Genomic DNA, 57671 nt, shown 5'->3' with positions numbered 1-57671 from the left:
ACGGATGAGCAAACAGAGTCTGAATGCCGCCGTGTGTTACCCATTGGTAGGTGTTCTGAGAGAACAGAGAACCTTGCTGAACAATTGCTGCGAATACTGCCAATAAAGGGATAACAATAATGAAGGTCAGTATGATACAAGACAGCAGAGAGACGATGTTTTCTTTATTCGGGAGCTTTTTTTCAAGCCACTCATGGATTGGGAACATCAATAGTGAAATGATAAAGGCCATCACGATAGAGTTAACGTATGGCTCGATAAGCAAGTAACAAGCATAAGCCGCCGCGAGTAGGGCAATGATGATCACCCAGTGGCTGGAATTGATTTTGAGTTTTTCTGACACGGTAATGGTCTCTATATTTGCGTTCTGAGTTTATAATGGCTGCAAAACAGAGAGTTAGCAATGAGGAGTTTTGATAATGGGATGCTGTAATAAAGATAAGAAATGCCAAGACGAAGAACAGCAAACAAAAAAAGAGATCCCTTGGTTCAGAATGTTCCTCGGTACTTTGATGTTGTTGGTTTTTCTTTTCTGGGAACGTTAATCGCTTTTGGTTCAGCTTTAGCCTTAGTCGACGGCTAAATAAGCTGTCATATTTTTTGGCTGGTGAGCGCGATATATAAAAAGGGCTGCATTTAATGCAGCCCTAAATTCAATCGGTTAGCGACTTATAAAGTGCTTTCGATTATTTGCTTTCAGCAGCAATGATCGCAAGAGAGCGGTCGGCAGCTTCTAGTGTTGCATCAAGTTCTTTTGAACCATGAGCAAGAGAAGTAAAGCTTGCTTCGAATGCTGAAGGTGCAAGGTAAACACCGTGATCTAACATTAGGTGGAAGAAGCGCTTGAAGCGTTCTACATCACACTTAGTTACATCTTCGTAGCACGTCACAGTTTCTTGATCTGTGAAGAAGAAACCAAACATACCGCCAACTTGATGAACTAGCATCGGGATGCCGTGCTTGTCAGCAAGTTGCTTGAAGCCTTTTGCCAACTGCTTAGTTTTTGAAGCTAGACGCTTTTCGTTGCCTTCTTCTCGTAGAAGGTTCAAACATGCGTAGCCAGCAGCCATTGCAACAGGGTTACCTGAAAGCGTACCCGCTTGGTAAACAGGGCCAGTTGGTGCGATGTATTGCATCACGTCTTTACGACCACCGAAAGCACCGACAGGCATGCCGCCGCCAATCACTTTACCAAGACACGTTAGGTCTGGCTTGATGTTGTAGTAAGCCTGAGCACAACCTTCAGCAACGCGGAAACCTGTCATTACTTCATCAAAGATTAGCAATGCACCTTCTTGATCACAGATTTCACGTAGACCTTCGTGGAAGCCTTCTACAGGAGGGATACAGTTCATGTTACCCGCTACTGGCTCAACGATGATACAAGCGATCTCGCCTTTGTTTGCTGCGAAGATTTCACGTACTGAATCTAGATTGTTGAAGGTTGCTGTTAGCGTTAGTTTCGCAAAATCAGCCGGTACGCCTGGAGAGCTTGGTTGACCTAAAGTCAGTGCGCCAGAACCAGCTTTTACAAGTAGGCTGTCTGCGTGGCCGTGGTAGCAGCCTTCAAACTTAAGAATTTTGTCACGACCAGTGAAGCCACGAGCTAGACGAATCGCGCTCATTGTTGCTTCTGTACCTGAGCTCACCATACGTAGCTGTTCCATTGATGGAACCATCTCAGATACCAGTTCAGCCATTTTGATTTCAGTTTCGGTTGGAGCACCGAAGCTAAGGCCGCGTTGAGCTGCTGCAATAACTGCGTCACGAATAACCGCGTGGTTGTGACCAAGGATCATTGGACCCCAAGAGCCAACGTAATCGATATACGCTTTACCATCAGCATCAAAAATAAGTGGGCCATCAGCGCGTTCAACGAAGATTGGAGAACCACCTACGCCATTGAATGCACGAACTGGAGAGTTTACGCCACCAGGAATGGTTTGCTGTGCTTTTTCGTACAGCTCTGCTGATTTGGTCATTGATATATCCTCTTTTGACTGTCGGACCAATTGGCACGCATTGTACCTATCCCTAATCCAACTAGGAATGCTTTCGCCCAGATAATCACCCGAATCTGGTTGTTTTGTGTGGTTACACGTTTTAATTGTTAGATATTGGTGAGTTTACAGCAGTAAAAGGACCGATCCTGTGGTGAATACTTGAACGTTTCAGTCAGGTATTAGATAATCACCGGAATATAAGAAAATACTCAACAACTATGGTCTCGAATTAGATTTGTATCATGTTGTTTTTGACACAGGTAAGAGAGGTTGTCGTGAGCGAAGTAAATATCCCATTGTCTTTTTCTGATGCAGCAGCTACCCGCGTACAAACGCTAATTGCTGAAGAAGAAAACCCAGAACTAAAACTGCGTGTATACATTACAGGTGGTGGTTGTAGCGGTTTCCAATACGGCTTCACATTTGATGAAAAAGTAAATGATGGCGACACTACGATTGTAAACAGCGGTGTAACGCTGGTTGTTGACCCAATGAGCCTACAGTACTTAATGGGCGGCATGGTTGATTACACAGAAGGCCTAGAAGGCGCTCGTTTCTTTGTGAACAACCCGAACGCGACAACAACATGTGGTTGTGGTGCATCATTTAGCGTATAGCATGAGCTCAAAGCTGCATTAGCTGAAAGCCACACCAGAAGGTTGTAAACGCCGAACTTATGTTCGGCGTTTTTGTTTTTATATCCCCAAATTTCTCTTCATAACAAAGCTCCTTTCTTAGCAAGGCTCTTGTTTGTCACGCAGCCTCAAAATTGCTAAGACATATTAAGTTATTGCTTTTAAAATCATTCCAACCTTCTATTTTGTCATTTTTAGTACACGGCATATTTTTTAAACTGTCGATAGCGTCCAACTTCGTTGAGGATTGGTCTGTTAAGGTTACCTTTGTGCATAAGGAAGTTGCACATCACGCTATTAAGCCAACTAGCGCGCCTGAATGACATCGGACAAAAGGATTTGTTATGCCCACTCTATTTTCTAACTCACCACTTTTTCAGAAATTGAAGCAGCCGTGGCTGGTTTCTCTGACTCTAGTCGTGTTGTTGTCGATCTGGCTTGGTTTAGGCGTAGGGCAAGCAGAAGAGTCACCTGAAAAAAAGGCAACAGAAATTCCGCTGGCTAAGGTTTCCTTTCAAACCTTCACCTCATCACCGACCTTTAAAACGATTGATCTCTATGGAAGAACGGCGCCCGATAGGCATGCTCGTCTAGGTGCAGAAGTCGCGGGTAAGATTGTCAGATTGAATGTTGTTAAGGGGGGGATGGTTAAAGCAGGACAAGCCATTGCCCAGATAGATAAGGGTGATTTAGAGATTCAACTAGAGCGAGCATCTGCGTTATATCGCTTGAAGCAGAAAGAGTTCAAAGCGGCGCAGTCACTGAAGAAAAGAGGACTGCAAGGTGAAATCGCCTACACCACAGCTGAGGCTTCATTAACAGAAGCAAAAGCCATGATGCGCAATGCGGAGTTGGCTTTAAAGAATACTGTGATTACTTCGCCTTTTTCGGGTGTGGTTCAAGATTTGATGGTGGAGCTCGGTGATTTCGTTAGTGTTGGCGATCCTGTTGCTGGCGTGATTGACCTCGATCCTTTGGTTATTGAGGCGGATGTCAGTGAGCGTCATATCCAACATTTGCTAGTCAATCAATCTGCTTTGGTTCGTTTGTTAGGGCGAGAAGAAGCGGAAGGCCGTTTACGCTATGTTTCTCGTATCTCTTCTGTTGCTACTAATACCTTCCCAATCGAGATAGAAATCGATAACTCTAAAGGCCTATTACCAGCAGGTGTCAGTGCCGAAGTTAAACTCAACCTAGAAACAAGAGATGCAATAAAGATAACACCGGCGATGCTAGCATTGGATGAGGCGGGTAACCTAGGGGTCAAAACCTTGGTTTCAGTCGATGACTCACCAACGGTGAAGTTTGTAGGCATTCAGCTAGTAAAGGCCGAACAAGATGGAGTGTGGCTCACGGGGCTAGGTCAACGCGTCGATATCATCACAGTAGGCCAAGGGTTTGTGCGTGATGGTGATTCGGTGATTGCTGTTGAGCAAGTCGCTGAACTCTCTAACGTAACCGCAGAGTAGGAGATAACCGATGTATTCAATTATTGATGCAGCCTTGTCTCGTGCTCGAACAATGCTCTCCCTTTTAGCGTTAATCCTTGTAGCCGGTGTCGTCACCTATATCACGATACCTAAGGAATCGAGCCCAGACATTACCATCCCAATTATCTATGTTTCGGTCGGGCACCAAGGGATCTCGCCAACGGATGCAGAACGTTTATTGGTTCGACCTATTGAGCAAGAGCTGAGGTCGATTGAAGGCGTAAAAGAGATGACAGCAACCGCAGCAGAAGGGCATGCCTCTGTTGTGTTGGAGTTTAATGTTGGCGTCGATCTCACCAAAGCAATGGCCGATGTGCGTGACGCGGTTGATCTGGCTAAACCAAAACTACCAGAAGACAGTGACGAACCGACCGTAAATGAGGTGACGCTGGCTTCTGAGCAACCTGTTTTGTCTGTTGTGCTATTCGGTACCGTTCCTGAGCGCACCATAGTGCAAATTGCCCGAGAGCTTGGAGACAAATTAGAAAGCTATCGCCAAATCCTTGAAGTCGATATTGCGGGCGATCGCGCTGACATCGTCGAGATCATTGTCGATCCGTTATTGATGGAGAGCTACAGCTTAGATCAAGCGGATATCTATAATCTGATCGCTCTGAACAATCGAGTGGTGGCCGCAGGTTTTGTTGATACTGGCTACGGACGTTTTTCTGTCAAAGTCCCTTCGGTATTTAACTCCTTAAAAGACGTGCTTGAGTTGCCTATTAAAGTGGATGGCAAGCAGGTGGTCACTTTTGGCGATGTCGCTACGGTTCGTCGAGCGTTTCGAGATCCTGAAAGTTTTGCTCGTTTAGATGGCAAATCTGCGGTGGTGTTGGATATCAAGAAGCGTGCAGGTGAGAACATCATCGAAACCGTTGAGCTAGTCAAAGCGGTAATGGCTGGTGCTCAGCAGCAAGCGGAATGGCCAAATAACCTGTTGGTCAAATACACCTGGGATGAATCTAAAGATGTGAAGATCATGCTTAATGATCTGCAAAACAATATCTTATCCGCCATTATTCTGGTGGTGATCGTTATCATCGCGATTCTTGGTGTGCGTACCGCTTTGTTAGTGGGTATTTCCATTCCAGGCTCATTCCTAACCGGGTTATTGGTTCTTTCGGTGTTTGGCTTAACCGTCAACATCGTAGTGCTGTTCTCTCTGATTATGGCGGTGGGGATGCTAGTAGACGGTGCGATTGTGGTGACCGAATTTGCAGACAGGCGAATGCAAGAGGGTGAAGGGCGCAAAGCCGCTTACCGAGATGCAGCGAAACGGATGGCGTGGCCGATAACCGCATCGACTGCCACAACCTTAGCCGCATTTGCTCCGTTACTGTTTTGGCCTGATGTGACGGGCGAATTTATGAAGTTCTTACCACTAACTCTGATCGCGACTTTAACTGCATCATTGATCATGGCGTTGTTGTTTGTGCCCGTGCTGGGCGGTTTGATTGGCAAACCTCAATACGTATCGTCTAAAAGCCAAGCTCGAATGGTCGCACTGCATAATGGTGACTTTTCACAGGCTACTGGTTTAACCAAGGCTTACTACCACACGCTTTCTTTAGCGATTAAACACCCCTTTAAGATTTTGTTCAGTGCGGCACTGCTCGCGGTTGCAGTTGGTTTTACTTATTCAAAAGCGGGTCTAGGTGCAGAGTTCTTCCCAGAAGTTGATCCGCCATTCTTTAATGTCAAAGTTCGCTCGCATGGGGATCTGTCTATCCAAGAAAAGGATGACATCATGCGTGATATTGAACTGATGATGCTCAATCATGATGAGTTCGATACCGTTTACACGCGTACTGGTGGTGACGACCAGATTGGTTTGATCTCAATTACGCCTGTTGACTGGCAATATCGACGCAGCGTTAAGGCGATTATTGATGAGTTGAAGGTACAAACCGATCAATACGCTGGTGTTGAGATTGAATATAAGTTCCCTGATGCTGGGCCTCCGGTTGAAAATGACTTAGTGATTGAGCTGTCGGCAAGAACTCCAGAGCAGCTCAATCAGGCTGCAAAAATTGTGAGAGGTTGGGCTGATGGAAATAAAGCACTGACCAATATCAGCGATACTGCGAGTAAAGATGGCATCGATTGGAAGGTGGATATTCGCCGCGACGATGCTGCGCGCTTTGCAGCTGATGCGACCTTAGTGGGTAATACCGTTCAATTCGTGACTAATGGTCTCAAGATTGGTGATTATCTGCCCGATGACTCTTCAGAAGAGGTCGATATCTTGGTGCGCTACCCTAATGATAAGCGTGATATCGGGCGCTTCGACCAGCTTAGGGTGAAAACGCCAGCAGGTTTAGTACCTATTACTAATTTCGCTCAGATCGTTCCCGACCATAAGCAAGACACCATTAAACGCCTTGATGGCAAGCGTGTGGTGAACATCATGGCGGATATGGAAGAAGGGTATAACCTTGCTCTCGAACTACCAAAGATCGAACAAGCATTGAGTGAGCTAGGGCTGCCGAGTAGCGTGGAATTTCGCATCCGTGGTCAAAACGAAGAACAAGAAAACTCGTCAGCCTTTTTACAAAGTGCTTTCTTGGTTGCTTTGGCGGTAATGGCTTTGATTCTGATTACTCAGTTCAATAGCTTCTATCAAGCGTTTTTGATTCTGAGTGCTGTATTGTTTTCGACCGTTGGCGTGTTCGTTGGCTTACTGATCTTCCAACGTCCGTTTGGCATTGTGATGTCGGGAATTGGGGTAATAGCGCTCGCCGGCATAGTCGTGAACAACAACATCGTGTTGATTGATACTTATAATCAGCTCATCAAAAGAGGCTTGGACAAGCGAGATGCGATTCTAAGAACCGGTGTTCAGCGTTTAAGGCCAGTAATGCTCACGACGGTTACGACTATCTTAGGTTTAATGCCGATGGTGTTAGAGATGAACATCGACCTGATTAATCAAAAGATAGAGTTTGGCGCGCCAAGTACACAATGGTGGTCACAGCTTGCGACCGCTATTGCTGGTGGTTTGGCGTTTGCCACGGTGCTGACTTTAGTATTAACCCCTTGTTTGTTAATGCTTGGACGGAACAACAAACCTGAAAAACAGTAGCTAGTTGTGGTATGTGAGCATAAAAAAGAGCGCCTTGATGGGCGCTCTTTGCATTTTTCTATTTTGCAGTGAAGCTACAAACGCCTAGTTAGTCGCTAGTAACTGACCGTATCGCTCAAGGTTTCTTAATCGAATCTCTGAGTTGGCAATAAAGGTTGCTTTTGCTTTACCAGTTAACGACTTGGATTGAGGCAATTTCACGGTGCGCGCATTTTTATGTACGCCATTAACCAAGAATTCATAATGTAAGTGCGGGCCAGTCACACGGCCTGTACCGCCCAAAGTACCAATGGTTTGGCCTTGTTTTACGCGCTGACCGGTTTTCACCATACGTCGCTTCATGTGCAGGTACTTGGTGATGTAGGTGTTGCTGTGGCGGATGAACACGTAGTTACCATTGAATTGGTTGTAACCTGACTTCTGAACAATACCGTCACCGGCTGCCCAGATAGGCGTGCCAACAGGGGCTGCGTAGTCAGTACCGCGGTGAGCTCGAATCTTACCGGTTACTGGGTGTCTCCTGGTAGGGTTAAAGTTCGATGTTACGCGACGAAAATCAATTGGTGAGCGCAAGAACGCCTTCTTCATCGCACGACCATTTTCATCGAAGTAGTTGCCGCTTTTATCATCCAATACCGCGGTAAATGAATCGCCTTGGTTTTTGAATACGGCTGCCATGATCTTACCGCGACCAACTACTTCACCTTCAACCACTTTCTCTTGGTATAAGATTTTGAAGCTGTCGTTCTTACGAATATCTAACGCAAAGTCGATATCCCAACCGAAGATGCCGGCCAGTTCCATAATTTGGTTTGCGGTTAAACCTGCGCTGACGCCAGCGTTCCAGAAGTTAGAGGTGATGTTGGCTTCGGCATAATTGTATTGGTATACCACTTCTTTTTTGTCGAAACTTGATGAGAAAGAATCGCCAGATTTAGTGATCTTGAAGCTTTCAAACGCACTAAGTTGTCGTTTTAACTGAATAAGGTCGTTGTTTTCATCAAAGCCGAACTGCAAGACATCACCAGGTCTTAGGTTAGACAGCTGCTTCTTAATATCATTATTGGTATTGAGTAGCGTGATCAGCAGACGGTATGAGAGGCCAATACGTTCAAATAAAACAGAGGTGCTTTCGCCAGAGCGAACGGTGTATTTCTCCCAATTGAGCACTGCCGTCGGTGGAGCGTCACTTGAGCTAATAAGTGCAGAGGCATTGATAGTCAGTGGGTAATGTTTTCCCACAACTAAAGCGCCCGAATCGTCACGCAAACTGTTGACGTCGGGGAGTAAGAAAATCGCGACGAAAATTATGGCACTAAAAAATGCGATAAAAGCCCGGTGCAAAATAGGAAGGCGTGCAAAAATAGACAACATGTTCCGGTTCGTTCTGTAAATATTATGAAAATCGACGACGGAATAGTGTAACTGGTTTCAAAATACATCGCTATTCAAGTAAGATGTCTAATTAATGTATTTTTGCCAAATCTGTGGGAGTGAACAAGAATGGCGAGTATTGAAGCTGCACTAGCCGAGATCAAACGTGGCGTAGAAGAACTGATTCCAGAAGACGAACTGATTGCAAAACTAAAAGAAGGTCGTCCTTTACGCATTAAGCTGGGTGCCGATCCAACAGCTCCAGATATCCACCTAGGCCATACGGTTATCTTTAACAAGCTTCGTGCTTTCCAAGAGCTTGGTCATGAAGTGACATTCCTTATCGGTGATTTCACTGCAATGGTTGGTGACCCATCAGGTAAAAACTCAACACGTCCACCGCTAAGCCGCGAAGACGTATTGAAGAATGCTGAAACTTACAAAGAGCAAGTATTCAAGATTCTAGATCCTGCGAAGACGCAAATTCGTTTCAACTCTGAATGGCTATCTGAGCTTGGCGCTGAAGGCATGATTCGTCTTGCTTCTAACCAAACTGTTGCTCGTATGCTTGAGCGTGATGACTTCAAAAAGCGTTACGCTGGTGGTCAACCGATCGCAATCCACGAATTCATGTACCCACTTCTACAAGGTCACGACTCTGTTGCACTAGAGAGCGACGTTGAGCTTGGCGGTACTGACCAGAAGTTTAACCTTCTAATGGGTCGTGAACTGCAAAAAGCAGCAGGTCAAAAACCACAAGCGGTACTAATGATGCCACTACTTGTTGGTCTAGACGGTGTTAAGAAGATGTCTAAGTCTGCGCATAACTACATCGGTATTAGCGAAGCACCAAGCGAGATGTTTGGTAAGATCATGTCTATCTCTGACGATCTAATGTGGAGCTACTACGAGCTGCTGTCTTTCCGTCCTCTTGAAGAAGTTGCGGAACTGAAAGCTGGCGTTGATGCAGGTAAGAACCCGCGTGACGTTAAAGTGCTTCTTGCTAAAGAGATCATCGCTCGTTTCCACAGTGAAGCAGATGCTGAAGCCGCTGAGCAAGAGTTCGTTAACCGTTTTGCTAAGAACCAAGTTCCTGATGAAATGCCGGAGTTTGAATTCGAAGCAGGCCTGCCAATTGCGAACGTTCTAAAAGAAGCGGGTCTTGTAAACTCGACTTCTGATGCGATGCGTATGATCAAGCAAGGCGCGGCTAAGCTTGAAGGCGAGAAGATTGAAGACAGCAAATTCGTACCTGAAGCAGGTACTGCAGTTTACCAAGTAGGTAAGCGTAAATTTGCTCGTATTACTATCAAGTAATATTAAATCTCAATGATTTAACGAAAAGGCATCTACGGATGCCTTTTTTATTGACCCCTATTTATTGACAGGAATTTGACGAAGTTTTTGAACGGCTATTGCTACACTATGCGCGCTGTCATATTGACAGTAATTCTGGAGATTTTTATGAACAATACCGACCATCCTCCTAGTTTGAATGGAGAAGAATAACCCGTCTCGGTATTGATCTATTGTCCTGCCGTTCGGGTAGGGTATCTTTGTTTTTCCCCCTCATTCTTTTCCACACACTAGATTCTAACAAGTAGACACACCAGTAGCTTTCAGCTCTTGGTGCGCATAAATCCATAAATCCATAAATCTATAAATCTATAAATCTATAAACTTATGCTATTTGTTTTGATGGTCGTTACCTTTGCCAATCGGGAGATTCGCCATGACGGTAATGAACAACACTTTTTTATCTATTGAAGCTCTGTACTCAGAGCAAGACATCCAAGCTGTATCGAATGCATTTCAACAGTACGGACGTGAACAACAAATTAATCTTTTGAACCGAATGCCACTCGAAGATGCGGTGTTAGTGCTGGGACAATGCTCTTTGAGTACGATTCAGACTTTACTTAGTGAGTTAGAAGAGCAGGGCTTTGAGAAGCGCTCTCGACATCTAGCTCACCAACTAGGGCTGATTTACTCAGAGGTGGAGCCTCAACAGGGCTACCTTTCTACTGGCGTCATGAGCCACGTAAGGCAGCGTATCGGTTGGATTATTGCGCTAGCACTATTGGGAATTGTCTCAGGGCTTATAATTGCTCAGTATGAAGACATTCTCAGTCAGTTGGTTCTTTTGGCTATCTACATGCCGGTAATTGCTGCTGCTGGTGGTAATACCGGAACACAAGCCGCGACTTTGGTTATCAGAGCCTTAGCCACAGGTGAGTTAAAAAAACGCCAATGGGCTAATGTTCTGTGGAAAGAGTTTAGAGTTGCTATTTGTCTAGCTCTAGCGATTGCTGTAGTGATGATTGGACGTATTCTGCTATTTAGCGAAAACCAATCGACAGGTGGCTATGACATCAACATGATTGCGTTAGCGATTGCGGTAGCGCTGTTTATTCAGGTGACCATATCAACCGTGCTGGGTGGCGGATTGCCGATAGTTGCTAGGCTATTTAAGCTTGATCCAGCGGTGTTAGTGAGCCCAGTGCTTGCTTCCATAGTTGATATCTCAGGAATGTGGATCTACTTCACTGTGGTTAACTCATTCCTCGGTATCGCTTAGCTCCTATAAAAATAGGCACCTATAAAAATAGCTAAATACATCTGAGAAACAAAAATGGCGCTGAAGATTTAAGGTCTTCAGCGCCATTTTTATTGTTTGAGTAGAAGTTTACACAGAGCTAAGCATTACTTAGATTTGCTTTGTGTTTGACTGAACTCGACCACATCTTTGTAGAAAGCACGCTCAAACTGGGTGATAGGTGCTTCCACTGGTTTGTCTGGATCTTGTTCTTCAGGGAAGTAATCACGGACAAATTGTACAAACAGAGAGTTTGGTTTTCCCGCTTTATCTAATCCGTATCCCGCCATGTTGTAACTGCCGTATAGAGAACCACTCTTGGCGATAATGTTGCCTTGAATCGGTGCTTTTCTCATGCTCTGACGGTATTTGAGCGTTCCATCAGTGCCAGATGTAGGCATAGCCTCAATCAGGCTGAGCTGTTGATCGTTTTCCCAGATATAACGAAGCACTTGAGCCATGGTCTGTGACCTCATTCGGTTATTTCTGGATAGCCCTGAGCCATCGACGAGCTGCGCTTTACTGAGGTCAATATTAGCCTTGGTCAGCAGTATCTGTTTTATTGCTTCAGTGCCGTTATTGAAGCTGCCCGGTTGAACATAAAATGTTGCTCCTAGCGTTTTAGTTAGATTATCTGCGATAAGGTTATCTGACTTCTTGAGCATGATATCGAGCAGTTCAGGAAGCTTTTCTGAGTTGTGACTAGCGACTAACGTGGTTTTGTCTGCTTGCGCTTTTTTACCAATAATCACATCACCTTTTACTTCTATTTTCAGTTCTTTGAGAAGCGATGTAACGACTTGATAGGTGTAAAGTTCTGGATTTTGAATCGCGAACTTGAGTGGCAGTGGCTTCTTACGCTCTACTAAGCAACCAGAGAGCTTGTAAGCGTTGTCTGGAGTGGTAATGAGCTCTAAGTCGCATTGTGTCGCCTTCTGCCCTGATCGAGTTACCGTGGCTGCGGTGGTTGTCACGTCTATCGGATAGTGAGCGGGAATATAGACACGAGTGCTGCCGTTATCTTTTGTATAAATAGAGGCTTGTGCGCAGTTGCTGTCTAAGGTCATCGCACTCGAAGGCGCGCTGTAACAAACCCCTAGAATGTCCCAAGGCCAACCCACCGCTCGCTGATAGCCCGTAAAAGTCGAGTTATCTAGGTATAAGTTGCCCTTGATGGTTCTGGATTGAGATTTTGCGTATTGAGCCAAAAGGCTTTTAAGCTGTTCTCGTTGTAGCGTTGGGTCGCCACTAAATGAAATGATAGAGTCATTACCAGAACGAACAATGCTGGTCGTGTAGTGAAAGTCATCCCCTAACTCCAACTTAGCCGCCAAAGCTGTCACCAGCTTCAAAGTACTGGCGGGTGGATAGAAGCCATCACTATTGGAATTCAGTTTGTTTGAATCGCCTTTCAGGGATTCCAAAATTACACTGGTGCTACTGCCATCAGGCAGTTTATCTAGAGGGGGGTAAGCGAAAGCGTTAACTGAGAAAGCGCTAATGGAAAAACTACATACAAGTAGTGTGGGTAGAAGGCGCATAGAAGATTTCTTGGATGGCTGATGTTTTTAGTATACAGATATAAAAAACGCCCGCTAGATAGCGGGCGTTTTGATTCTCAATTAACTAATTAATCAATTAGATAATCAGAATTAGAAGTCGTAACGTAGACCTAGAGCGATTTCGTCTTCAGCTTGAGCAGAAGTTGCTTTGCCGTTAGAAGCTAGGTTTGTTGTACCGATCGTATCATTTTCAGAGATTAGGTTGAAATTGTACGAGATGTAAGTACGGAAGTTAGGCTTGAAGTAGTAAGTTGCATCGATTGCAACGTTATCTGCAGAAGTTTCACCGTCAGTTTCTGCATTGTTGTACGTTAGCGTGAATGCAGTTTTATCTAGTGTGTACGCAGTTGCGAATTCGTAACCTGTGTAGTCTACAGAATCGTTCTTGATTACACCTGTAGTCTGTTTTTCGCCATCAGTGAATACACCAGCGAAGTAGAAATCGCTCATGCGGTAAGATGCAGAAAGCATGTATTCGTTAGATTGATCTTGGTCTGCGTAACCAGCACCTAGCTTAACGCCAGAATCGCCGATTGCGTAGATAGCAGATAGAGAGTAGCCATCTTTACCGTTGTCGCTGAACTCATCGTTAGCGTCAACATCACGGTCAGCGAAGCGGTAGCTTGCTTTTAAGCCTAGGTCTTGGAATTGACCTTTGTAAGAAAGCATGTTGTCTGAACGGTCAGCTACTGCGATTTTGTCTGCCGCTGAGTTACCGTGGTAAGACATGATATCGGTAAAGTCAGTGATAACGCCTAGCGCACCGTCGTTTTTACCGTATGTAACTTCACCGAATGTACCGCCAATACCAGCGTATGTGTAACGGTTTGTGATGCTGTCGCTGTTGCTGTCTGTAGCACCACCGTTTTCAGCAGTTGTGAATTCGCCTTCGTAGAAACCAACGCCGTATAGGCCGTCTTGGATTTCAACTTTACCTAGGAAGTTAAGACGTACACGTGTTTTGTCTTCAGCTTTGCCATCTTTTAGAGATAGACGAGCTTCAGCACGACCACCGATTTCTAGAGAAGTGCCGTTTGAGCTGTATACAGAAGTACCGGCAATATCACCAGCTTGTTTACCGTCGGCTGCCACTGCGTTAGTAGCAAGAGCTGCAGCAGATACAGCAAGCGCGATCATAGTCTTGTTCATGTTATTATTTCCTAATTACTGTCCATAGAAGTTTTATTAAGGATTTGAACCCTTTTGTGTATTGCCTGTATTAATCAGGCTTCATAATCATGATTAGAACAGAAGTCTGAAAATGCCAGTGCAATCCATGGGTTACTTTTTACCTCTAAAGTTCCATGGTCAGTTAGTAAAATGATATAAAACTAAAAAATGAACACTGTTTTATTGTATCTTTTTTGTTTAAGTGGTTGTTTTTGAGTGTATTTTATAAAAGTGTGATCTGTGTTTATTTTGTTTGTTTTTTGTTTTTTTAGGTATTTAGCTCTCCACTTATTGATGGGGAGGTTATTATTCATTTTTGTGATGTCTGTAATTTAGACCTAGATAAAGCTTTTATAACGCAAAGTGGAATAAAGGTGATTTAGCCATAAAGTTTGTTTACACTAAGCCAAATCGTTTTGTTTCTATCACCCAATAAATACGTTGGGTGTATTTATGTTGGCCAAAGAAAGCTTTGGCATAGAGGTAAAAAATGGAAAAGGTTCCAATGACAGTACGTGGCGCTCAGCAGCTACGTGACGAATTAGATCGCCTACTTAAGCTACGCCCTGTTATCTCAGCAGCTATTGGTGAAGCACGTGAACTAGGTGACCTGAAAGAGAATGCTGAATACCACGCCGCTCGTGAAGAGCAGGGTATTTGTGAAGCTCAGATCCGTGATATTGAATATAAGCTATCACTGGCTCAGATCATCGATGTAACGCAAATGGATAATACGGGCAAGATTATCTTTGGTACGACAGTGACACTGATTGATGTGGATACCGATGATGAGTTCCGCTACCAAATCGTTTCAGAAGACGAAGCAGACATCAAAACGGGTCGCATTTCTGTGAAATCGCCAATTGCTCGCGGTCTTATCGGTAAAATGGAAGGCGACGAAGTCATGATCTCTACCCCTGGTGGTGACAAAGACTTCGAAATCGACAAAGTAGAATATATCTAATTGAATTTTCTTTGTTTCTGATAAGTAAAAAGGTCGCTAAATGCGACCTTTTTCGTTTCTCACGCTACACTAAAAGATAAGCGCTGTGGCTTTCTCTTGGTGAAGTCAGCTTATATTAAGCTCTTATTTACGTGGAATCTCGATTTTACGTGCTTCTGACTGACGGAACAGTACTAGAACTTTACCGATAGTCTGTACTTTCTCAGCTTTAGTTTCACGTACAATTGCATCGATAATCAGTTGCTTAGTCTCACGGTCTTCTGATGCAACTTTAATCTTGATCAGTTCGTGGTGGTCTAGAGCTAATTCGATTTCCGCTAGAACAGCTTCAGTAAGTCCATTTGCGCCCATTAGCACAACAGGTTTTAAACTGTGAGCTAGGCCCTTTAGATGCTGCTTTTGTTTGGTACTTAGGTTCATTACGCGGCCAATTTTCTTTACTATTAGGGTTGAAAAAACCTATTTTAACGCCATCTAAAGCTGAAGACTATAATTTATTCAGCAATTAGTACTTTCCTCCAATTTAGGTATCCAATGAGCAAACAGAAACACTCGGCCAGTTCAGGCCGTTGGTTGAAGGAACACTTCGACGACAAGTACGCAAATGAAGCAAGAAAGAAAGGCTATCGTTCACGTGCTTATTTCAAAATGGAAGAGATTCAAACGAAAGATAAATTGCTGTCTCCTGGGATGACCATTGTGGATTTGGGTGCAGCACCTGGCGGTTGGTCTCAATATGCTGCTAAGATTGTTGGAGACAACGGACAAATCATTGCGTGTGACTTGTTACCAATGGATCCGATTGCTGGTGTTAGCTTTTTACAAGGCGATTTCCGCGAAGAAGCTGTGCTAGATGCCTTGTTGGAACGTATACAACCAAACATGGTTGATGTCGTGATGTCAGATATGGCACCTAATATAGCAGGCAACAATTCTGTGGATCAGCCAAGAGCTATGTATTTAGTTGAATTAGCTTTGGATATGTGTCGACAAGTTCTAGCTACCAATGGTAGTTTTGTTGTAAAAGTATTCCAAGGCGAAGGGTTTGACCAATACGTTAAGGACGTCCGTGAGATGTTTAAAACAGTAAAAGTTAGAAAACCCGACTCTTCTCGAGCTCGATCTCGTGAAGTGTTTATCGTAGCCACTGGTTACAAAGGTTAACGATTCTCTTCCAAGAGTGAGAGTTAACAACATGGCTACAGGTTACAAACTGTAGTACCCTACCTTTAATTACAATTAGTTATCGAGAGGCTTACACCTTGAGTGACATGGCAAAAAATTTAATTCTGTGGCTTGTTATCGCGGTAGTGTTGATGTCGGTATTCCAGAGCTTCGGCCCTGGGGAAAGTAACGGCAGAGCAGTAGATTACACCACGTTTGTACAGGAAGTTGGCCAAGGCCAGATTCAAGACGCACAGTTCAATAACAGCGAAATCACTTTCACACGTCGTGGTGGTGGTTCTAAGTATGTAACTTACATGCCTGTTTATGATCAAAAGCTACTTGATGACTTAATTAATCAAAACGTAAAAGTTCAGGGTACACCACCTGAAGAGCAGAGCTTGCTTGGCACTATCTTCATCTCATGGTTCCCAATGATCTTACTGATTGGTGTATGGATTTTCTTCATGCGTCAAATGCAAGGCGGCGGCGGCGGTAAAGGCGCGATGTCTTTCGGTAAGAGTAAAGCTCGAATGATGAGCGAAGAACAAATCAAAACCATGTTTGCTGATGTTGCTGGTTGTGACGAAGCAAAAGAAGACGTGAAAGAGCTTGTGGACTACCTTCGTGACCCAAGCCGCTTCCAAAAGCTAGGTGGTAAGATCCCGACAGGTATCCTGTTGGTTGGTCCTCCTGGTACGGGTAAAACATTGCTTGCAAAAGCGATTGCCGGTGAAGCGAAAGTACCGTTCTTTACTATCTCTGGTTCTGACTTCGTTGAAATGTTTGTTGGTGTTGGTGCATCTCGTGTGCGTGACATGTTCGAACAAGCGAAGAAAGCGGCACCTTGTATCATCTTTATCGATGAAATCGATGCTGTAGGTCGTCAACGTGGCGCTGGTGTTGGTGGTGGTCACGATGAACGTGAACAAACACTGAACCAAATGCTGGTTGAGATGGATGGTTTCGAAGGTAACGAAGGTATTATCGTTATCGCTGCGACTAACCGTCCAGACGTACTAGACCCTGCATTACTTCGTCCTGGTCGTTTTGACCGTCAAGTTGTGGTTGGTCTACCGGATGTACGTGGTCGTGAACAGATTCTTAAAGTACACATGCGTAAAGTGCCACTATCAGGTGATGTTGAACCATCGCTGATCGCTCGTGGTACTCCAGGCTTCTCTGGTGCAGATCTTGCGAACCTTGTGAACGAAGCGGCGCTATTTGCTGCTCGTGGTAACAAGCGCAATGTATCTATGGTTGAGTTTGAACTTGCGAAAGACAAAATTATGATGGGTGCAGAGCGCCGTTCAATGGTTATGTCTGAAGAAGTGAAAGAGTCAACGGCTTACCACGAAGCGGGTCACGCAATTGTTGGTCGTTTGGTACCTGAACACGATCCAGTGTACAAGGTGTCAATCATTCCACGTGGTCGTGCGCTTGGTGTAACTATGTACCTACCTGAGCAAGACCGCGTAAGCATGTCTCGCCAACATCTAGAATCAATGATCTCTAGTTTGTACGGTGGTCGTCTTGCTGAAGAACTTATCTACGGTAAAGACAAAGTTTCGACTGGTGCGTCTAACGATATCGAACGTGCAACTGATATTGCTCGCAAGATGGTTACGCAGTGGGGCTTCTCTGAAAAACTGGGCCCTCTTCTATATGCTGAAGAAGAAGGTGAAGTTTTCTTAGGTCGTGGTATGAGCCAAGCGAAACATGTTTCTGACGATACGACTAAGCTGATCGATGAAGAAATTCGTATTCTTATCGACCGTAACTACGATAGAGCTAAGAAGATTCTTGAAGATAACATGGATATCATGCATTCGATGAAAGACGCTCTAATGAAGTTCGAAACGATCGATGCAGGTCAAATTGATGACTTGATGGAGCGTAAGCAAGAGATTCGTGATCCAGCTGGTTGGGGTGATCAGGTAAAAGCTGAACCTACAAAGGAAGAAGCAAAACCTGAAGCTAAGGCAGAAGAAGCTAAAGCGGAACCAAAAGCTGAAGAGTCGAAAGTTGAAGAAGCTAAATCTGAAGCAGATGATGCTCAAAACAAAGATTCTTAATCGCTAAGTTATAAATTAAAACCCTGAGTACGCTCAGGGTTTTTCTGTTTCTAGCCCTAGATGTTTTTACCTTTAAGACCCACCTTCCATGATATTAAAAGCACACAATAAAACGCTCGTTTTAGACCGCCCACATGTGATGGGTATCCTCAATGTTACGCCTGACTCTTTCTCTGATGGCGGAAAATTCAATTCATTAGATAGTGCTCTACTGCAAGCAGAGCGAATGATTCAAGCTGGTGTTAGCATTATTGACATTGGTGGTGAGTCAACTCGCCCGGGAGCACCTGATGTACCTTTAGAAGAAGAGCTCGCTCGCGTTATTCCTGCCATTAAAGCAATTCGCGCTAAGTTTGATGTGTGGATCTCCATTGATACCAGTAAAGCTGAAGTGATGCGCCAAGCCGTTGAAGCGGGGGCTGATTTGATCAATGATGTGCGCGCACTACAAGAGCACGGAGCTCTGGAAGCGGCCGCCGATGCTAATGTGCCAGTTTGCCTGATGCACATGAAAGGTCAGCCAAGAACCATGCAAGCTAACCCTAATTACGATGATGTCCTAATGGATGTTGAAGCGTTCTTAAAAGAAAGGGTGGAGGCTTGTGAGGCTGTTGGTATATCAAAAGATCAGCTGATTCTGGATCCTGGTTTTGGTTTTGGTAAAACCATTGAGCATAATTACCACCTATTAGCGCACCTTGAAAAGTTTCACAGGCTTGGGTTGCCAGTCTTAGCGGGGATGTCGAGAAAGTCGATGATCTTTAAGCTACTAGACAAAGCTCCAGCAGATTGCATGGTTGCTAGCGTCACTTGCGCTACCATCGCTGCAATCAAAGGCGCACAAATTATTCGCGTTCATGATGTTGAAGATACATTGGAAGCGATGAAGATAATCGAAGTGATGAATAACAATCACTAATCATAATTAAGGAAAATCAATATGTCTGATAAGAGACGTTACTTCGGCACAGATGGTGTACGTGGCAAAGTAGGCCAGTACCCGATTACACCTGATTTTGTTCTGAAGCTTGGCTGGGCTGCGGGTCGTGTTCTTGCGAAGCAAGGCACAAAGAAAGTCATCATTGGTAAAGATACTCGTATCTCTGGTTACATGCTTGAGTCAGCGCTAGAAGCTGGCCTTGCTGCTGCTGGTCTTCAGGCTACGTTTACTGGCCCAATGCCAACACCTGCTGTGGCTTACCTAACTCAAACCTTCCGCGCTGAAGCAGGGATCGTTATCTCTGCATCACACAACCCATACTACGATAACGGTATCAAGTTCTTCTCTTCTGAGGGAACAAAACTGCCGGACGATATCGAGTTGGCAATTGAAGCTGAATTGGATAAAGACATCGAATGTGTTGATTCATTTGAGCTTGGTAAAGCAGTACGTTTGAACGATGCGGCTGGCCGTTACATCGAGTTCTGTAAGAGCACATTCCCAAATCAGATGACGCTTGCAGGAATGAAAATTGTTGTCGATTGTGCACATGGTGCGACTTACCACATAGCTCCTGCCGTATTTAAAGAGCTGGGTGCTGAAGTTATTGCGATTGGTGTTGAGCCAAACGGTACTAATATCAACCACGAAGTCGGTGCGACAGATGTACGTGCTCTGCAAGCAAAAGTGGTTGAAGAAAAAGCGGCATTAGGTCTTGGCTTTGATGGTGATGGTGACCGTATCATCATGGTTGACGAGCTAGGTAACAAAGTTGATGGCGATCAAATCGCTTACATCATTGCTCGTGATGCACTGCGTCGCGGTGAGTTGAAAGGTGGCGTTGTTGGTACACTAATGACCAACCTTGGTATGGAAAATGGCCTTAAGCAGTTAGGTATTCCGTTTGTTCGTGCTGCTGTTGGTGACCGTTACGTAATGGAACAGCTTCTTGCTAAAGGCTGGAAGATCGGCGCTGAAAATTCGGGGCATGTTATCCTACTAGATAAAGTGACGACGGGTGATGCTATCGTTGCTGCTCTGCAAGTGTTGGCTTCAGTTGTTGATAGTGAAATGACGCTGAATGAGCTGTCTCAGGGCATGACGTTATACCCTCAAGTTCTAGAAAACGTTCGTTTCAGCGGAGATTCAAACCCATTGGAAGCTGAAGCGGTAAAAGCAGCGGTTGTTGAAGTAGAAGCTGAGCTTGGCGAGAAAGGTCGTGTGCTATTACGCAAGTCTGGTACCGAGCCACTACTGCGTGTCATGGTTGAAGGCGAAGATGCAGAGCTTGTTCAAGCATCAGCGCTTAAGATTGCAGATGCAGTAAAAGCAAACTGCTAATTTAACCTTTTACTTAGCTGGCGCAGCGAATAGCGCCTGTGATTAGAAGTGGTTGACTTATATCACGGTCAAAAGATATAACGGTCAAAAGAGACGTAAATGAGTTTTGTGTCGCTTTTGACCTTTTTTTGACCATTCACTTGGTAAAGGCTTATTTTTTAGCAAATTCTCCTTGTCAGCCATCGTCGCATTCGCTAGTATTGCTCGGCCTTCAGTTAGGAGGTCGCTAGCCTTGTTCTTAAAAATAGTTTTTTGAACGGCGCTGGCTCAACAATTAGGAACATAGGTGGAAAAATGTTTACAGTTCTACTTGTGATTTACCTGTTGGCAGCGCTTGGTGTAATTGGCCTAGTGTTGATTCAACAAGGTAAAGGCGCAGATATGGGAGCCTCTTTCGGTGCTGGCGCTTCAAACACTGTGTTTGGTGCTGGTGGCTCAGGAAATTTCCTTACCCGAATGACTGCAATTTTTGCAACTACATTTTTTATCCTTAGCTTAGTGCTTGGTAATATGTCTACACATAAAACTGAGTCACAATGGATTGACCCGACCCAAGGTCAGGTGATTCAACAAGCTGATGATGCAGTGAGTGAAGTTCCGGCGCAAGGCGACGAAATTCCACAATAATCTGTAAAGATTTGATGCCGAGATGGTGAAATTGGTAGACACGCTAGCATGAGGTGCTAGTGCCTTAGGGTGTGAGGGTTCGAGTCCCTCTCTCGGCACCATGTTTACAAACTTGTAAAACATCTTGTTGGGCGTATAATGCTCGCAAGTCGGACGCGGGATGGAGCAGTTTGGTAGCTCGTCGGGCTCATAACCCGAAGGTCGTCGGTTCAAATCCGGCTCCCGCAACCAATTTCAATGCTATTATATAGCTTGTATTGGTAGCAAGTTTGCACAGTGTGAACCTCACTGTGAGTTAGGTGTGATATCGAATGTGATGGCACTTAACATATAAGGGTCCAGCAACAAAAACCCCGGCTTATACGGGGTTTTTTGTTATCTAAGCATTTGTAAATGTATTTAGATAATGTTTGCTTGGAATTTAAATTGGGCTTTGAGCCCTTTTTTTGTTTCTGGAGTGGTTAAATGACTGGTTTAGAAAGACAACTTACTGAAATGCTTGACGCTCCAGTAGCAGCATCAGGTTATGAGTTAGTTGGATTAGAATTTATTCGTGCTGGTGAGCACTCAACGCTACGTATTTACATCGATTCACCAAACGGTATCAATGTAGATGATTGCGCTGAAGTTAGCCACCAAGTAAGTGCCGTAATGGACGTTGAAGATCCAATTTCAGTGGCTTATAACCTTGAAGTGTCTTCACCAGGTTTAGAGAGACCACTGTTCAAAGCAGAGCATTACCAACAATTTATTGGTCACGAGGTAAGCATCGTTTTGAAAATGGCTGTCGGCAACCGTCGTAAATGGAAAGGTGATATCCAATCTATCGAAGGCGAGACAGTGAAAGTATTGGTTGAAGGACAAGAAGAAGAATTCGTCCTGAGCAATATTGCGAAAGCTAACCTGATCCCTAAATTTTAGTTCTCCTAGAGAGAAGAGCTTAAGAGGCTAGATTAATGAACAAAGAAATTTTGGCGGTAGTAGAAGCTGTTTCAAATGAGAAAGCAGTTCCTCGTGAGCGTATTTTTGAAGCGCTTGAAATCGCGCTTGCAACGGCAACAAAAAAGAAAAGCGAACTAGAAATTGAAGTTCGTGTTGAAATTGACCGTAAAACGGGTGATTTCGAAACTTTCCGTCGTTGGGAAGCTGTTGAGGAAGTTGAATTCCCAACAAAAGAAATCTCTATTGAAGCTGCAAAGTACGATGACCCAGAGATCGAACTTGGCGGTTTCATTGAAGATGATATCGAATCAGTAACGTTTGACCGTATTACGACTCAAACGGCTAAGCAAGTTATCGTACAGAAAGTACGTGAAGCTGAACGCGCTCAAATCGTTGAGCAGTTCATCGATAACGAAGGCGAGCTAGTAACTGGCGCAGTTAAGAAAGTTAACCGTGACACTATTATTCTAGACCTAGGTAACAACGCTGAAGCGGTAATCCTTCGTGATGACCAACTTCCTCGTGAAAACTTCCGTCCAGGTGACCGTGTTCGTGGTCTTCTTTACGCAGTTAAACCAGAAGCTCGTGGTTTCCAGCTTTTCGTTACTCGTTCGAAGCCAGAAATGCTAGCTGAACTATTCCGTGTTGAAGTGCCTGAGATTGGTGAAGAGCTAATTGAACTTAAAGGTGCTGCACGTGACGCTGGTTCTCGTGCTAAAATCGCTGTGAAAACAAACGACAAACGTATTGACCCAGTTGGTGCGTGTGTTGGTATGCGTGGCGCACGTGTACAAGCTGTTTCTAACGATCTTGGTGGTGAACGTATCGATATCGTTCTTTGGGATGATAACCCGGCTCAATTCGTAATCAACGCAATGGCTCCTGCTGATGTTGCTTCAATCATCGTTGATGAAGACGCACACTCTATGGATATCGCTGTTGAAGCGGATAACCTAGCACAAGCGATTGGCCGTAGCGGTCAAAACGTACGTCTAGCGTCTCAACTTACTGGTTGGGAACTGAACGTAATGACTGTTGCTGATCTTGAGAAGAAGCACCAAGAAGAAGCAGTTGCCTCTATTGAAAACTTCATGAAGCACCTAGACATTGAAGAAGACTTTGCTCAAATGCTTGTTGAAGAAGGCTTCTCTACGCTTGAAGAAGTAGCATACGTTCCTGTGAACGAGCTTCTTGAAGTAGACGGTCTAGACGAAGGTATCGTTGAAGAACTACGTAACCGCGCAAAAGACGCACTGACTACTCTAGCGCTAGCGAAAGAAGAAACTTTCGACGGTGTTGAGCCTGCTGAAGACTTACTTGCACTTGAAGGTCTTGAGCGTGAAATGGCTTACAAGCTAGCAGCAAAAGGCGTTGCGACACTGGAAGACCTAGCTGACCAAGGCGTTGATGAACTAGAAGGCATCGAAGACCTAACTGCAGAGCGTGCAGGCGAGCTAATTATGGCTGCGCGTAACATCTGTTGGTTCGGCGACGAAGAATAATTCAGCAAGGAGAGAAAGCGGTATGACACAATTAACAGTTAAAGCACTGAGTGAAGAGATTGGTACGCCAGTTGACCGCTTAATTGAACAACTTGCTGATGCAGGCATGAAGAAAGCAGGGTCGGATCAAGTGACTGATTCAGAGAAGCAAACATTGTTAACGCACCTTAAAAAGGAGCACGGCGATACTTCAGGCGAAACAGAACCGACTCGTTTAACTCTTCAACGCAAGACCCGCAGCACGCTAAGTGTTGCCGCTGGAGGCGGTAAGAGTAAGGATGTTCAAGTAGAGGTACGTAAAAAGCGTACTTACGTGAAGCGCAGCACTATTGAAGATGAAGCGAAACGTGAAGCTGAGGAAGTAGCTAATCGTGAAGCGGAAGAGAAAGCACAACGCGATGCTGAAGAGCAAGCGAAACGTGATGCTGCAGAGAAAGCACAGCGCGAAGCCGAAGAAAAAGTAACACGTGAAGCGGATGCAAAACGTGAAGCTGAAGAGAAGGCTCAACGCGCACAAGCTGAAAAGGCTAAAAAAGACATGAATTCAAAAAATGCAGACGCTAACGCACAAGCGAAAAAAGAAGCGGATGAACTTAAAGCTCGTCAAGAGCTAGAAGCAACTCGTAAAGCAGAAGCTGAAGCAGCTAAGCTTGTTGAAGAAGCTCGTAAGTTAGCAGAAGAGAACCAAGAACGTTGGTCTGAAGAAGAGAAGAAGAAGAAAGAGCAAGAGAAATCTGCGGATTACCATGTGACTACTTCTACTTACGCTCGTGAAGCTGAAGATGCGGCAGATAAGAAAGATGAGAAAGCACCTCGTCGTCGCAAGAAGAAAGCAGCTCCTGCTAACCAACCTGCAAACAACCGTGGTGGTCGTAACCAACGTGGTCGTGGCGGTAAAGGTAAGCTTGCTAAACCAACTTCAATGCAGCAAGGCTTCGATAAGTCAGCAACTGTTGCTAAATCTGACGTTGCTATCGGCGAAACTATCGTTGTTTCTGAACTGGCTAGCAAAATGTCAGTTAAAGCAACTGAAGTTATCAAAGTAATGATGAAGATGGGCGCTATGGCGACTATCAACCAAGTGATCGACCAAGAAACAGCACAACTTGTTGCTGAAGAAATGGGTCACAAGGTAATCCTACGTAAAGAAAACGAACTTGAAGAAGCAGTACTAGCTGACCGTGATAGCGATGCTATCGCTGAAGGTCGTGCTCCTGTTGTTACTATCATGGGTCACGTTGACCACGGTAAAACTTCAACACTTGATTACATTCGTAAAGCACACGTTGCTTCTGGCGAAGCTGGCGGTATCACGCAGCACATTGGTGCTTACCACGTAGATACTGACAACGGTATGATCACTTTCCTTGATACTCCTGGACACGCGGCGTTTACAGCTATGCGTGCTCGTGGTGCTCAAGCGACAGATATCGTTGTACTTGTAGTTGCAGCAGACGATGGCGTAATGCCACAAACAATCGAAGCAATCCAGCACGCGAAAGCGGCAGGCGTTCCTCTGATTGTTGCTGTGAACAAGATCGATAAAGAGGGTGCAAACCCAGACAACGTTAAGAATGAGCTAGCTCAATACGACGTTATCCCTGAAGAATGGGGCGGTGAGAACATCTTCGTTCACATCTCTGCAAAACAGGGTACAAACATCGATGGTCTTCTAGAAGCAATCCTTCTTCAGTCTGAAGTTCTTGAACTTACAGCGGTTAAAGAAGGTATGGCGTCTGGTGTTGTTGTTGAATCTCGCCTTGATAAAGGTCGCGGTCCAGTTGCAACAGTACTAGTACAGTCTGGTACTCTAAACAAAGGCGATATCGTTCTTTGTGGTCAAGAGTACGGCCGTGTTCGTGCAATGCGTGATGAAAACGGTAAAGACATCGAAACTGCAGGTCCATCTATTCCTGTAGAAATTCTAGGTCTTTCTGGTGTTCCTTCGTCAGGCGATGAAGCGACTGTTGTACGTGATGAGCGTAAAGCACGTGAAGTTGCGAACTACCGTCAAGGTAAATTCCGTGATGTTAAACTAGCTCGCCAACAAAAAGCGAAACTAGAGAACATGTTCGCGAACATGACGGCTGGCGAAGTTGCTGAGCTTAACGTGGTACTTAAAGCTGACGTTCAAGGTTCTGTAGAAGCGATTGCTGACTCTCTACTGAAACTGTCTACTGACGAAGTTAAAGTGAACATCGTAGGTTCTGGTGTTGGTGGTATTACTGAAACTGATGCAACTCTTGCTGCAGCTTCTAACGCTATCATCCTTGGTTTCAACGTTCGTGCTGACGCAACTGCGCGTAACACGGTTCAGAACGAAAACCTAGATCTACGTTACTACTCAATCATTTACCAACTGATTGACGAAGTTAAACAGGCGATGGGCGGTATGCTTGCTCCTGAATTCCGTCAAGAGATCATTGGTCTTGCACAAGTTCGTGACGTATTTAAGTCGCCTAAACTTGGTGCAATCGCTGGTTGTATCGTGACTGAAGGTACGATTAAGCGTAGCAACCCAATCCGCGTACTTCGTGAAAACGTTGTTATCTACGAAGGTGAACTAGAGTCACTTCGTCGCTTTAAAGATGACGTACAAGAAGTTAAGAACGGTTACGAGTGTGGTGTCGGCGTTAAGAACTACAACGACGTTCGCGTTGGTGACCAGATCGAAGTATTCGAAATCGTTGAGGTTAAACGTACTCTAGACTAATCAGTCTGTACGACTCGACATATTGACTAAGGTTACTAACATTACTAGTAAAGGTAATAAGTAATCGGTTGTTGAATACACCATGGGGGGCTGGTAATTACCAAGCCCCCCATCTTTCTAAGTGAGAAAAGAAAATGTCAAAAGAATTTAGCCGCACACAACGTGTGTCTCAGCAGCTTCAAAAAGAGCTTGCTCTTATCCTACAACGTGAAGTTCGTGACTCACGTATTGGTATGGTAACTATCTCAGACGTAGAAGTGTCTCGTGACCTTGCTTACGCAAAAGTGTTCGTGACTTTCCTGTGTGTTGGTGAGCAAACTCCTGAATCATGCCTTAAAGCTCTTAAAGAGCATGAAGTGCCAGTTCGTATGGCTCTTGGTAAGCGTATTCGCCACCGTCTAACGCCTGAAGTTCGTTTTACTTACGACAACACACTAGTAGAAGGCATGCGTATGTCTAACCTAGTAAGTGAAGTTCTGAACGATGATAAGCGTAAGCAAGAAGAAGCTGGCCGCACTGACGAAGCTCAGTCTAAGGGCGAAGAGTAATGGCTCGCCGTCGTAAAGGTCGCCCTATCAACGGGGTAATTCTATTAGATAAGCCGACTGGCATTTCGTCTAATGATGCACTGCAAAAAGTAAAGCGTATTTACTTTGCAGAGAAGGCAGGGCACACCGGTGCTCTGGATCCTCTTGCGACTGGCATGCTGCCAATTTGTCTTGGTGAAGCAACGAAGTTCTCTCAGTTTCTTCTAGATTCTGATAAGCGCTACGTTGTTATCGCTAAGCTTGGTGAGCGTACCAATACCTCTGACTCTGATGGTGAAGTGGTAGAGACACGTGATGTTAACGTGACTCAAGAACAGCTTGAACGTTGCATTGCGAGCTTCAAGGGTGAAACCGATCAGATACCATCAATGTTTTCGGCATTGAAGTATCAAGGTAAGCCTTTGTACGAATACGCACGTGCAGGTATCGAGGTTCCTCGTGAGTCTCGTAAGATCACTGTGTACTCTATTGAACTGCTTCGCTTTGAAGGTGATGAAGTTGAAATGGAAGTGCATTGTTCGAAAGGCACATACATCCGCACAATTACCGACGACCTTGGTGAAATGCTAGGTTGTGGTGCTCACGTGACCATGCTTCGTCGTACAGGTGTCGCAAAGTACCCATACGAGCGTATGGTGACTTTGGAGCAGTTAAACGAGATCCTAGAGCAAGCACAGGCGCAAGAAATTGCACCGAAAGAGCTGCTTGATCCACTGCTGATGCCAATGGACACTGCCGTTGAAGACTTACCAGAAGTAAACCTGAACGCGGAACTGACTGACCTAGTTCAGCACGGTATGCCAGTTCAGGTTGCTGGTGCGCCAACTGAAGGCACGGTTCGTATGACAAGTGGCGAAGAGAAGCTGTTTGTCGGCGTAGCTCAGATTGCTGAAGATGGCCGAGTTGCACCGAAGCGTTTGGTTGTTTTCAGAGATGAAGAGCCACAAGCGTAGCGCTTACATCGGATCTTAGCGCTGAGTCGTGAAAAGCGAGCAAATAAGATAGAAAGCGAACGCCTAATTTAGGTGGTTCGCTTTTTTCGTTTTTAATGGGTTCGATTGTTATTGCACCAACTGACAAACTTCCCTATAATCCTCGGCTCGCGTAGCGGCTGAATCAGAGATTGGCTGCTACAAATATAAACTTACTCTTATCAGGAGAGAATTATGTCTCTGAATGCAGAAACTAAAGCAGCAATCGTTGCAGAATACGCACAATCTGAAGGCGACACAGGTTCACCAGAAGTACAAGTAGCACTACTTACTGCTTCTATCAACCACCTACAAGGTCACTTCAAAGCGCACAAACACGATCACCACAGCCGTCGTGGTCTACTACGTATGGTTTCTAGCCGTCGTAAGCTTCTTGATTACTTGAAAGGCAAAAACCTTGCTCGTTACCAAGACCTAATCAAGCGTCTAGGCCTACGTCGCTAATAGCGATGTCTGCAAAGACAGTTTGAAGAAAAGGAGCATTTATGCTCCTTTTTTTGTGCCTGTAAGAAAATGCTAGGCTGGATGCTCAGAATATCATCTGGCTTTTTCTGATAGGAAATATATCTCCTAATAAAAATAGTTTATACTACGCCCGCCTATAGCGTTTTCAGCGTTTGGCAATCAACCTCTCAAGAGATTACAGTCACAGATGTCGGCCAATAGGTCGCGACTATTCAAAGGCGGATTTGGTCTTAATTCGGCGTATGAACACATACAAAGAGTCACCATCCTAAGTCCCTTTTCACTAGTCGCGATTGGTAATGTCTTGAGTCATTATTCACTTAATCTAAAGTCTGACTTTAGAGCTAAGGATATACAATGTTTGAAAAACCAGTTGTAAAATCGTTCCAGTACGGTAACCACACCGTTACTCTAGAAACGGGCGTAATTGCACGTCAAGCTACTGCTGCTGTAATGGCGACTATGGACGATACTTCAGTATTCGTTTCTGTTGTTGCTAAGAAAGAAGCAGTTGCAGGTCAAGACTTCTTCCCACTAACAGTAAACTACCAAGAGCGTACATACGCTGCGGGTAAAATCCCTGGTGGTTTCTTCAAGCGTGAAGGTCGTCCATCTGAAGGCGAAACACTAACAGCTCGTCTGATTGACCGTCCAATTCGTCCACTTTTCCCAAGTGCGTTTAAAAACGAAGTTCAAGTTATCGCTACGGTTGTTTCTATCAACCCTGACGTAAACCCAGACATGATCACTATGATCGCAACATCTGCTGCGCTTGCTATCTCTGGTGCTCCATTCAATGGTCCTATCGGTGCTGCACGTGTTGGTCACATCGACGGCGAACTTGTTCTTAACCCATCAAATACTGAGCTTGAAAACTCTAAACTAGACCTAGTTGTGTCTGGTACAGAAGGCGCAGTACTTATGGTTGAATCTGAAGCAGATAACCTATCTGAAGAAGAAATGCTTTCAGCTGTTGTTTACGGTCACGACCAACAACAAGTTGTAATCAAAGCAATCAACGAGTTTGCTGCTGAAGTTGCAACTCCATCTTGGAACTGGGAAGCACCAGCAGTTAACACTGAGCTTAAAGCTCAAGTTGCTGAACTTGCTGAAACTCGTCTATCTGACGCGTACCAGATCACTGAGAAAATGGCTCGTTACGAGCAAGTTGGCGTAATCAAGAACGACGTTGTTGAAGCTCTAATTGCACAAGACGAAAACCTAGATGAGCGCGAAATCCGCGGCATGCTTGGTTCTCTAGAGAAAAACGTAGTACGTAGCCGCATCATCGCTGGCAACCCACGTATCGATGGCCGTGAAAAAGACATGGTTCGTGCGCTAGACGTACGTACTGGTGTTCTTCCACGTACACACGGTTCTTCTCTATTCACTCGTGGTGAAACTCAAGCACTTGTTACTGCAACGCTTGGCACACAACGTGATGCTCAAATCATCGACAGCCTGATGGGTGAGAAGAAAGACAACTTCCTTCTACACTACAACTTCCCTCCATACTGTGTAGGTGAAACTGGTTTCGTTGGTTCTCCTAAGCGTCGTGAAATTGGTCACGGTAAGCTTGCTAAACGTGGTATCCAAGCAGTAATGCCTTCTGTTGAAGAATTCCCATACACAGTTCGTGTTGTATCGGAAATCACAGAATCTAACGGTTCTTCTTCAATGGCTTCTGTATGTGGTACATCTCTAGCTCTTATGGATGCTGGTGTTCCAATCAAAGCTTCTGTTGCGGGTATCGCAATGGGTCTTGTTAAAGAAGGCGACGATTTCGTTGTTCTTTCTGACATCCTTGGCGACGAAGATCACCTAGGTGACATGGACTTTAAAGTAGCAGGTACTAACGCTGGTATCACTGCACTTCAAATGGACATCAAGATCGAAGGTATCACTAAAGAGATCATGCAAATTGCACTTAACCAAGCGCAAGGTGCACGTAAGCACATCCTTTCTGTAATGGATGAAGCTATCTCTGGTGCTCGTGAAGATATCTCTGAATTCGCTCCACGTATCCACACAATGAAAATCAGCTCTGATAAGATCAAAGATGTTATCGGTAAAGGCGGCGCAGTTATCCGTGCTCTTTGTGAAGAAACTGGTACTACAATCGAAATCGAAGACGATGGCACAATCAAGATTGCTGCTACTGAAGGCGCAGCTGCTAAAGAAGCTATCCGTCGTATCGAAGAGATCACAGCTGAAGTTGAAGTTGGCCGCATTTACCAAGGTAAAGTTGCTCGTCTAGCTGACTTCGGTGCATTCGTTACTATCCTTCCAGGTAAAGATGGTCTAGTACACATCTCTCAAATCGCTGACAAGCGCGTTGAGAAAGTGTCTGACTACCTAACTGAAGGTCAAGAAGTTCCTGTTAAGGTTCTTGAAATTGACCGTCAAGGCCGTGTACGTCTAAGCATGAAAGAAGCAGTTGAAACGCCAGCTGAAGGCGAAGCACCTTCTGCTGAGTAATTCTCAGTGTGTCGATGGTGATATCGCTTTTTAGTGATTTCTAACCTATCGTCAACAAAGCATGTTATAAAGGGGAGCATATCGCTCCCCTTTTTTATTGCGGTCATAACAGGAGTAATTATTTGTGAAATGGTTTCAAACCGCGAGTATGTGTTTACTGCTTGTACTAACAGGTTGTGCGACAACATCAGATAACACCTCAAGTTGGGTTTATCCACCGATGGCTGTGCCACTGCAACCAAGCGTTCAGCAAGAAGTTCAAATTGCACGTCTTAGTCAGTTATTACAGCGCCCAGATTTGAACGATGAAGTTCGAGCTAAGATGCTGTTTGAACGTGGTAACTACTACGACAGTGTTGGCCTGCGTGATCTCGCGCGTCTCGACTTCAACCAATCTCTTTCATTGAACCCTGCTCAACCTGATATCTTCAATCTTTTGGGTGTTTACTTTACGCAGGTAGGGGAGTTTGATGCGGCTTATGAATCTTTTGATTCTACGTTAGAGCTTGATCCTGCAAACTCTTACGCAGAAAGGAACCGCTCTATCGCGCTTTACTATGGCGAGCGTTACGACTTAGCCAATGAAGAGATGATGAAGCACTATGCCGACGATCCTAGCGATCCGTTTCGCGCTCTGTGGTTGTACATCATTCAGCATGAGCTGACGCCAGAGCAGGCTAAGCTTGATTTGCAAAAACGTTACGAGAGCCGTGATGAGCAGTGGGGTTGGGTATTAGTCGCGATTATGCTTGATGACATTACTGAAGAGCAGGCTTTCAAGGCGATCTTAACCGGTACTCGTGACAACACGTTACTTGCGCAGCGTCTAACAGAGACGTACTTCTACCTTGCTAAGCGTTACCATATGAATGGTGATTACGCGAATGCTATCTCTTTGTACAAGTTAGCGGTTTCTTTTAACGTGTATGAATACGTAGAACATCGTTACTCTTTCTTAGAGTTAAGCCGTATCTTCACCACACTTAAAGCTGAGCACTTAGCGCAAGTTAAGCTGGCTGAGGCCGAAGAAGAAGCCAACGCTAAGTAAGCAACACATTTTGATTCCGAAAAGCCGCTGTCTGTCAGCGGTTTTTTTATGCTCCTTTTTTATGATCTTCATCTCGTTTTGATTGCTTTTTATTTAAACAACACTAAAATAGTTAGCCTTGCTAACTAAATGCTATTCTTTGATTAGGTGAGTATGCTGAACCAGAATTTAGAAAAGATTGAGCGCTTCGCCTCTAAGATATGGCGCACTCAGGTAAATGAAGATCCTATTTGCCAATTGAGCTTCAATGAATATGACTATTTGAAGGTCATTCAAGCCTCTCCTGAACCGATCCGATTGACAGATCTGGCGATTGAAATGCAAGTAACCAAGCCTTCAGCAACTACTATGGTTCAAAGGTTAGAGAGAAAAGGTCTCGTTGAGCGTAAAGCTTCGCTCGAAGATGCGAGGTCTAAGTTGGTCGTACTGACCAGCAAAGCGGAAGTCGGCTTGGAAGAAGAAAGTAAGATCTATCAGGTCATGGCACAGATACTGGAAAGCCGTTTGTCTGAGCAAGAATCTCAGCAGTTAAACCTATTATTAAATAAAGCTTTAAAGTAAATAATTTAGATATTTAGTTAGCCTTGTTAACTAATTTTTCGAGTCATATCTTGTTGATATGCGACTCACAAATGAAAGTAGAGTAAGAAATGAGTAACTCAATTAGTCGTCAATTTTGGCGATACACAATCCCTACCGTGGCGGCCATGTTGGTTAATGGCCTGTACCAAGTGGTGGATGGCATCTTCATTGGCCGCTATGTGGGGGCTGATGGACTTGCAGGTATCAATGTTGCGTGGCCTGTGATTGGTTCGATTCTTGGTATTGGTATGTTGGTGGGTGTGGGCACAGGTGCGCTTGTCTCGATTCGCCAAGGTGAAAAAGATACTCAAGGCGCTAAGCAGATCTTAGCAACGGGCTTAACCTTGTTGTTAGCGATAACGCCTATTGTCTCTGCATTGCTGTTCTTGTTTGCTGATAACTTCTTGCTTTGGCAGGGCGCTGAAGGGCGAGTGTATGAACTTGGTCTGCAGTACTTACACATTCTGATTGGTGCTAGTGTCTTCACGCTAGGTTCGATCGCGATGCCGTTTCTACTGCGTAACGATGACAGTCCGAACTTAGCGACGATACTGATGATCGTTGGTGCGGTGATTAATATCGTGCTCGATTACCTGTTTATCGCTCTCTATGGCTGGGAGTTGATGGGTGCAGCATTAGCAACAGCGATTGCCCAGTTTGTAGTAACGGCTCTCGGCTTGGCTTACTTCTTCTCGCGTCGAGCAAACCTACGTTTACGTTGGAATGAGTTGAGATTGAAGCTGGATGTGATTCCACAAATCTTCGCCATTGGTACATCAAGCTTCTTTATGTACGCTTATGGTTCGATGATGGTGGCGTTGCACAATGCGTTGTTCTCTCAATATGGCGACCAGTTGATGATCGGTGCTTACGCGATTTTGGGCTACATCGTGACGGTTTATTATCTCACGGCTGAAGGTATCGCCAACGGCATGCAACCATTGGTGAGCTACAACCATGGTGCGCGTAACCAAGCAAACATCCGCAAGCTACTTAAGATTGCGATGATGAGTTCGGTATTGATTGGTGTGGCGTTCGTGCTGCTTCTCAATGCGTTCCCACGTGAGTTTGTATCAGTATTTAACTCAGACGAACCTCAGTTGGTTGAGTACACCGTGTTGGGTATTCGCCTTCACATGTTTGCACTGGCTCTGGATGGCTTCTTGGTAGTCGCAGCTGCTTACTATCAAGCGGTGAACAAGGGCAGCAAGGCGATGTTTGTGACTATAGGTAATATGCTTATCCAACTACCGTTCTTGTACATTATGCCTAAGTTGTATGGTGTGCCGGGGATCTGGATTGCGTACCCACTGTCTAACATCGCACTAAGTGTGGTGGTGATGGTAATGCTCTACAAAGACTTAAAGAAGCTCGATGCCTCACCGATGGAAACAGCGACGGCATAGGCCGTGTTTCTTAAGTCGCATTAAAAAGGTCTAGCGAACGCTAGACCTTTTTTGTATCTGTTGCTGGTTAGTCCAATGCGAGGAACTAGATGTTCTTAACGTCTAAACCTGCAAGCTGATGCCAGTAACCATTACATTGGCGGCTTTCAATCTTCATCGGTTTTTGACCTTGCTCGTTCGCTCTGAAGTTATTGATTTCAGAGAAGGTATCGATACCGAGAGGGCTTAAACGAACCACATCAACCAGGTCGTGCATGTTCGGTAAATCATTGACTAGGTTGTAGCAGTAGCCTGATTGCGTCTGAATACCGTTAAGGTTGAAGACTGATTGGCCTTCTTGGCTTTCTACTTGTAGCCCTGTTGGGTACTTGATACAGCAGGTTTCGCAATCGTCTTTAGCTTTGTTTTCAGCGCGAGCGGTAAAGCAGCGTGCTGAGTAAGCAAGCGGCAGGTAGCCGTGGCTAAACACTTCAACTTCGAACTTGTTACGAATATTTAGCTCTTCGCACTGGGTCATTACGTTGCTTAGCCATTCGCGAGAAAGCTCAACCGGCATACACCAACGCGTCATGCCTTGTTTCAAGAATAGGTTCAGGGTGCGTGCGTTGTAGGTGTTTACTGCCGGGCCAACCACGAAAGGTACTTTGCTTTCGCTGGCCAGTTGAATTGCAGACACATCATTGGCTTCGATCGCAAAGTCACCGTTATCGATGTACTTCTTCATGATGTTGACTTCGCTTGGTGCTTCTAGCAATGCCATGGTGGAAAGTACGACTTGCTTACCTGAAGCCGACAGCTCTTTAGCAATGTCCATCCAGTGTTTCGCTTTCATCTCACGACGCTTTGAACACACCGCTTCACCTAGGTAGATGATATCGGCTGAGCTTGATTTCGCTTGCTCATAGAAGCTTTCAACGTCTTGTTTTGGCCAAAAATAAAGTAGAGGGCCTAATGCGTATTTCATTGAGTTCTCCATTTGGCTCTATTGCCATTTACGGTGATAAGCGCCAAGCGTGGTTTGTGTACCTTCCGATACATTCGCCAGTGTCGCATTCCAAGCTTGTTCCACTTGGTATTGTTCTGGGTTCGCTAAGTAGCGATCGATAGCTGCGCGCCACGTGCGAGTGACTTGTTCAACATAAGCCGGGCTGCGTTGGCGACCTTCAATCTTCACTGAGGCAACGTTTGCCGCGAAAAGCTCAGGCAACATGGATAGCGTGTTGAGGCTGGTTGGCTCTTCAAGTGCGTGATAGCGCTTACGTTCACCATCGATCTCGGCTTCAAAGCGGCCTTTACACAGCGTTGGGTAACCTGCGTTCTCACCTGCTTCATACTTATCGATAAGGATTTCGTTCAAGCGAGACTCGAGGCCAGTTTCTGTTTCTTGCCAGCGAACGTATTTTGCGGGAGAACAAGCACCAACGGTATTTGGTGATTCGCCTGTCATGTATGAAGAGAGGTAGCAACGGCCTTCTGCCATGATGCACAAGCTACCAAAAGCGAATACTTCAAGGTCAACGTCAGAAGTGATGTTACGAGAAAGCTGTTTGACCTGATGAATCGACAACACACGCGGTAGTACGACACGCTTAACGTTGAAGTTTTTATGGTAGAAGTCGATAGCCGCCGCATTGGTCGCAGATGCTTGCACTGATAGGTGCAGTTCGAGATCTGGATACTTATTTGCTGCGTACTCAAGCACCGCGATGTCTGCGATGATCAACGCATCAACACCCAGAGCAGCGGCGTTGTCTACGGCATTAGTCCAACGGTCGAAGCCATTTGGGTGAGCAAACGTATTTAGGGCAACATGAATTTTCTTGTTGTGGTCATGCACATACTGCACAGCACGATCGAGCTTTTTACCCGCAAAGTTTAGGCCTGCAAAGTGTCGGGCATTGGTATCGTCTTTGAATCCGATATAGACAGCATCCGCACCACAATCAATAGCGGTTTTCAAAGCAGGTAAGTTACCCGCTGGGCATAAGAGTTCCATTTGCTCACTACCAGTAGAATTAAGTTGAAGCGAGCATTTTATGAAGAATTGTGAATGACGGAATTGATGTAAGGCAGGTTTAGATGGATAAATCTGCTTTTACTCCGTTTGAGGTACTGACGAGTGGTAGTTTTGTGTGTTGCTTTGGTTTTGAATGAGGTGCGTATTGGAATCGTCTAATCAGTTCTTATGACGGCGGTTTTGAGCAAACAACTCTTCGACATCTTGTTTTGGTTGCGGACGATAGAAGTGGAAGCCTTGAATCGAACTACAGTTGAGGTTAGACAGCAGAGTCGCTTGCTCACTGGTTTCGACACCTTCTGCAACCACGGTCAAATCGAGAGATTTACCTAGGTTGATGATGTTTTCAATTACGGTAATTTGCTTTGGTAGGGTATCGATATCAGAGATGAAAGCACGGTCTATTTTAAGCTCATCAATTGGGAAGCGAGCAAGGTAAGACAGTGAAGAGTAACCTGTACCGAAATCATCAATGGAGAGAGCAAAGCCAAGTTTCTTGATGGCGTTAAGCATTTGAAGTGTGTGTTCACTATCACTCATTACCGCGCTTTCCGTTAGCTCAAACGTAATCGCACTTGGATCAAGCTCGGTCGAACGCAGCAATTTTTCCATATAATCAATCAGCTTTGGGTTACCAAACTGTTCTGGAGATAGGTTGATCGCGACACGACCTGGAAGGATACCTTGCATCTTCCAGCGCTTAACCGTAGCAAACACTTCACGCATTACCACTCGGCCAAGTTGTTCAATAAGTCCAGCTCGCTCTGCCACAGGAATGAACGCAGCAGGACTGATATAACCTTCGACAGGGTGCTTCCAACGTACTAGAGCTTCAGCGCCGTTGATGGTGAAGTCACGGGCATTCACTTTTGGTTGATACCAAACCTCAAGTCCATTTTGTTGCAGCGCCTTTTGTAGCTCTATCTCAAGCCACAGTCGCATGCGCGCTTCTTTGTTCATCTGTTCGTTGAACTTGATCAGGCGGTTGCGACCACGATCTTTGGCTTCATACATTGCTGTGTCTGCATTTTGCAGCAAGATACGAGCATCAGTCCCATCTTGAGGAAAACTCACGCTACCAATTGAGCAGGCTAAGCGTTTGCTAAAGTGGTGAAGATCGAAGGGTTGGTTGATAAGGGATATGATCTTTTCAGCGAGCATTTCAGGTGTTCGCTGATGTTCAGGTTCTGGCAAGATAATACCAAACTCATCCCCGCCTAAATGCCCAATCACGGCCTTACGAGGCAGTAAGCGTTTAAGGCGCGAAGCGACCTCTTTTATCACCTTGTCACCGATGTGATGACCAAGTGAGTCATTGATATTCTTGAAGTTATCAATGTCTAAGTAGAGCATCACCACCGGCGTATCGTTGTGAATGAACTGCTCAAGACGCTTAGTAAACCCAACTCGGTTGTAGAGCTTGGTCAGTGCATCTATGTAGGCATCTTCACTGTTTGCTGGTGTGTATTGTTTTGCGGTTTCTTGTGCGTCTTGAATAAGCACCAGCTGAGTGTTGCTTCCAAGAACGGTGGTGGAGTCGATGTTGAGCTGGACCTTACGTTCAAAGCCGCATCGCGCACCCGTTAAGCAAACCAAACCAGACTCAGAAATAATAGAGCTGAGGTTATTATTGAAGACTGTTTTGGTTTGTTCATCGATAAATAGGCGTCCCAGCTGTTCGCCAATTAACTCTGTGGTTGAGTTAAAGCCAAGCAGGCGCGCTGCCGCTGGGTTGGATGACAAGATATAGTCACTTTCAACGAGCAGTAATCCGTCAGGGAGTAGTTGAGATAGTTTGTGGAATTTGGCTTCGGATTCTTCTAAAGAACGGACAAGTACTTGGTTTTCTGATGTGTCGAAGGCGTGAAAGACGATGTAGTCGGTTTTGTTGCCATTGGTAAGCGGAGATAGGCTGAAATGAAGGCTGGTATCGAGGTCTGTTTCGTTGAGGGTGACTTCGGCCTCAATCGTTTCGCCACTGAATGCACGCTCATAGTAAGGCTTGAGATGTTGGTAGAACTGTTCGCCCAATGTTTGGCGATCATTCATGCCTGCAAGCTCTGTTTGACTCAAACCAGCAATATCGCAGTAACGCTCATTCACCATAAAATAGTTATGTTGAGCATCAAGTACTGCAAAAAAGAACGGACTATTTGCAGTTAGCTGGGTAAACCAATGTTGTAGTTGTTGGGGAGGCATCAAAGTACTACCAATTCTCCAAGAGCTTGAATATTCACTATCGATAAATATTTATTACTTTTTGTGTGGCTATCGATATTTACCTGTGAGTGCAGCGATCCGCTGTAATTCTCATTACCTGAGTTACTATAACTGTGATTTTCAGGATATTAAAGGTCGAGTATCAAACAGAAGTTAATTTGATACATAACAGTAACTGAGATCTCAACATCATCTATGATGCATTCCATATTATTGACAAAGTTACGGATAAGTCACGTGATAAACAAGATTCGCACTCAACTAGTTCAAAATGCCGCATCAATTTTGCGATCTCCAGTCCAGTTATTGCCTAAAACAGTACAAAAAAGAGCCTTATTGGAGGCGCTTAAGAATGTATTCAAGGAAGCTTTAGAGGACGGTGACTTTGAGTTTTTAGAAGACAAATGGCTGAAAGTCTCAATAAAAGACATGGGGTTAAGTTGGTGTATTAGCTACAAAAATGAGCAACTGGTTGTAGCTGATAAAGAGGTGGTTGAAGATGTAAGCTTTAGCGGCAATCTTAACGATCTTGTGTTGATTGCGGGGCGTAAAGAAGACCCAGATACGCTTTTCTTCCAACGTAGACTGTCTATTGAAGGCGATACCGAGCTCGGTTTAGAAGTTAAAAACTTGATGGATAGCGTAGATTTGGACTTATTGCCGACTCCTATGAAAACTTTGTTAAATCAATTAGCTGATTTTGTGCAGAAGGGAGTACAATCCCCAGATACACAAAGTGAGGTAATGAATGCTTATTCGAACTGAAGCACCGGCAGATATACTTGTCATTGATCGTTTATTGAAATCTGTTTTTGAAACAGATGCAGAAGCTAACTTGGTTATGAGCTTGCGTGAGAATAGCCATTTAACGCTATCGCTGGTGGCTTGTTCTGATGAAGGCGAGGTGGTTGGTCACCTGATGTTTAGCCCTATCACTCTTGATGGCGACGATCATAACTGGCAAGGGCTTGCGCCTCTCGCTGTGAAAGAAGAGTTCCGCAACCAAGGCATTGCCAAATCTCTAGTTGAAGATGCGTTTTCCACTTTGGTTGATTTTGGTTACCCAGCTTGCGTTGTGTTGGGTGACCCTGCTTATTACAGCCGCTTTGGTTTCAAGGCTGCGAGCGAGTTTGGCCTGAGTTGTGTTTGGGATGTGCCTGAAGGTGCTTTCCAAGCGATTGAATTGGTAAACGGTGCGTTTGCTGGACATGCTGGTGAGATTGCTTACAGCCCCGAGTTCAACGACTTATAAGCTGATTTATCACGCAACAAGATACAAACTGATTTAGTCTAAATAAAGGAGCTTGATGCTCCTTTATTTTTTGTTAGTATCAGCCCTGCTCTAATAAGCGCTCTTTCAATAGAGGCAGCTTTCACAAAACTAGTTCTAACAAACTTCTGGTTTCAATAAACTTTGGCTCCAATAAACTTAAGGTTACTACCGCTAGATATGTCACAAACACACGCGCAATACCTACATGAGATGGGCATTAGCCAATGGGAACTAAGTCACCCAGAGCGTTTAGCAGGTTATGAATCTGAATTGACTCCGCTCTCGAGCGATTGCAAGTTACTGTTGGTTTCGCCTGAAAAACCTCAGGAAGATCTCGCCGTGATGTTTGAGCGAGTACTCAAAAGTATCAAGCTCGACTTATCTCAGGCTTTACACCTTCAACCGCAACACTTGTCTACTGTGGATTTAGGTTCGGTTGAGTGGATATGGTTTGCTGGTTGTGAGTCGGCTCAAGAGCTGAAGGCTAAAACACTTCAATCGCCATTACTGTCTGACATTAACGGTAACAACCAACACCGCCGCGACTTATGGCAACAAATTTGTGCTTATGACTAATCAATTTTTACCGACTTCACAACAACACCTAGACGCCATTTGGAAGATAGAGCAGGCCGCGCATTCTCACCCTTGGTCTGAAAATATGATCCGAGATCTTGATAGCCGAGGCGCTTGTCATCATGTCCTTGAAGTTGATGGACAAGTGGTGGGCTATTTCTTCGCTCAAAATATTGTTGGTGAAGTGACGCTGCTTAATATTGCGGTAGACCCAAGCAAGCAAGGCAAAGGTTATGGTAAGGCACTAACTGAACATTTCCTTGATATATGTGAACAAGCTGATGCTGAAAGCGCTTGGCTGGAAGTTCGCGAAAGTAATGTGAACGCGTTTAATCTTTACGAAAAGGCAGGCTTCAACGAAGTTGATCGCCGTCGTAATTACTATCCAACTAAACAAGGCAACGAAGATGCCATCATTATGAGCTATCTTTTTATGTCTTTTAGCTAGTCATGTTACGTCTTTTCGCTAACTAGATAGCTAATCACAAAATTAGCCAAAAAATAGGGTGTAAACTGACCCTTTAGAAAGTGATACGCTTTCTGTATAATCCGCACACAGAATTCAAGGGCAAGTATTATCTACTTGCCCTTTTTACGCTTTAGATCAGCAAAGGGCGACTATGTCTTTCCAACAAGAAGTGAGCAAACGTAGAACGTTTGCGATTATCTCTCACCCGGATGCGGGTAAAACCACGATTACTGAAAAAGTTCTTTTATTCGGAAACGCGATTCAAAAAGCGGGTACCGTAAAAGGCCGTGGCTCTAACCAGCACGCTAAATCTGACTGGATGGAGATGGAAAAAGAACGTGGTATCTCGGTAACTACGTCGGTAATGCAATTCCCATACAATGATTGCCTAGTAAACCTACTAGATACTCCAGGACACGAAGATTTCTCGGAAGATACGTACCGTACGCTAACAGCGGTTGATTCATGTTTGATGGTTATCGATGCTGCGAAAGGTGTCGAGGATCGTACTCGTAAACTAATGGAAGTAACGCGTCTGCGTGATACGCCAATCGTAACGTTTATGAACAAACTTGACCGTGACGTTCGTGACCCAATGGAAGTGCTTGATGAAGTAGAGAGCGAGCTAGGTATGGCTTGCGCTCCAATCTCATGGCCAATTGGTTGTGGTAAAGAGTTTAAAGGTGTTTACCACATTCACCGTGATGAAACGATCTTGTATGAATCTGGCCACGGCCACGAGATCCAAGAAGTTCGTATCATCAAAGGTCTCGATAACCCTGAGCTAGATGAAGCAGTAGGTGCTGATCTTGCGGAAAGCGTACGTGAAGAGCTAGAGCTTGTTATCGGTGCTTGTCCTGAGTTTGATCATGAACTGTTCCTAGCGGGTGAACTAACGCCGGTTTACTTCGGTACTGCATTGGGTAACTTTGGTGTTGACCACATGCTTGATGGTCTAACGAAATGGGCTCCAGCACCTCAAACGCGTCAAGCGAACGAACGTGATGTTGAAGCGACAGAAGAGAAGTTCTCTGGTTTCGTATTTAAGATCCAAGCAAACATGGACCCTAAACACCGTGACCGTATCGCATTCATGCGTATCGTTTCGGGTACTTACAACCAAGGTATGAAGATGAACCATGTTCGTACTGGTAAGAGTGTAAGTATCTCTGATGCGGTAACCTTCATGGCGGGTGACCGTGCTCGTGCTGAGAAAGCATACGCGGGTGATATTATCGGTCTACATAACCACGGTACTATCCAGATTGGTGATACCTTTACTCAAGGTGAGAGCCTTAAGTTCGCTGGTATTCCTAACTTCGCACCTGAGCTATTCCGTCGTATTCGCCTACGCGATCCACTTAAGCAGAAGCAACTTCTAAAAGGCTTAGTTCAGCTTTCAGAAGAGGGCGCAGTACAAGTATTCCGTCCTATGCAGAACAACGACCTGATCGTTGGTGCGGTTGGTGTCCTTCAGTTCGACGTGGTTGTAGCGCGCTTGAAAGCGGAATACAACGTAGAAGCTATCTACGAAGGTGTTAACGTTGCAACAGCTCGTTGGGTTGAATGTGATGACGCTAAGAAACTTGAAGAATTCAAACGTAAGAACCAATCTAACCTAGCGCTAGATGGCGGTGATAACCTGTCTTACATCGCACCAACTATGGTGAACTTGAACCTAGCTTCTGAACGTTTCCCTGAAGTTCAATTCCGAGCGACGCGCGAGCACTAATTTCTTCGATCTCTATTCGAGTTAAACAAAAACGTCTATTGTTCTGCAATAGGCGTTTTTTAATGCGTGCCATTTTAGACAATAAGCTTGAGGTAAATATGTTCGGTTGGATAAAAGCTTGGATTAGGAAATACGATAAGTGGTGTGAAGAGCTTGGGCTAACGCCTGAAAACAAGCGCAGTTGTGTTCCTTATCGTCGAGATCCTCAAGGGCAGCAAGCTGAGAGTGGGAAAGATGACACAGCAAACAAGTGATTTTCCGCTATTTGATACACATTGCCACGCAGACTTTGAGGCGTTTGAGCAAGGTTTTACCCATGAGCTGAGCATTGAGGGATATATCAAAGAGGCAAAACAGGCTCAAGTTGAGAAGTTACTCATCCCTTCTATCGGTCAAAATAACTGGCATAAGCTTGAGAAAATTGCGCAATCTCACCCCAATATTTACTATGCATTAGGCTTCCATCCTTACTTTTTAGAACCGGCCAATGACGAACAATTTTCGGAACTTCGCCAATTACTCGCTTCAAAAAACAGCCAATGTGTCGCGATAGGTGAGTGCGGGCTCGACTTTTTTGTGGACGTTGAACGAGAGAAACAAGAGCGCTTTTTCATCCAACAAATGGAGCTTGCGAAGGAGTTTGACCTGCCTTTAATCATCCATGAGAGGAAGTCTTACAACCGACTTATCGAGCTAATAAAGCAGCATAAGTTCACCTTAGGTGGTGTGATTCACGGTTTTTCTGGGAGTGAACAGCAAGCTTTGGCGTGGATCAAGCTCGGTTTCTATATTGGCGTCGGTGGAACGATAACTTACCCAAGAGCGCAAAAAACACGCACAACCATCGCAAAATTGCCCCTTGAATGTCTGGTATTGGAAACGGATGCTCCGGACATGCCCATGTATGGAAACCAAGGAAATGTTAATCATTCCAAATATTTAGTTACGATCTTAAATGAACTTTTTTTGCTTAGAAAAGAGCCAAAGCAATCGATTGCAGCGCAAATTTGGCAAAATAGCCATCGCGCATTCGGTATATGTGAATAAAATCGAAGGTTTTTGTTTATCGTTTGCGTAAATTGCACTGAGCTTGTGATTTGGGTCACATTTGCGTGTGAATGGTACATGAATCTTCTACGAAAGTGTGAGGACGGCATTACTTTATTAGTGGTCGCATGAGTATAATTGCCTCCGCTTTATAGCCCCATTTTGTAACACGCCAATAAATAACTAATAAGGAAGTCATAAACTATGAGCCTGTTTATGAGCCTAGTCGGAATGGTTGCACTGATCGCAATCGCAGTACTACTATCTGACAACCGCAAAGCTATTAATCTAAGAACAGTGGGTGGCGCTTTCGCTATCCAATTCGCACTTGGTGCATTCGTACTTTACATCCCTTGGGGTCGTGATCTACTTGCAGGTTTCTCTGCTGGTGTAGCAAACGTGATCGACTACGGTAAAGACGGTACTGGTTTCCTATTCGGCAGCCTAGTTAACTTCTCAGTTGACGGTATCGGTTTCATCTTTGCTTTCCAAGTACTACCAACTCTGATTTTCTTCTCTGCACTTATCTCTGTACTTTACTACATTGGTGTTATGCAAATTGTAATCAAAGTTCTTGGTGGTGGTCTTCAGAAAGCTCTAGGTACTTCTCGCGCCGAGTCTATGTCTGCAGCAGCAAACATCTTCGTTGGTCAAACTGAAGCACCTCTAGTTGTTCGTCCATTTGTTCCTAAAATGACTAACTCTGAACTATTCGCAGTAATGTGTGGTGGTTTGGCTTCTGTAGCTGGTGGTGTACTAGCGGGTTACGCATCTATGGGTGTACCTCTAGAGTACCTTGTAGCAGCATCATTCATGGCAGCACCAGGTGGTCTACTATTCGCTAAAATCATCAAGCCTGAAACAGATACGCCAGACGACAACATCGCTGACGAAATGGACGGTGGCGATGACAAACCAGCTAACGTTATCGACGCAGCAGCAGGTGGCGCATCAGTTGGTCTACAACTAGCACTTAACGTTGGTGCAATGCTACTAGCATTCATCGGTCTAATTGCTCTAATCAACGGTATCCTAGGTGGCATCGGTGGTTGGTTCGGTATGGAAAACCTAACTCTAGAACTTCTTCTAGGTTGGATCTTCGCACCGCTAGCATTCATCATTGGTGTTCCATGGGAAGAAGCAACTATCGCTGGTTCTTTCATTGGTCAGAAGACAGTTGTTAACGAATTCGTTGCATACCTAAACTTCGTACCATACGTTGGTGAAAACGCTCAAGTTGTTGCAGCAACTGGTCAAGTGATGTCTGAGAAGACTCAAGCTATCATCGCATTCGCACTATGTGGTTTCGCAAACCTTTCTTCAATTGCGATTCTTCTAGGTGGTCTAGGTGGTATTGCACCAAGCCGTCGCCACGACATCGCACGTATGGGTGTTAAAGCGGTAATTGCTGGTACTCTATCTAACCTGATGGCAGCAACAATTGCTGGCTTCTTCCTGTCTTTCTAATTAGTTAGAAATCGATATATAGACGCCATAATAATATCGCCCCGTAGCAAGAAATTGCTGCGGGGCTTTTTTGTTTTTAGGCCTGCCGTTTTTAGTATATGCACGCGCTTATGCTTAGATTCGATGTAGGGTCTAGAATGTTTTTTTGAGATACAAACCGTTTGCGTTCTAAGGAGCACTACAATTTATTGATGGATACCTATAATGTATAAGCTAAAGGGATAGGATGTCTCTGTTGGCAAGAAAGTAACCTCGAAATCAACTCGAACGTTATTCTTCTGGGATTAAGCCAAAATTAGCGATACGCTATAGATGTTAGACACAACATGACTGATTTGTTGTGCCATAGACCAAACTGGTACTGTGCGGTGACAAGGATTGCAATTGGTAGCGAAAGTTATCAAGTCTTCAGGGAACCAAGTCCGTTCATTTGTGGCTACTGAGCATTACTAAAATATCCATCTATACTGGATGGAGGGCGAAGTAGTTAACTATTTGAATATATTGATCGGAGATAGAAATGAGCGATTTAAAAGCAGCAGCTCTACGTGCACTTAAACTTATGGACCTAACTACGCTAAATGACGACGATACTACTGAAAAAGTAGTGGCGCTTTGTCATGACGCGAAGACTGCAGTAGGCAACACCGCTGCAATCTGTATTTACCCTCGCTTTATCCCAGCAGCTAAGAAAGCGTTGCGTGAGCAAGGTACTCCAGAAGTACGCATTGCGACTGTAACTAACTTCCCTCATGGTAATGACGACATCGAAATTGCTGTTGCAGAAACAAAAGCAGCGGTAGCGTACGGCGCAGACGAAGTTGACGTAGTATTCCCATACCGTGCTCTTATTGCTGGCAACGAAGAAGTTGGCTTTGAGCTAGTTAAACAGTGTAAAGCAGCTTGTGGTGACATCACGCTTAAAGTGATCATCGAAACAGGTGAACTGAAAGAAGAAGCACTAATCAAGAAAGCTTCTCAAATCTGTATCGAAGCAGGTGCAGACTTCATCAAAACTTCAACAGGTAAAGTGCCAGTAAACGCGACTCCAGAGTACGCGCGCATGATGCTTGAAGTTATCCGTGACATGGGCGTTGCTAAAACAGTTGGTTTCAAACCAGCTGGTGGCGTACGTACTGCTGAAGATGCAGCACTATACCTAGCAATGGCTGATGAGCTACTAGGCGCTGAGTGGGCAGACAACATGCACTACCGTTTTGGTGCTTCAAGCCTACTAACTAACCTTCTTAATACATTAGAAGTGACAGACCAGACTGCTGATCCAGCAGCATACTAATTTACTCGTCATATTTGACACCGCAGCGTTGTTGACTGCGTAAGTTCCTCCTAATCACATAGAGCCTCTATGCTCATAGGAATGAACTCACTGGTCGCCTAACTGCAACGCCAAATATTTAGAGTATTGAACATAATAAGTCTGTTTGATGGAGTGGCGTCAAGCCACTCCATATTACCTCTTTTCCCTACAAACCATACTCACTAGAGTTTGGGAGGCACTAATGTATCTACCTCAAGAAATTATTCGCAGAAAACGTGACGGTGAAGTCCTAACAGCTGAAGAAATTAACTTCTTCATTCAAGGTGTGGCTAAGAACACGGTTTCTGAAGGCCAAATTGCCGCATTCGCAATGGCTATCTTTTTTAATGAAATGACGATGCCAGAACGTATCGCACTAACGTGTGCAATGCGTGATTCAGGCATGGTGATTGACTGGAGCCACATGAACTTTGATGGCCCAATCGTTGATAAACACTCTACTGGTGGTGTTGGCGACGTTACTTCTCTGATGCTTGGCCCAATGGTGGCAGCATGTGGCGGTTTCGTTCCAATGATCTCTGGTCGTGGTTTAGGCCACACTGGCGGTACGCTAGACAAGCTGGAATCTATTCCGGGTTACAACATTACACCAACCAACGATGTGTTCGGTGAAGTAACGAAAGATGCTGGCGTGGCTATCATCGGTCAAACAGGCGATCTAGCTCCTGCTGACAAGCGTGTTTACGCAACTCGTGATATCACAGCAACAGTCGATAACATCTCGCTGATCACGGCTTCAATCCTATCTAAGAAACTGGCTGCGGGCCTTGATTCTCTAGTGATGGATGTAAAAGTAGGTTCAGGCGCATTCATGCCGACTTACGAAGCATCTGAAGAGCTAGCGAAATCTATCGTTGCAGTAGCAAACGGTGCGGGTACTAAAACAACAGCAATCCTAACGGACATGAACCAAGTGCTGGCTTCTTCAGCGGGTAACGCAGTAGAAGTTCGTGAAGCGGTTCAGTTCCTAACGGGTGAATACCGTAACCCTCGCTTGTTAGAGATCACTCTAGCATCGTGTGCTGAAATGCTGGTGCTCGGTAACCTAGCTAAAGACTCAGACGAAGCGCGCGAAAAACTGATGGCAGTACTGGATAACGGTAAGGCAGCAGAGTGCTTCGGTAAAATGGTAGCGGGCCTTGGTGGTCCAGTTGATTTCGTAATGAACTACGATAACTACCTAGAAAAAGCAGACATTATTAAGCCAGTGTACGCGTTAGAAAGCGGTGTGGTATCAGCAATGGATACTCGTGCAATTGGTATGGCTGTGGTTGGTATGGGCGGCGGTCGTCGTGTAGCAACTGACAGCATTGATTACGCAGTCGGTTTTGATCACTTCATTCGCCTAGGTGAAGTAGCAAGTGAAGATAAGCCATTAGCAATGATTCATGCTCGTAACGAACAACAGTGGCAAGAAGCTGCAACAGCATTACAAAATGCAATCACTGTGGGCGGAGAATATACAGCAACGCCAGACGTTTACCGTCAGATTCGTTCTGAAGACGTGTAAATAACAGGTATCGGTATACCTCGCGTATACCGATAAACAGAGTTCTGGTGCAAAGAGCAATAAGTTGGTGAAGAAAATGAAAAGAGCATTTATTTTAGTTTTAGATTCATTCGGTATCGGTGAAACAGCGGATGCAGACAAATTTGGTGATGTAGGTTCTGACACTATGGGCCACATCGCAGATCATTGTGACCAAGGTCTTGCAGACAATGCAGATCGTAAAGGTTCACTGGCACTGCCAAACCTGTCTAAGCTAGGTCTAGCGATGGCTCACAAAGAGTCTACGGGTCGTTTTGCTCCTGGTATGGATGCAGACGCTGAGATCATTGGCGCTTACGGTCACGCTGCTGAGCTGTCTTCTGGTAAAGACACGCCATCAGGTCACTGGGAAATTGCGGGTGTTCCTGTACTGTTTGACTGGGGCTACTTCACCGACAAAGAGAACAGCTTTCCAAAAGAACTGACTGACCGCATCCTTGAGCGTGCAGGCCTGTCTGGTTTCTTAGGTAACTGCCACTCATCTGGCACGGAAATCCTAGATAACCTAGGTGAAGAGCATATGAAGACTGGCTTGCCTATCTTCTATACTTCTGCAGATTCTGTTTTCCAGATCGCTTGTCACGAAGAGACATTCGGCCTGCAAAACCTATTAGACCTTTGTCAGATTGCTCGTGAAGAGCTAGAAGACTACAACATTGGTCGTGTTATCGCTCGTCCGTTCATTGGCCCAGGTAAAGGTCAATTCGAACGTACTGGTAACCGTCGTGATCTTTCTGTTGAGCCACCTGCAGCCACCATTCTTCAGAAGTTGGTTGATGAGAAGGGCGGTAACGTTCACTCAATCGGCAAGATCTCTGATATCTACGCGGGTTGTGGCATCACTCAGAAAACCAAAGCAACAGGTATTCCTGCGCTATTTGAAGCAACCAAAGAAGCGATCAATGAAGCAGGCGACAACACTATCGTGTTCACTAACTTCGTTGATTTCGACTCAGCTTACGGCCACCGCCGTGATGTTGCTGGTTATGCAGCGGCACTTGAGTACTTCGATGGTCGCATCAATGAAATCATCGATATGATGAAAGAAGATGATGTGCTTATCCTAACGGCTGACCACGGTTGTGATCCGACATGGCCAGGTACAGACCATACTCGTGAGCACATCCCTGTGATTGTTTACGGTCAGAAGGTTCCAGCCGGTTCTTTAGGCCGTCGCGATACGTTCGCTGATATCGGTCAAAGCTTAGCGTCATACTTTGGTACATCGCCAATGGGACACGGTACAAGCTTTCTATAATAGTTAACGAAGAGAGAGGGAAACCTCTCTCTTCTTTTTTTGTTTTGAGATTAAGGATATTTTCAATGGCTACTCCACATATTAATGCTGAAATGGGTGATTTCGCTGACGTAGTTTTAATGCCAGGTGACCCGCTACGTGCTAAATACATCGCTGAAACCTTCTTAGAAGAAGTGGTTCAAGTGTGCGACGTTCGCAACATGTTTGGTTACACCGGTACTTACAAAGGTCGTAAGGTTTCGGTAATGGGACACGGTATGGGCATTCCATCTTGTTCTATTTACGCGACTGAGCTGATCAAAGACTTTGGTGTGAAGAAGATCATTCGTGTCGGCAGTTGTGGTGCAGTGAGCGAAGATATCAAAGTGCGTGATGTGGTGATCGGTATGGGCGCATGTACTGACTCTAAAGTGAACCGTATTCGCTTTAAAGATCATGACTTTGCGGCTATTGCGGATTACAAAATGGTGCGCGCGGCAGAAGATGCAGCCAAAGCTCTCGGTGTCGGCGTAAAAGTCGGTAACCTGTTCTCGGCTGAGCTGTTCTACACGCCAGATCCAGAGATGTTCGAAGTAATGGACAAATACGGCATTGTTGGCGTAGAGATGGAAGCGGCTGGCATCTATGGTGTATGTGCTGAATACGGCGCAAAAGCTCTAACGATCTGTACTGTTTCTGACCACATCAAGACTGGTGAGCAAACGACATCAGATGAACGTCAAACGACTTTCAACGACATGATGGTTATCGCACTAGACTCAGTGTTGCTTGGTGACCAAGAATAATCTTGTTTTGTCTTAGCTTGATAAGTTAACAGATAACAAAAAGCCCCGTTGCTGCCTGAGCGTCGGGGCTTTTTATTGGATTGCTGTATTTATTCTGAGTCTAGTATTTATTGTCAGCCTAGTGTGTTTATGAGCTTACATTTTTCAATAGTAAGTTCTCACCAGACTTAGTTGGTCTTCTGCGAATCAGCATGATGAACAACACGCCACTCACAAACCCCATCAACACCATACCGATCATGTAGCGATCACTTTTGCGGTAGTGGTGATCAGAAATCGCCGTCATCTTACCGGTTTCAAAAGTCACTCGAATAAAGCCGATGATCGTTTTCTCTGGAGAATAAATAGGTTCAACTAACTGTTGTCTGCCGATACTTGCTGTTGAAAGTGGTGTATCTAAGCCAAGAACCTCACGTACCGAGAGGGCTTTTTCGCTCGAAGCCAGTCGAATACCCTCTGCATCATAGATGGTGGTATCGAACACCAGTCGGTCTTGAGATAGCTGGTTAGTCAGATCAAGCAATCGCTCTTGGTCTTGTTGCGTGATCATCTTGCTGGCTGAAAGTGATGCCTGAGAGATAAGCAGCTTGGTAAGAGTTTCCAACTGTTTTGCTTGGATCTTCTCGTTACCTTTACTGATCACGACCGTATTTTTAATCGTTACAACGAACATGGTAGCCAACAAAATGAGGGCTAGCATTCGTAAAGCGTTACGTATTGAGAACAATGATTCATTCATGTTTCACGAAGCCTGAAATAAACAAATGTTATGATTAAGACATATTGAGACTTGCGTTTTCAAATTGCAATAGGTTAACGTTTAGCATAGTTAATTAGGAATCATACACATGGACGCTCAGAAATATCTGCCGATAAAAAGGCATACGACATTATTAACTCGACTCCCCGAGACTCGTTTCGCTTCTCAACTCGCTAAATCCAAGGCCAATTGGATTGTGTTTGGTGAGTACCTATCTCCACAATCTTTCGATGACATCGACTTTTTCACTGGCACTTACAACACCATCCTCGATACGTGGAAGGTTGGGCATTATGAAGTGGCTTTGATGTCAGGCAATCTAACGCCAGCACACGAAGAAATCCTCCAAGCGCTGAAGCTTGATTATGCTTGCCTTAGCGAGGTCCCAGACTTATCTAAGCCAGGTTTGATCGTGATGGATATGGATTCCACAGCGATTCAAATTGAATGCATCGATGAGATTGCCAAGCTAGCTGGAGTGGGAGAGTTAGTCTCTGAAATCACAGAACGAGCAATGCAAGGCGAGCTCGACTTTGAACAGAGCCTACGCCAGCGAGTAGGAGCACTGAAAGGTGCGGATGAGTCGATATTAGAGCAAGTGCGTCAGTCATTGCCATTCATGCCAGACTTGGTCGGGCTGGTGAATACTCTAAATAAGCTTGGCTGGAAAACGGCGATTGCATCAGGCGGTTTTACTTACTTCTCTGACTACCTGAAAGATACCCTTGATCTAGACCATGCTCAATCAAACACGCTTGAGATCGTCAACGGTAAGTTGACGGGTGAAGTCTTAGGCGATGTTGTTTCGGCGCAGACCAAAGCGGATATCTTGGTAGAGTTGGCTGAAGAGTACGAATTGGAACTACATAATACCGTTGCCGTTGGTGATGGTGCCAATGACTTGGTGATGATGGGCTCTGCAGGTTTAGGCATTGCCTACCACGCAAAACCAAAAGTAGAGCAGCAAGCTCAAACTGCTGTTCGTTACGCAGGTTTAGGCGGTGTGCTGTGTATCTTGTCGGGTGTATTGGCTAAGCAACAGAAGATCAGCTGGCAAGCGAAACCTTAGGGGCTCTACCTAAGTGCTATTGGCGATGTATCTTATTTAGCAATAGTGGCTCAGACACAAAAAAAGCAGGCTATCAGCCTGCTTTTTCAATTTTCATGCTTAAGTTAATACGCCACTCGAGGCTAGCGTGTTAGCTCCAATCGAATCAGCACTTCATCGGTAATGTCCTCTATCTCGCCATAACCGATAAACGCCGTCACCTCATTCTCTAGCTTCTTAGCTTGATGCATACTGATGCGTGAAAGCTCTTCTAAATCCGACTGGAATAAACTCGTTAGCGGATTAAAGATAGGTGCCGTGGTGACTCGCAATACATACACATCACCTAAGTGCTGCGCTTTCTTGATGAATAAGATGCGTTCCTTTGCTGAGGCGAAGTCTTTGACCAACTTGGTGTGTACCGACTGGATTTTGTCGCCAAACTTCACTGCAGCAATGTACACGTCATGATGCTTAGGCTCCGCACCTTCAATTCTTTTTAGTGGCTCAGCCAACAGTGAGTTGGTGTGACCCTTGAAGATTGGCTCGAGTGAGAACTTTTGGTTGTGACCAAGTTTAGCAAGTAACGTTAGATGCTTATTCAGTGGGAAATTCACACCAATGATCTTACAGCGCAGCGTTGAACTTGGCTTATCAATGAATATTGGGTTACTGACCATCTTGCTCAACAAAATGTTGTGCAGTGATTCGAGTAGCGAATGTGTTGGCAGTATCTCTTGCTTCTTAATCAGCTTACTTTGGTTTTGATCGATAAGCCCATTAAGGAAAGCGATGGTACGCATTGTCTTGGCGTTCTCGGCAATAACCAACTGCACGTTGCGACCATTCGGACTCACTCGAATTACGTGGTAAGGCACTGTGCTCAGTGGCAGGTTCTTGTCATAGAGCTGCAGTTCATTGAAGTTCACTAATACCGGATCATTAATCTTGAGTACCATTGGGTGTTCAAGGCTAATGCTCAGTCCACGCTTCGAAATATCTAAGGTGTGTCCGTTCGCCGCTGCGCCATCTTGTGATGTAAGTTGCAACGGTGACTTAAATTGGTATCTCGGCTCTTTACGACGAGTCTGAGAGTCAAAGTAGATGCTTTGAATATTGCCGACGACAGTACGCGGGTGACGGAAGCGGTTCAATTCACTGCTTGGAATGCGTGGCTTTTCACTCAGAAGATAGTCCGCCGCACTTTCGTGATCGCCAATCTCTTGCAAGATTCCGCAATGCGTCAGTTGAGCTGAGCTTTGAGCCAGCGTATCCGAGTGTTTAGCTAATGCTTGTCGCTCAGTGTCTGAAAGTTCGAAAACCGAGAACTTGAACGCCTTCCAACTTTTACGTTTGCCACCGATGTGCCAGAACAGCTGTCTTTGTTCACGAGAGGCTTCAGGCAGCATCATTGAATAGAACAAGGTCTTGTTTTGGTGTTCATGGGTAAAAGAGTAGATAACGTTACTGGTTCCCTTCACTCCTGGTTTCGCCAACAGGTTCATACGTTGCTCGTTGAACAGGGTACCCAGCGCTTGTTGATTTCGTTCGTCGTGCCAATATTGCCATAATGGATGGTTGTTATCCGTCAGTAGGGCAAGCTTTAGTTCGCTGCCGCTGAAAAACAGGGGTAGGTTACAAGTATGCTTTAGATAGGTATGTTCGATTCCTCGAGTACGAGTTCGAATAATCCTATCTTGATTCTCATGGCTGGTTTTCTTACTGGTGCTATTTAAAGACTCATCGAGTAAGCGAGCCACAATATTGTTGTCGCTTACCTTGATGGTTCTTAGAAATTTGACCGCGTTGTTCTCATAAGATTCGTCGATACCCAAAACACGAAATTCAACCGCTTGGTTAACATCGTTTTCTTGGGACTTTTCGATAAGCTCTGAGAACTTAACGCTGATGATCTCGCCGAGGTTGTATCGAAAGGCGCTCGGTACTTTGAACTTTGCACCCGACGGGGAGATATCAACCGTTACACCATGTAGGCTTTGCCCTTTCGATGTGGTGATCTCGACCTGCGAGCTAATCTTGAGTCTGTTCTCTTGGCGTTTTAAGTCGTAACCTAGGTTAATAGCTTCCGCTTCGTACGGGCTATTGGCGCTAGTAATGTCGTGGTTACCTTGAGAAGATGTTTTAACAACGCTCAGAGGCTGAGTTCGCGGAGTCATTACTAACTCCCATGCGCCTTCTGTGTAACCTTTAAACTTTTTCGTACCACGTTGATATGCGTTTAAAGCGATATCATCGAGCCAGTGCTTACGGCCATCGAGAGTGAACTGACGACACTCATTATCAATACGCCCGCGTAAATCAATGCTCTTTGTACACGGAGCCATGATACGATTCAGTTCCATTTTAACGAGCAGCTTCAGAGACGGCGATTCCCCTTCTGTCATTTGAGAAAGAAGGAATTCGAAATCTTCGGCGTGGTAAGCCGGGATTAAACGTTCTGCTACAGATAGAATTTCAGATTGCTGCATACTTTTCTTGTTAGAATGGACGGTGCGTTTATGTTATCGACTAGTTTAAATCGATCTTTAAGTATAAGTGGTATGACTGCAACTTTTATTTTCATCCGTACGGTCAAATAAGTCACAAATTGACAACATCATTGTGTAATTGAGTAAATTATTGAGGTTTTATGGCGAAGGCAAAGCGAGCTTATGTGTGTAATGACTGTGGTGCCGATTTTCCACGTTGGCAGGGGCAGTGCAATGCATGTGGTGCTTGGAACACGATTACAGAAGTTAGGTTAGCCGCTTCACCTCAGGTCGCACGTAATGAACGATTGAGTGGTTATGCGGGCGGTGCAACTGAATCTTCGGTTCAAACGCTGTCAGAAATCGATCTGCAAGAAGTCCCACGTTTTAGCAGTGGCTTTAAAGAGCTAGACCGCGTACTTGGTGGTGGTGTCGTACCGGGTGCTGCGATCCTGATTGGTGGTAACCCGGGTGCCGGTAAATCAACGCTGCTATTACAAACCATGTGTCAGCTTTCTTCTCAATTACCGACTCTCTATGTAACCGGGGAAGAATCTCTGCAACAAGTCGCGATGCGTGCGTCTCGACTTGGATTGCCAAAAGAGCACCTAAAGATGCTCTCAGAAACGAACGTGGATAAGATTTGTCAGGTTGCAGAAAAAGAACAACCTAAGATCATGGTTATCGACTCGATCCAAGTTATGCACGTTGCGGATGTTCAATCTTCTCCGGGCAGTGTTGCACAGGTTCGTGAATCGGCAACCGCATTAACGCGCTACGCAAAACAGAATAACGTTGCTGTGTTCTTAGTTGGACACGTAACTAAAGACGGCACCTTAGCAGGGCCAAAAGTACTTGAGCACATTATTGACTGTTCTGTTTTATTAGATGGCGGAACCGATAGCCGTTTTAGAACGCTACGCAGCCACAAAAACCGTTTTGGTGCAGTGAATGAACTGGGTGTGTTTGCGATGACAGGCCAAGGGCTAAAAGAAGTCAGCAACCCATCCGCTATCTTCTTGTCTCGTGGTGAAGAAGAAACCTCGGGCAGTTCTGTCATGGTGGTGTGGGAAGGGACGCGTCCACTTCTTGTCGAAATCCAAGCGCTGGTGGATTATTCACAGCTGGCTAACCCACGTCGCGTCGCTGTCGGCCTAGAGCAAAACAGGCTTTCTTTGTTATTAGCGGTGCTGCATAAACACGGCGGCTTACAAATGGCTGACCAAGATGTGTTTGTGAATGTCGTCGGTGGTGTTAAAGTAACCGAAACCAGTGCTGATCTTGCGTTGGTGATGGCTCTACTTTCTAGTTTCAGAGACCGCGCATTACCAAAAGATGTGGTGGTATTTGGAGAAGTAGGCCTAGCGGGTGAGATTCGACCTGTACCGAGCGGACAAGAGCGTCTTAATGAGGCATTTAAACACGGCTTCAAGAAAGCGATTGTACCGGCGGCTAACATGCCTAAAGGTGGTATTCCTGGAATGCAGATCCACGGCGTGAAAAAATTATCAGAAGCAATTAATGCTTTTGATGAGTTGTAATTGAGCTCACTTCAGCTACTCTATACAGCAGAAATTCAGTCTAACTTAAAACGCCAATTGCGCTTTAGATTAGCACTAAACTAAACAATCATTTAGATTGTTTCTACAGATTGCCTTTTTCTATATGTTAGAAAAAGGCAAAGTTTTTTAGTCCCAAATGCATGCAAAGCTATCAGTCTTCACAGATTGTGATATACTCTGCGCGCATTTTATATCCTATTAACAGAGTAAGACAATGGCAGATTTATCGAAATACAGAAACATTGGTATTTTCGCGCACGTTGATGCGGGTAAAACAACTACCACTGAGCGTATCCTTAAGCTAACTGGTCAAATCCACAAGACTGGTGAAGTACATGATGGCGAATCAACGACTGACTTCATGGAACAGGAAGCTGAGCGCGGTATTACTATCCAATCAGCAGCTGTAAGCTGTTTTTGGAACGATCACCGTCTAAACGTTATCGATACTCCTGGACACGTTGACTTCACAGTTGAAGTATACCGTTCTCTTAAAGTTCTTGATGGCGGTATCGGTGTATTCTGTGGTTCTGGTGGTGTTGAACCTCAATCAGAAACTAACTGGCGCTACGCTAACGAATCAGAAGTATCTCGTCTGATCTTCGTTAACAAACTAGACCGTATGGGTGCAGACTTCTACAACGTTGTTGACCAAGTTAAAAACGTTCTAGGTGCAACTCCTCTAGTAATGGTTCTACCAATCGGCCGTGAAGACGAGTTCGTTGGTGTTGTAGACCTACTAAGCCGTAAAGCATACGTTTGGGATGACACTGGTCTTCCTGAAAACTACGAAATCAAAGATGTTCCAGCGGACATGGTTGATGACGTTGAGCAATACCGTGAAGAGCTAATCGAAACTGCTGTAGAGCAAGACGATGACCTAATGGAAGCTTACATGGAAGGTGAAGAGCCTTCTATTGAAGACGTTAAGCGTTGTATCCGTAAAGGTACTCGTGATATCGCATTCTTCCCAACGTTCTGTGGTTCTGCGTTCAAGAACAAAGGTATGCAACTTATCCTTGATGCTGTAGTAGATTACCTACCAGCACCAACTGAAGTTGACCCTCAGCCTCTAATGGATGAGAACGGTGAAGAAACTGGCGAACACGCTATCGTTTCTACAGATGAGACTTTCAAAGCGCTTGCATTCAAAATCATGGATGACCGCTTCGGTGCTCTAACTTTCGTTCGTATTTACTCTGGTAAACTGAACAAAGGTGACACGATTCTTAACTCATTCACTGGCAAGACTGAACGTGTTGGCCGTATGGTTGAGATGCAAGCTGATGACCGTAACGAACTAACTAGCGCACAAGCTGGTGACATCATTGCGATCGTTGGTATGAAGAACGTGCAGACTGGTCACACTCTATGTGATCCTAAGCACCAAGTAACGCTTGAGCCAATGGTATTCCCAACTCCAGTAATCTCAATCGCTGTATCTCCAAAAGATAAAGGCGGTTCTGAGAAAATGGGTATCGCTATCGGTAAAATGGTTGCAGAAGATCCATCTTTCCAAGTTGAGACTGACGAAGAGACTGGCGAAACTATCCTGAAAGGTATGGGTGAACTTCACCTAGACATCAAGGTAGATATCCTTAAGCGTACATACGGCGTTGACCTAACTGTAGGTGCTCCTCAAGTTGCTTACCGTGAAACTATCACTCAAGCAATTGAAGATAGCTACACGCACAAGAAGCAATCTGGTGGTTCTGGTCAATTCGGTAAGATCGATTACCGTATCAAACCAGGCGAAGCAGGTTCTGGCTTCAAGTTCAACTCTGTAGTTGTGGGCGGTAACGTTCCTAAAGAATTCTGGCCTGCAGTTGAGAAAGGCTTCGCATCTATGATGGAAAACGGCGTACTAGCTGGCTTCCCAACTCTAGACGTTGAAGTTGAACTTTTCGATGGTGGTTTCCACGCAGTCGATTCATCTGCTATCGCATTTGAAATCGCAGCGAAAGGCGCATTCCGTCAATCTATGCCTAAAGCTGGCGCGCAACTTCTTGAGCCAATCATGAACGTTGACGTGTTCACTCCAGACGATCACGTTGGTGATGTTATCGGTGACCTTAACCGTCGTCGTGGCATGATCAAAGATCAACAAGCTGGCGTAACTGGTGTTCGTATTAAAGCTGACGTACCTCTTTCTGAGATGTTCGGCTACATCGGTCACCTACGTACTATCACTTCTGGTCGTGGCCAATTCTCTATGGAATTCGCACAATACGCACCATGTCCAACTAACGTTGCTGACGAAGTGATTGCAAAAGTTAAAGCAGAAAAAGAAGCTGGTAAGTAATTAGCCCTTTTCTCAATTAGCTAAAAAAGCCCCGCAAGTGAAAGCTTGCGGGGCTTTTTATTGGTTCATCGCGGCTTTC

At 45.0% G+C, this 57671-nt stretch carries 47 protein-coding genes and 2 tRNA genes (1 of these 49 running past the window's edge); 38 read left to right on the top strand and 11 right to left on the bottom strand.

Annotation, left to right across the window (positions count from 1 at the left end; genetic code table 11):
- Both AB4329_RS01410 and hemL read right to left on the bottom strand, forming a co-directional pair.
- A protein-coding gene (locus AB4329_RS01410) for an AI-2E family transporter (protein ID WP_017059406.1) crosses the window boundary here: on the bottom strand, positions 1–343 show its start. It extends 743 nt beyond the left edge of the window; only the first 343 of its 1086 coding nucleotides appear in the window; the start codon lies at positions 341–343; its stop codon lies beyond the left edge, outside the window.
- Between the two features lie 343 nt (positions 344–686).
- Positions 687–1982: a glutamate-1-semialdehyde 2,1-aminomutase gene (gene hemL, locus AB4329_RS01405; RefSeq protein ID WP_010436060.1), complete on the bottom strand. Its 1296-nt coding sequence runs from the start codon at positions 1980–1982 to the stop codon at positions 687–689.
- 296 nt (positions 1983–2278) lie between these two features.
- On the opposite strand from hemL, the gene erpA reads away from it, so the two are divergent.
- The 3 genes from erpA (at position 2279) to AB4329_RS01390 (ending at position 7210) form a co-directional block, all read left to right on the top strand.
- Positions 2279–2620 carry an iron-sulfur cluster insertion protein ErpA gene (erpA, locus tag AB4329_RS01400; RefSeq protein ID WP_004734539.1) on the top strand — a complete coding sequence of 114 codons (342 nt, stop codon included), beginning with the start codon at positions 2279–2281 and terminating at the stop codon, positions 2618–2620.
- 362 nt (positions 2621–2982) lie between these two features.
- Positions 2983–4107, top strand: coding sequence for an efflux RND transporter periplasmic adaptor subunit (locus AB4329_RS01395; protein WP_017059405.1), 1125 nt, complete (start codon positions 2983–2985; stop codon positions 4105–4107).
- Between the two features lie 10 nt (positions 4108–4117).
- On the top strand, positions 4118–7210 hold the full coding sequence (locus AB4329_RS01390; RefSeq protein WP_017063268.1) for an efflux RND transporter permease subunit: 3093 nt from the start codon (positions 4118–4120) through the stop codon (positions 7208–7210).
- Between the two features lie 84 nt (positions 7211–7294).
- Here AB4329_RS01390 and AB4329_RS01385 read toward each other — a convergent pair whose 3' ends face one another.
- Positions 7295–8584 (bottom strand): peptidoglycan DD-metalloendopeptidase family protein, encoded by a 1290-nt coding sequence (locus AB4329_RS01385; protein ID WP_065584911.1) that lies wholly within the window; start codon positions 8582–8584, stop codon positions 7295–7297.
- A 129-nt stretch (positions 8585–8713) separates the two neighbouring features.
- Here AB4329_RS01385 and tyrS point away from each other — a divergent pair, with 129 nt between their 5' ends.
- Positions 8714–9901, top strand: a complete 1188-nt coding sequence (gene tyrS, locus AB4329_RS01380) for a tyrosine--tRNA ligase (RefSeq protein WP_017059402.1) — start codon at positions 8714–8716, stop codon at positions 9899–9901.
- 415 nt (positions 9902–10316) lie between these two features.
- Positions 10317–11162 carry a magnesium transporter gene (locus AB4329_RS01375; protein ID WP_017068902.1) on the top strand — a complete coding sequence of 282 codons (846 nt, stop codon included), beginning with the start codon at positions 10317–10319 and terminating at the stop codon, positions 11160–11162.
- A gap of 125 nt (positions 11163–11287) precedes the next feature.
- Here the strand turns inward: AB4329_RS01375 and dacB are convergent, their stop codons facing one another.
- Both dacB and AB4329_RS01365 read right to left on the bottom strand, forming a co-directional pair.
- Positions 11288–12721 carry a serine-type D-Ala-D-Ala carboxypeptidase gene (dacB, locus tag AB4329_RS01370; protein ID WP_372132666.1) on the bottom strand — a complete coding sequence of 478 codons (1434 nt, stop codon included), beginning with the start codon at positions 12719–12721 and terminating at the stop codon, positions 11288–11290.
- 111 nt (positions 12722–12832) lie between these two features.
- The gene (locus AB4329_RS01365) at positions 12833–13891 is read right to left on the bottom strand and encodes a porin (RefSeq protein WP_136973789.1); all 1059 of its coding nucleotides are present in this window, start codon (positions 13889–13891) and stop codon (positions 12833–12835) included.
- Positions 13892–14402: 511 nt separating this feature from the next.
- Here AB4329_RS01365 and greA point away from each other — a divergent pair.
- Complete coding sequence (gene greA, locus AB4329_RS01360) at positions 14403–14876, top strand: transcription elongation factor GreA (protein WP_017059397.1); 474 nt, start codon at positions 14403–14405, stop codon at positions 14874–14876.
- 123 nt (positions 14877–14999) lie between these two features.
- Here greA and yhbY read toward each other — a convergent pair whose 3' ends face one another.
- Positions 15000–15296, bottom strand: coding sequence for a ribosome assembly RNA-binding protein YhbY (gene yhbY, locus AB4329_RS01355; protein ID WP_004738252.1), 297 nt, complete (start codon positions 15294–15296; stop codon positions 15000–15002).
- A 114-nt stretch (positions 15297–15410) separates the two neighbouring features.
- Here yhbY and rlmE point away from each other — a divergent pair, with 114 nt between their 5' ends.
- The 17 genes from rlmE (at position 15411) to AB4329_RS01270 (ending at position 33699) form a co-directional block, all read left to right on the top strand.
- Positions 15411–16040 carry a 23S rRNA (uridine(2552)-2'-O)-methyltransferase RlmE gene (rlmE, locus tag AB4329_RS01350; protein WP_017059396.1) on the top strand — a complete coding sequence of 210 codons (630 nt, stop codon included), beginning with the start codon at positions 15411–15413 and terminating at the stop codon, positions 16038–16040.
- A 107-nt stretch (positions 16041–16147) separates the two neighbouring features.
- On the top strand, positions 16148–18115 hold the full coding sequence (ftsH, locus tag AB4329_RS01345; protein WP_372132660.1) for an ATP-dependent zinc metalloprotease FtsH: 1968 nt from the start codon (positions 16148–16150) through the stop codon (positions 18113–18115).
- An 88-nt stretch (positions 18116–18203) separates the two neighbouring features.
- Positions 18204–19034, top strand: a complete 831-nt coding sequence (folP, locus tag AB4329_RS01340) for a dihydropteroate synthase (RefSeq protein ID WP_372132657.1) — start codon at positions 18204–18206, stop codon at positions 19032–19034.
- A 21-nt stretch (positions 19035–19055) separates the two neighbouring features.
- A complete protein-coding gene (gene glmM, locus AB4329_RS01335; protein ID WP_017072092.1) occupies positions 19056–20396 on the top strand; it encodes a phosphoglucosamine mutase in 1341 nt (446 codons plus the stop codon).
- A gap of 294 nt (positions 20397–20690) precedes the next feature.
- Positions 20691–21023 (top strand): preprotein translocase subunit SecG, encoded by a 333-nt coding sequence (gene secG / locus AB4329_RS01330; protein WP_017059392.1) that lies wholly within the window; start codon positions 20691–20693, stop codon positions 21021–21023.
- Between the two features lie 16 nt (positions 21024–21039).
- Positions 21040–21124, top strand: a tRNA-Leu gene (locus AB4329_RS01325).
- A gap of 53 nt (positions 21125–21177) precedes the next feature.
- Positions 21178–21254 (top strand) — tRNA-Met (locus AB4329_RS01320).
- A gap of 234 nt (positions 21255–21488) precedes the next feature.
- On the top strand, positions 21489–21944 hold the full coding sequence (rimP, locus tag AB4329_RS01315) for a ribosome maturation factor RimP (protein ID WP_004738265.1): 456 nt from the start codon (positions 21489–21491) through the stop codon (positions 21942–21944).
- A 35-nt stretch (positions 21945–21979) separates the two neighbouring features.
- Positions 21980–23467 (top strand): transcription termination factor NusA, encoded by a 1488-nt coding sequence (nusA, locus tag AB4329_RS01310; protein WP_017059230.1) that lies wholly within the window; start codon positions 21980–21982, stop codon positions 23465–23467.
- A 22-nt stretch (positions 23468–23489) separates the two neighbouring features.
- Positions 23490–26180: a translation initiation factor IF-2 gene (gene infB / locus AB4329_RS01305; protein WP_017059231.1), complete on the top strand. Its 2691-nt coding sequence runs from the start codon at positions 23490–23492 to the stop codon at positions 26178–26180.
- A gap of 134 nt (positions 26181–26314) precedes the next feature.
- Complete coding sequence (gene rbfA / locus AB4329_RS01300; RefSeq protein WP_017059232.1) at positions 26315–26728, top strand: 30S ribosome-binding factor RbfA; 414 nt, start codon at positions 26315–26317, stop codon at positions 26726–26728.
- Positions 26728–27681 carry a tRNA pseudouridine(55) synthase TruB gene (gene truB, locus AB4329_RS01295; RefSeq protein WP_017059233.1) on the top strand — a complete coding sequence of 318 codons (954 nt, stop codon included), beginning with the start codon at positions 26728–26730 and terminating at the stop codon, positions 27679–27681. The genes rbfA and truB overlap by 1 nt, the downstream gene beginning before the upstream one ends.
- 213 nt (positions 27682–27894) lie before the next feature.
- Positions 27895–28164 (top strand): 30S ribosomal protein S15, encoded by a 270-nt coding sequence (gene rpsO / locus AB4329_RS01290; RefSeq protein WP_010436144.1) that lies wholly within the window; start codon positions 27895–27897, stop codon positions 28162–28164.
- Positions 28165–28542: 378 nt separating this feature from the next.
- Positions 28543–30663, top strand: coding sequence for a polyribonucleotide nucleotidyltransferase (gene pnp, locus AB4329_RS01285; RefSeq protein WP_372137583.1), 2121 nt, complete (start codon positions 28543–28545; stop codon positions 30661–30663).
- Between the two features lie 124 nt (positions 30664–30787).
- Complete coding sequence (gene nlpI, locus AB4329_RS01280) at positions 30788–31711, top strand: lipoprotein NlpI (RefSeq protein WP_017059235.1); 924 nt, start codon at positions 30788–30790, stop codon at positions 31709–31711.
- A 153-nt stretch (positions 31712–31864) separates the two neighbouring features.
- Positions 31865–32272, top strand: a complete 408-nt coding sequence (locus AB4329_RS01275) for a MarR family winged helix-turn-helix transcriptional regulator (RefSeq protein WP_017056675.1) — start codon at positions 31865–31867, stop codon at positions 32270–32272.
- A gap of 89 nt (positions 32273–32361) precedes the next feature.
- Positions 32362–33699: an MATE family efflux transporter gene (locus AB4329_RS01270; RefSeq protein WP_017065966.1), complete on the top strand. Its 1338-nt coding sequence runs from the start codon at positions 32362–32364 to the stop codon at positions 33697–33699.
- An 85-nt stretch (positions 33700–33784) separates the two neighbouring features.
- Here the strand turns inward: AB4329_RS01270 and AB4329_RS01265 are convergent, their stop codons facing one another.
- The 3 genes from AB4329_RS01265 to AB4329_RS01250 all read right to left on the bottom strand — a co-directional run bounded on the left by AB4329_RS01265 (position 33785) and on the right by AB4329_RS01250 (position 37915).
- The gene (locus tag AB4329_RS01265; protein ID WP_017059237.1) at positions 33785–34663 is read right to left on the bottom strand and encodes a U32 family peptidase; all 879 of its coding nucleotides are present in this window, start codon (positions 34661–34663) and stop codon (positions 33785–33787) included.
- Positions 34664–34681: 18 nt separating this feature from the next.
- Positions 34682–35695 (bottom strand): peptidase U32 family protein, encoded by a 1014-nt coding sequence (locus AB4329_RS01260; RefSeq protein ID WP_017068227.1) that lies wholly within the window; start codon positions 35693–35695, stop codon positions 34682–34684.
- A gap of 180 nt (positions 35696–35875) precedes the next feature.
- Positions 35876–37915, bottom strand: a complete 2040-nt coding sequence (locus AB4329_RS01250) for a bifunctional diguanylate cyclase/phosphodiesterase (RefSeq protein WP_017059239.1) — start codon at positions 37913–37915, stop codon at positions 35876–35878.
- A 258-nt stretch (positions 37916–38173) separates the two neighbouring features.
- On the opposite strand from AB4329_RS01250, the gene AB4329_RS01245 reads away from it, so the two are divergent.
- The 12 genes from AB4329_RS01245 (at position 38174) to deoD (ending at position 49431) form a co-directional block, all read left to right on the top strand.
- Positions 38174–38701, top strand: coding sequence for an SCP2 domain-containing protein (locus AB4329_RS01245; protein WP_029235120.1), 528 nt, complete (start codon positions 38174–38176; stop codon positions 38699–38701).
- Positions 38685–39188 carry a GNAT family N-acetyltransferase gene (locus AB4329_RS01240; protein ID WP_017063279.1) on the top strand — a complete coding sequence of 168 codons (504 nt, stop codon included), beginning with the start codon at positions 38685–38687 and terminating at the stop codon, positions 39186–39188. The genes AB4329_RS01245 and AB4329_RS01240 overlap by 17 nt, the downstream gene beginning before the upstream one ends.
- A gap of 198 nt (positions 39189–39386) precedes the next feature.
- Complete coding sequence (locus AB4329_RS01235) at positions 39387–39785, top strand: DNA polymerase III subunit psi (protein ID WP_017063280.1); 399 nt, start codon at positions 39387–39389, stop codon at positions 39783–39785.
- Complete coding sequence (gene rimI, locus AB4329_RS01230; RefSeq protein WP_017059243.1) at positions 39778–40233, top strand: ribosomal protein S18-alanine N-acetyltransferase; 456 nt, start codon at positions 39778–39780, stop codon at positions 40231–40233. Before AB4329_RS01235 ends, rimI begins: the two co-directional genes overlap by 8 nt.
- Before the next feature lie 172 nt (positions 40234–40405).
- A complete protein-coding gene (gene prfC, locus AB4329_RS01225) occupies positions 40406–41986 on the top strand; it encodes a peptide chain release factor 3 (RefSeq protein ID WP_017059244.1) in 1581 nt (526 codons plus the stop codon).
- A gap of 98 nt (positions 41987–42084) precedes the next feature.
- Positions 42085–42240 (top strand): DUF5363 family protein, encoded by a 156-nt coding sequence (locus tag AB4329_RS01220; RefSeq protein WP_171732460.1) that lies wholly within the window; start codon positions 42085–42087, stop codon positions 42238–42240.
- The gene (locus tag AB4329_RS01215; protein ID WP_372128688.1) at positions 42221–43033 is read left to right on the top strand and encodes a TatD family hydrolase; all 813 of its coding nucleotides are present in this window, start codon (positions 42221–42223) and stop codon (positions 43031–43033) included. The genes AB4329_RS01220 and AB4329_RS01215 overlap by 20 nt, the downstream gene beginning before the upstream one ends.
- 204 nt (positions 43034–43237) lie before the next feature.
- Positions 43238–44500, top strand: a complete 1263-nt coding sequence (locus AB4329_RS01210) for a NupC/NupG family nucleoside CNT transporter (protein ID WP_017058833.1) — start codon at positions 43238–43240, stop codon at positions 44498–44500.
- 520 nt (positions 44501–45020) lie between these two features.
- Entirely contained in the window at positions 45021–45797 is a 777-nt protein-coding gene (gene deoC, locus AB4329_RS01205; protein WP_010436196.1) for a deoxyribose-phosphate aldolase, read from the top strand.
- Between the two features lie 223 nt (positions 45798–46020).
- On the top strand, positions 46021–47349 hold the full coding sequence (gene deoA / locus AB4329_RS01200) for a thymidine phosphorylase (protein ID WP_017063283.1): 1329 nt from the start codon (positions 46021–46023) through the stop codon (positions 47347–47349).
- A gap of 76 nt (positions 47350–47425) precedes the next feature.
- The gene (locus AB4329_RS01195; protein ID WP_017063284.1) at positions 47426–48646 is read left to right on the top strand and encodes a phosphopentomutase; all 1221 of its coding nucleotides are present in this window, start codon (positions 47426–47428) and stop codon (positions 48644–48646) included.
- Positions 48647–48711: 65 nt separating this feature from the next.
- Entirely contained in the window at positions 48712–49431 is a 720-nt protein-coding gene (gene deoD / locus AB4329_RS01190; RefSeq protein WP_017063285.1) for a purine-nucleoside phosphorylase, read from the top strand.
- Positions 49432–49558: 127 nt separating this feature from the next.
- Here deoD and AB4329_RS01185 read toward each other — a convergent pair whose 3' ends face one another.
- Complete coding sequence (locus AB4329_RS01185) at positions 49559–50170, bottom strand: YtjB family periplasmic protein (protein WP_076655999.1); 612 nt, start codon at positions 50168–50170, stop codon at positions 49559–49561.
- A gap of 109 nt (positions 50171–50279) precedes the next feature.
- On the opposite strand from AB4329_RS01185, the gene serB reads away from it, so the two are divergent.
- The gene (serB, locus tag AB4329_RS01180) at positions 50280–51260 is read left to right on the top strand and encodes a phosphoserine phosphatase (RefSeq protein WP_017058828.1); all 981 of its coding nucleotides are present in this window, start codon (positions 50280–50282) and stop codon (positions 51258–51260) included.
- A 122-nt stretch (positions 51261–51382) separates the two neighbouring features.
- Here the strand turns inward: serB and AB4329_RS01175 are convergent, their stop codons facing one another.
- Entirely contained in the window at positions 51383–53728 is a 2346-nt protein-coding gene (locus AB4329_RS01175) for a PilZ domain-containing protein (protein WP_017066978.1), read from the bottom strand.
- Positions 53729–53889: 161 nt separating this feature from the next.
- On the opposite strand from AB4329_RS01175, the gene radA reads away from it, so the two are divergent.
- The gene (radA, locus tag AB4329_RS01170) at positions 53890–55269 is read left to right on the top strand and encodes a DNA repair protein RadA (RefSeq protein WP_017063288.1); all 1380 of its coding nucleotides are present in this window, start codon (positions 53890–53892) and stop codon (positions 55267–55269) included.
- A 235-nt stretch (positions 55270–55504) separates the two neighbouring features.
- Positions 55505–57592 (top strand): elongation factor G, encoded by a 2088-nt coding sequence (fusA, locus tag AB4329_RS01165; protein ID WP_017058825.1) that lies wholly within the window; start codon positions 55505–55507, stop codon positions 57590–57592.
- Positions 57593–57671 lie beyond the last annotated feature (79 nt).

The sequence above is a fragment of the Vibrio sp. 10N.261.54.A5 genome (genome assembly GCF_041471145.1).
Lineage (GTDB): Bacteria > Pseudomonadota > Gammaproteobacteria > Enterobacterales > Vibrionaceae > Vibrio > Vibrio crassostreae_C.
This window is presented reverse-complemented; position numbering and strand designations above follow the sequence as displayed.

Coding starts and splice junctions, on each gene's coding strand:
- dacB (WP_372132666.1), bottom strand. CDS start 12,721: ATGCGCCTTCTACCCACACTACTTGTATGTAGTTTTTCCATTAGCGCT.
- AB4329_RS01260 (WP_017068227.1), bottom strand. CDS start 35,695: ATGGAACTCTTATGCCCAGCGGGTAACTTACCTGCTTTGAAAACCGCT.
- deoD (WP_017063285.1), top strand. CDS start 48,712: ATGGCTACTCCACATATTAATGCTGAAATGGGTGATTTCGCTGACGTA.
- rpsO (WP_010436144.1), top strand. CDS start 27,895: ATGTCTCTGAATGCAGAAACTAAAGCAGCAATCGTTGCAGAATACGCA.
- serB (WP_017058828.1), top strand. CDS start 50,280: ATGGACGCTCAGAAATATCTGCCGATAAAAAGGCATACGACATTATTA.
- nusA (WP_017059230.1), top strand. CDS start 21,980: ATGAACAAAGAAATTTTGGCGGTAGTAGAAGCTGTTTCAAATGAGAAA.
- fusA (WP_017058825.1), top strand. CDS start 55,505: ATGGCAGATTTATCGAAATACAGAAACATTGGTATTTTCGCGCACGTT.
- rimI (WP_017059243.1), top strand. CDS start 39,778: ATGACTAATCAATTTTTACCGACTTCACAACAACACCTAGACGCCATT.
- AB4329_RS01215 (WP_372128688.1), top strand. CDS start 42,221: ATGACACAGCAAACAAGTGATTTTCCGCTATTTGATACACATTGCCAC.
- AB4329_RS01235 (WP_017063280.1), top strand. CDS start 39,387: ATGTCACAAACACACGCGCAATACCTACATGAGATGGGCATTAGCCAA.
- truB (WP_017059233.1), top strand. CDS start 26,728: ATGGCTCGCCGTCGTAAAGGTCGCCCTATCAACGGGGTAATTCTATTA.
- infB (WP_017059231.1), top strand. CDS start 23,490: ATGACACAATTAACAGTTAAAGCACTGAGTGAAGAGATTGGTACGCCA.
- rlmE (WP_017059396.1), top strand. CDS start 15,411: ATGAGCAAACAGAAACACTCGGCCAGTTCAGGCCGTTGGTTGAAGGAA.
- radA (WP_017063288.1), top strand. CDS start 53,890: ATGGCGAAGGCAAAGCGAGCTTATGTGTGTAATGACTGTGGTGCCGAT.
- AB4329_RS01395 (WP_017059405.1), top strand. CDS start 2,983: ATGCCCACTCTATTTTCTAACTCACCACTTTTTCAGAAATTGAAGCAG.
- AB4329_RS01270 (WP_017065966.1), top strand. CDS start 32,362: ATGAGTAACTCAATTAGTCGTCAATTTTGGCGATACACAATCCCTACC.
- glmM (WP_017072092.1), top strand. CDS start 19,056: ATGTCTGATAAGAGACGTTACTTCGGCACAGATGGTGTACGTGGCAAA.
- AB4329_RS01195 (WP_017063284.1), top strand. CDS start 47,426: ATGAAAAGAGCATTTATTTTAGTTTTAGATTCATTCGGTATCGGTGAA.
- AB4329_RS01265 (WP_017059237.1), bottom strand. CDS start 34,663: ATGAAATACGCATTAGGCCCTCTACTTTATTTTTGGCCAAAACAAGAC.
- AB4329_RS01375 (WP_017068902.1), top strand. CDS start 10,317: ATGACGGTAATGAACAACACTTTTTTATCTATTGAAGCTCTGTACTCA.
- greA (WP_017059397.1), top strand. CDS start 14,403: ATGGAAAAGGTTCCAATGACAGTACGTGGCGCTCAGCAGCTACGTGAC.
- prfC (WP_017059244.1), top strand. CDS start 40,406: ATGTCTTTCCAACAAGAAGTGAGCAAACGTAGAACGTTTGCGATTATC.
- AB4329_RS01240 (WP_017063279.1), top strand. CDS start 38,685: ATGCTTATTCGAACTGAAGCACCGGCAGATATACTTGTCATTGATCGT.
- rbfA (WP_017059232.1), top strand. CDS start 26,315: ATGTCAAAAGAATTTAGCCGCACACAACGTGTGTCTCAGCAGCTTCAA.
- AB4329_RS01210 (WP_017058833.1), top strand. CDS start 43,238: ATGAGCCTGTTTATGAGCCTAGTCGGAATGGTTGCACTGATCGCAATC.
- deoC (WP_010436196.1), top strand. CDS start 45,021: ATGAGCGATTTAAAAGCAGCAGCTCTACGTGCACTTAAACTTATGGAC.
- AB4329_RS01185 (WP_076655999.1), bottom strand. CDS start 50,170: ATGAATGAATCATTGTTCTCAATACGTAACGCTTTACGAATGCTAGCC.
- secG (WP_017059392.1), top strand. CDS start 20,691: ATGTTTACAGTTCTACTTGTGATTTACCTGTTGGCAGCGCTTGGTGTA.
- folP (WP_372132657.1), top strand. CDS start 18,204: ATGATATTAAAAGCACACAATAAAACGCTCGTTTTAGACCGCCCACAT.
- yhbY (WP_004738252.1), bottom strand. CDS start 15,296: ATGAACCTAAGTACCAAACAAAAGCAGCATCTAAAGGGCCTAGCTCAC.
- AB4329_RS01250 (WP_017059239.1), bottom strand. CDS start 37,915: ATGCCTCCCCAACAACTACAACATTGGTTTACCCAGCTAACTGCAAAT.
- AB4329_RS01220 (WP_171732460.1), top strand. CDS start 42,085: ATGTTCGGTTGGATAAAAGCTTGGATTAGGAAATACGATAAGTGGTGT.
- AB4329_RS01365 (WP_136973789.1), bottom strand. CDS start 13,891: ATGAACAAGACTATGATCGCGCTTGCTGTATCTGCTGCAGCTCTTGCT.
- hemL (WP_010436060.1), bottom strand. CDS start 1,982: ATGACCAAATCAGCAGAGCTGTACGAAAAAGCACAGCAAACCATTCCT.
- tyrS (WP_017059402.1), top strand. CDS start 8,714: ATGGCGAGTATTGAAGCTGCACTAGCCGAGATCAAACGTGGCGTAGAA.
- AB4329_RS01275 (WP_017056675.1), top strand. CDS start 31,865: ATGCTGAACCAGAATTTAGAAAAGATTGAGCGCTTCGCCTCTAAGATA.
- AB4329_RS01390 (WP_017063268.1), top strand. CDS start 4,118: ATGTATTCAATTATTGATGCAGCCTTGTCTCGTGCTCGAACAATGCTC.
- AB4329_RS01385 (WP_065584911.1), bottom strand. CDS start 8,584: ATGTTGTCTATTTTTGCACGCCTTCCTATTTTGCACCGGGCTTTTATC.
- AB4329_RS01175 (WP_017066978.1), bottom strand. CDS start 53,728: ATGCAGCAATCTGAAATTCTATCTGTAGCAGAACGTTTAATCCCGGCT.
- pnp (WP_372137583.1), top strand. CDS start 28,543: ATGTTTGAAAAACCAGTTGTAAAATCGTTCCAGTACGGTAACCACACC.
- ftsH (WP_372132660.1), top strand. CDS start 16,148: ATGGCAAAAAATTTAATTCTGTGGCTTGTTATCGCGGTAGTGTTGATG.
- deoA (WP_017063283.1), top strand. CDS start 46,021: ATGTATCTACCTCAAGAAATTATTCGCAGAAAACGTGACGGTGAAGTC.
- rimP (WP_004738265.1), top strand. CDS start 21,489: ATGACTGGTTTAGAAAGACAACTTACTGAAATGCTTGACGCTCCAGTA.